The following is a 46,305-nucleotide window of genomic DNA, read 5'->3' as shown; positions in this document are numbered from 1 at the left end:
GCAACCGCCCACGTCCTGTCGCGGCTTGTGTCCAGCGCACGACGAGTTGCAGACGCTGAGTCGAGATCAACCGCCCACGTCCTGTCGCGGCTTGTGTCCAGCGCGCGACGGGCTGCAGACGCTGAGCCGAGAGCAAGTGCGTAGCGATCTGCCGCGACCTCGGGCGTGTCCGCTCGCGACTTCTTGATGTGCTGTTCGGGGGGGCCCGGTGAGCGGAGCGTCCTCGTACCTCTCTGACCGCCCCGTTCTCCCTCCCCCTACCCCCCGGCCATCCTTCGGGGGCTTCCCGACAGTCTTGGCATTTCGGTTCGGGCCGGTCGGTCAAGGGTGGCCGCAGGCCATCGCGAAGCGACGCGAGCGCAGCGAGCGCCCTTGAGGGACCGGGCCGAACCGGAAGGACAGTGGACTGACGGGAAGCCCCCAACCCCTTCACACCCCCGCCCGAGCGGACCCCGCCCACCCCCGCCCCCGCCCCACTCGGAACCCCCGCCCCACCAAAGCCCCCCGCCCCCGCCCCCGGCGTTCCGGCACAGACCGGGACACGTCGACGAAACAATTCTGCAATCCCTTGCGCAAGGTCTTGCAGGGGTTCGGCCTGGCACCTACCGTCGCTGAAATCCCCACCTCTTCCGCCAGGAGGCCCCCGCATGCCTGCCAGAGTCGTCAGCGCTGCAAGAACCACCAGAACCGCCAGGGCCACAACCCTGGTCGCCGCCACCGCACTTGTCGCCGCGTCCTTCACCGTTCAGGCCCCCCGGGCGGTCGCCGCCGCTCCCGGGGCCAAGGACGTCACCGCCGTGTTGTTCGAGTGGCGCTTCGACTCCGTCGCGCGGGCCTGCACCGACAGCCTGGGACCCGCCGGGTACGGGTACGTCCAGGTGTCGCCTCCGCAGGAGCACATCCAGGGCGACCAGTGGTGGACCTCGTACCAGCCCGTCAGCTACAAGATCGCCGGGCGGCTCGGTGACCGGACGGCCTTCAAGGCGATGGTCGACACCTGTCACGCCGCCGGCGTGAAGGTGGTCGTCGACTCCGTCATCAACCACATGGCCGCCGCCGACGGCACCGGGACGGGCGGCTCTTCGTATACGAAGTACGGCTACCCCGGCCTCTACTCCGGCGCCGACATGGACGACTGTCGGGCGACGATCTCGAACTACCGGGACCGGGGCAACGTCCAGAACTGCGAACTGGTGCAGCTCGCCGACCTCGACACCGGCGAGGACCACGTGCGCGGCCGGATCGCCGGCTACCTCAACGACCTGCTCTCCCTGGGCGTCGACGGATTCCGGATCGACGCGGCCAAGCACATGTCGGCCGCCGACCTCGCCGACATCAAGTCGCGGCTGACCAACCCCTCCGCCTACTGGAAGCAGGAGGCGATCTTCGGCGCGGGCGAGGCCGTGTCGCCGTCGGAGTACCTGGGCAACGGGGACGTGCAGGAGTTCCGGTACGCCCGTGACCTGAAGCGGGTCTTCCAGAGCGAGAGCCTCGCCCACCTGAAGAACTTCGGCGAGGCGTGGGGGTACATGCCCTCCGGGCAGTCCGCCGTCTTCGTCGACAACCACGACACCGAGCGCGGCGGTGACACCCTCAGCTACAAGGACGGGTCCGCCTACACCCTCGCCAACGTCTTCATGCTGGCCTGGCCGTACGGATCGCCGGACGTGCACTCCGGCTACGAGTGGAGCCAGAAGGACGCCGGTCCGCCCAACGGCGGCTCGGTGAACGCCTGTTACGCCGACGGCTGGAAGTGTCAGCACGCCTGGCGGGAGATCTCCTCCATGGTGGGCTTCCGCAACGCCGCGCGCGGCCAGTCCGTCACCGACTGGTGGGACAACGGCGGTGACCAGATCGCGTTCGGGCGCGGTGCCAAGGCGTACGTGGCGCTCAACCACGAGGGCTCGGCGCTGACCCGTACCTTCCAGACGTCCCTGCCGGCGGGTGGCTACTGCGACGTCCAGAGCGGGCGCACGGTCACGGTCGACTCGGCCGGCCGGTTCACGGCCACGTTGGGCGCCGGCAGTGCGGTGGCCCTGCACGTGAACGCCCGTACCTGCGCCGGCGGCGGCACCCCGCCGCCCGCCTCGGAGGCCGGGGCCTCGTTCGGCGTGAACGCCTCCACGGTCCTCGGCCAGAACATCCACGTGACGGGTGACCGGGCCGAGCTGGGGAACTGGAACACCTCCGTCGCCCCGAAGCTGGACCCGGCGGCCTACCCGGTGTGGAAGCTCGACGTCTCGCTCCCGCCCGGCACCTCCTTCTCGTACAAGTACGTGCGCAAGGACGCCTCCGGGAACGTCACCTGGGAGAGCGGCGCCAACCGCTCCGCCACCGTTCCCGCGAGCGGCCGGGTCACGTTGACCGACACCTGGCGCAACTGAGCCCGCCCCCCTGAACCAGGGCCGCCCGGCACCTCACTCCCCGCCACCGCCGGGCGGTCCTCGTCCCACGCAGACACGTGACCGAGGAGTCCTTGCCTTGATACGCCCCGCCGCGGGAGTGATCGCCGCCACCCTGGCCGTGACGCTCCTGCCCGCCCTCCCGGCGTCGGCCGCCTCCCGGCCGCCGGCTCCGCCCTCGGACGCCGCGCTGGCGGCCGAGCCGGCCCGCCACGATCTGACCCGGGAGCAGTTCTACTTCGTGCTCCCGGACCGGTTCGCGAACGGCGATCCGCGCAACGACCGGGGCGGGCTGACCGGCTCCCGGCTGGAGACCGGCCTGGACCCGACGGACAAGGGCTTCTACCAGGGCGGTGACCTCAAGGGGCTGACGGACCGGCTCGACTACATCAAGGGGCTCGGCACGACGGCCATCTGGATGGCGCCGATCTTCAAGAACCAGCCGGTGCAGGGCGCGGGCGCCGACGTCTCGGCGGGCTACCACGGCTACTGGATCACCGACTTCACGCAGGTGGACCCGCACTTCGGGACCAACGCCGACCTGGAGCGGCTGATCGACAAGGCGCACCGGAAGGGGATGAAGGTCTTCTTCGACGTCATCACCAACCACACCGCCGACGTCATCGACCACCGTGAGGCCTCCCGCGGCTACCTCTCCAAGGGCGCCTTCCCGTACCTGACCAAGGACGGGGTCCCCTTCGACGACTCCGACCACGCGGACGGGAAGCGGAAGTTCCCGGCGACGGACGCCGATTCCTTCCCCCTCACCCCCGTCGTGCCCGCGGCGAAGAAGAAGGTCAAGGTCCCGTCCTGGCTCAACGATCCGTCGATGTACCACAACCGGGGCGACTCCACCTTCGCCGGCGAGTCCTCCGAGCAGGGTGACTTCTCCGGCCTCGACGACCTGTGGACCGAGCGTCCCGAGGTGGTCGAAGGGATGGAGAAGATCTACGAGAAGTGGGTGCGGGACTTCGACATCGACGGCTTCCGGATCGACACGGTCAAGCACGTCGACACCGGGTTCTGGACGCAGTGGGCCACTGCCCTGGACGCGTACGCGGCCAAGCGGGGCCGCGAGGACTTCTTCATGTTCGGCGAGGTGTACTCCGCCGACACCGCCGTCACCTCCCCGTACGTGACCCGGGGCCGGCTCGACGCCACCCTCGACTTCCCGCTCCAGGACGCGATCCGCGCGTACGCCTCCCAGGGTGCGGGGGCCTCGCGCCTGGGCTCGGTGCTGGCCGACGACTACCGGTACACCACCGACAAGGCGAACGCCTACGAGCAGGTCACCTTCCTCGGCAACCACGACATGGGCCGCTTCGGGACCTTCCTGAAGCAGGACCGGCCGCAGGCGGGGGAGCGGGAGCTGCTGGACCGCTACCGGCTGGCCAACGAGTTGATGTTCCTCTCCCGGGGCAATCCGGTGATCTACTCGGGTGACGAGCAGGGCTTCACGGGCGCCGGCGGTGACAAGGACGCCCGGCAGCCGCTCTTCGCCTCGCGGACCGCCGACTACCTGGACGACGACCAGCTCGGCACGGCGCGCACCCACGCGAGCGAGGCCTACGATCCGGAGCACCCGCTCTACCGGCAGATCAGTGCTCTCGCGAAGCTGACCCGGGACCATCCGGCCCTGCGGGACGGTGTCCAGAGCGCGCGCCTGGACACCGACTCCGTGCACGCGGTCGCCCGGACCGACGCCCGTACCCGTACCGAGTACCTGGTGGCCTCGAACAACGCGACCGGGCCCCGCACCGTGGAGCTCGACGCGCCGGCGGGCGCCGGCTACCGCACCCTGTACGGCGGCACCTCCCCGTACGCCGGCACCGTGCGCGCCTCCGCCGCCGGCAAGCTCACCGTCACCGTTCCCGCGCTGGGCTCGGTGGTCCTCCGGGCGACCGCCCCCCTGGCCCCGCCCGCGACCGGGCCGTCCCTGACCCTGAAGGCCCCGGCCACCGGCGCCACCGGCACCGTCGAGCTGTCCGCCGAGGTCACCGGGGGCTCCCTGAACCGGGTCGTGTTCGCGGCCCAGGCAGGCGCCGGGAAGTGGCAGGTCCTCGGCTCGGCCGACCACGCCCCGTACCGGGTCACCCAGCACGTCACGGCCGCGCCCGGCACCCCGCTGCGCTACAAGGCGGTCGTCGTCGACTCCGCCGGTCGCACGGCGAGCGCCCTCGCCGAGTCCGTCGCCGGCCAGGCACCGCCCGTCGAGACCCCGGGTGCGACGCAGCGCGAGTACGCGGTGGTGCACTACAACCGGCCCGACGGCGACTACGCGAACTGGCGGCTGTACGCCTGGGGCGACATCGCCGAGGGCGAGGCCACGCCCTGGCCCGAGGGGCACGCTTTCACCGGCCGTGACGGGTACGGCGCCTTCGCGTACGTCCGGCTGAAGCCCGGAGCCTCCTCGGTGAACTACCTGGTCATCGACAAGGACGGCAACAAGGACGTCGCCGCGGACCGCGTCGTCGACGTGACGAGGACCGGCGAGATCTGGCTCGAACAGGGCAAGGAGGCGGCCCGCACCGAACGCCCCGCCCAACCGCCGCAGGACACCACCAAGGCCGTCCTCCACCACCACCGCCCCGACGGCGCCTACGACGGCTGGGGCCTGCACGTCTGGGCCGGCGCCGCGACCCCCACCGACTGGTCGAAGCCCCTCCGGCCCACCCGCGTCGACTCCTACGGCGCGGTCTACGAGGTCCCGCTCGCCGAAGGCGCCCGGAGCCTGAGCTACATCCTCCACAAGGGCGACGAGAAGGACCTGCCCACCGACCAGTCGCTGGACCTGAAGGCCACCGGCCACGAGGTGTGGATGCTCGGCGGCAAGGAGCGCTACCTCCTGCCGCAGCCCGCCGGTTCGGCCGCCGCCCTGGACCTCACCAAGGCCGAGGCCCTCTGGATCGACCGCGACACCGTCGCCTGGAAGGCCCCCGAAGCCGCCGCCTCCCTCCAGCTCCTCGCCTCCCGCGAGGGCCGCATCACCGTCGACGACGGACGGCTGAAGGAGGAGGGCGCCGCCTGGTTGCGCCTGAACCGCTCCGAACTCACCGCCGCCCAGAAGAAGAAGTTCCCGCACCTGGCCTCGTACGCCGCCTTCACCGTCGACGCCCGCGACCGCGACCGGGTCCGCGAGGCCCTGCGCGGCCAGCTCGTCGCGAGCGCCCGCGCCGCGAACGGCGCCGTCCTCGCGGCCACCGGCGTGCAACTCGCCGGAGTCCTCGACGACCTGTACGCCACCACGGCCGCGCTCGGCCCCGTCTTCAAGGACGGCCGCCCCACCCTCTCCGTCTGGGCGCCCACCGCCCGGAAGGTCTCCCTCGAACTCGACGGCCGTACCGTCGCCATGCGACGCGACGACGCCACCGGCGTCTGGTCCGTGCGCGGCGAGCGGAGCTGGACCGGCAAGCCGTACCGCTACGACGTCACCGTCTGGGCCCCGAGCACCCGCCGGATGGTCCGCAACCTGGTCACCGACCCGTACTCCACCGCCCTGACCACCGACTCCGCCCGCAGCCTGGCCGTGGACCTCACCGACCCGAAGCTCGCCCCGGCAGGCTGGCGGAACCTCAAGAAGCCCGCACCCGTCCCCTTCACCTCCGCGCAGATCCAGGAACTCCACGTCCGGGACTTCTCCGTCGCGGACCGCACCACCACCCACCCCGGCCAGTACCTGGCCTTCACCGACACCGGCTCGGCCGGCATGCGGCACCTGCGCGACCTCGCCGCCGCCGGCACCTCCTACGTCCACCTGCTGCCGGCCTTCGACATCGGCACCGTCCCGGAGAAGCCCGCCGACCGCACCGAACCGGCCTGCGACCTGAAGGCGTACGCCCCCGACAGCGAACAGCAGCAGGCCTGCGTGAGCGCCGCCGCCGCGAAGGACGCCTACAACTGGGGCTACGACCCGCTGCACTACACCGTGCCGGAGGGCTCCTACGCGAGCGACCCGAACGGCACCGCCCGCACGGTCGAGTTCCGCAGGATGGTCCAGTCGCTGAACGGCGCCGGACTGCGCACGGTCATGGACGTGGTCTACAACCACACCGTGGCCGCCGGGCAGTCGGACAAGTCGGTCCTCGACCGGATCGTGCCCGGCTACTACCAGCGGCTGCTGCCCGACGGCTCGGTGGCCACCTCCACCTGCTGCGCCAACACCGCCCCCGAGAACGCCATGATGGGCCGGCTCGTCGTCGACTCGATCGTCACCTGGGCCAGGGAGTACAAGGTCGACGGCTTCCGCTTCGACCTCATGGGGCACCACCCGAAGGACAACATCCTGGCCGTGCGCGAGGCCCTCGACGGGCTGACCCTCGCCAAGGACGGGGTCGACGGAAAGCGGATCGTCCTCTACGGCGAGGGCTGGAACTTCGGCGAGGTCGCCGACGACGCCAGGTTCGTGCAGGCCACGCAGAAGAACATGGCCGGCACCGGAATCGCCACCTTCTCCGACCGCTCCCGCGACGCGGTCCGCGGCGGCGGCCCCTTCGACGAGGACCCCGGCGTCCAGGGCTTCGCCTCCGGACTGTTCACCGCGCCCAACTCCTCGCCCGCGAACGGCACTCCCGAGCAGCAGCGGTCCCGGCTGCTGCACGCCCAGGACCTGATCAAGGTCGGGCTGACCGGCAACCTCGCCTCGTACGCCTTCACCGACACCTCCGGCCGTCGGATCAAGGGCTCCGAGCTGGACTACAACGGCGCCCCGGCCGGCTACGCCGCCGCTCCCGGCGACGCCCTGGCCTACGCCGACGCGCACGACAACGAGTCCCTGTACGACGCCCTGACCTTCAAGCTCCCGAAGGGGACCCCGGAGGCGGACAAGGCGCGCATGCAGGTCCTCGCCATGGCCACCGCGACCCTTTCGCAGGGCCCGGCCCTCTCCCAGGCGGGCACCGACCTGCTGCGTTCGAAGTCGCTGGACCGCAACTCGTTCGACAGCGGCGACTGGTTCAACGCCATCCACTGGGACTGCCGTGACGGCAACGGCTTCGGCCGGGGCCTCCCGCCGGCCGCCGACAACCAGCCCAAGTGGCCCTACGCGAAGCCCCTCCTGACCGGCCCGGCCCCCGGCTGCCCCGAGATCACCGGAACCTCCGCCGCCCACCGCGACCTGCTCAGGATCCGTACGACGGAACCGGCCTTCGCCCTCACCACGGCCGACGCCGTCCAGCGGACCATCGGCTTCCCGCTCTCCGGGACCGGGGAGACCCCCGGAGTGATCACGATGACCGCCGGGGACCTGGTGGTGGTCTTCAACGCCACCCCGGGCGTTCAGTCCCAGCGGGTGGCCGACCTCGCCGGCCGCGCCTACGCACTGCACCCGATCCAGGTCGCGGGTGCCGACGCGACCGTGAAGGGGTCGACGTACGACACGAGGACAGGGCAGTTCACCGTCCCGGCCCGGACGGTCGCGGTCTTCAAGCGCGGCTGACCGCTCCTTCCCCTTCCCCTTCCCCTGCGACGCGGCGGTGCCGGACCCGGTCCGGCACCGCCGCCGCACGTGGTGCGGGTGTCAGGCATCAGACGTCAGGCATTCGGGCACCGGGCGTCGGGCGTCGCACACCGGGCGCCCGGTGTCGGGTGCCGGACGTCAGACCCAGACGCGGACGGCTTCCATCCGCAGCGCCTGCCCGGTGGTCCCGGCGTACACCGGGTTCCCCGCCACCGTGTTCAGCCACCCGTGGGTCGCGACGTGCGCCTGCGCCCCCACACCGCCGGAACCGACCTGTACGCCGAGGGCCTCCATCCGGCGCGCCTGCCCGGTGGTGCCCACCGTCACGGCCGCGCCCTCCCCGGCACAGGCCCAGCCCTGCCAGCCGACGTCGGCGAGGTGCGCGTTGGCGCAGACACCGCCGACCCCGCGCGTGGCGATCACCAGGGCCTCCATGCGGCGGCCCTGCCCGGTCGTCCCGGCCACCTGGCCGTCGCACACCGCCGCCTGCCAGCCCACGTCCTGCACGTGCGCGGCGTAACAGACCGTGCGGGCGTTCGGCGCCAACGACCGCTGCCTGGCCGTCGCCGCCTCCACCTCCGCGATCACCGCGGCGGGCGCCTGCACGGCGCCGCCCGCGATCGCCCTGTCGCTCGCCGGGGCCGGCGCCGACGGCCCGCCCTGGGCCTGCGCCACCCCCGAGGCACCCAGTACCCCCGCCAACGCCATGCCCAACACGGCGCCCGCGGCCCTGCTCATGGAACTCTTCACGGCTTTCCCCTCCTGGTACCGACTGGTCGGGCCCATCAGTACCGGGGCGCCGTCGCGGACGGCAACCGGTTGCGGGCGCCACGGCCGAGAGAAGGCCCGACATGGCGCGCGCCGGGGACTTGCGCCCGCCACCCGCCCCGTGCGTCGAGGGCGTCGGTCCGAGGCCGGTCCCAGGTCGGTCCCAGGCCGGACCGAGGTCGGTCCGAGGCCGGTCCCAGGTCGGTCCCAGGCCGGACCGAGGTCGGTCCGACGCGTCAGACGTCGAGGCGCCGTTCCATCAGGATCACCCCGTACACCCGGCCGTCCTTGCCCTGCTTCGAGGGGCATTCGCCGACCACCCGGTAGCCCGCGCCCTGGTAGTACGCGAGCAGCCGCGGGTTGGTCGACACGCAGTCCAGTCGGGCCCGCTCCCGGCCGGTCCGGGCGATCCGGTACTCGGCGTGTTCGAGTATCCGCATGCCGGCTCCGGCGGGCGCGGCACTCCGCTCGATCATCAGCCGGTGGATGTAGCCGGCCACCGGAGGCTGGACTCCCCACGCCTCCTCGTCGGACCACCACAACTCGTAGGCGCCCACGACCCGTCCGTCGGCGTCCTCGGCGATCCACACCTCGCCCTCGCGGATCCTGGCCCGGAAGTGCTCGGCGTCCTTGTCACCCGGTTTCCACTGGTCGATCCCGTTGGCGCGCATCCACCGGGCGGCCTGGTCGTGCAGCTTCACCAGCGTGCCGGCGTCCTTCTCCACGGCCTGCCGGAACAACATTCCGTCGTCAATGATCACTCGGGCATTATTCCGCCACCGGGCCGCCGCGTCATGATCGGTGTGGTCATGATCAGCGTGAACGGGGAACCGTGGTCGGCACGATCGCCGCCAGCCGCCCGACCAGCACCCCGAACGGCCCGTCGGCCGGCTCGTCGGCCAGGATGCGCACCAGGATCCCCGCCATCTCCTCGTCGTACGCGGCGCTCACGGCGGCCAGTGCCGCGAAGTCGTGCACCAACTGGAGTTCCAGCTCGTTGCGGGGGATCTTCCGCCCGTCGAGCCAGATCAACGCCGTGGACTCGGCGAGCGACACCCACGTGCGGACCACCAGCTCCATCCGCGCGGGCGGCTTCTCGATCCGCAGGTGCGTGATGATCTGCTCGTACGCGGCCTGCCTGACCTCGTCGATCATCGCGTTGGCCCGGCTGCTCCCGGCCGCCGGTCCGCCCCGCATCAGGGCCGAGAATCCGGGCCCGTGGTCGTCGACGAACGCGAAGAACCGGCCCATGACCCGCAGCAACCGGGCCCCGAGCGGACCCTCCTGCGGCTCGACGAACCGTTGCGCCAGCTCATCGGCGGCCCGTCGCAGCGCGGCCTCGTACAGGCTGAGCTTGCCCGGAAAGTAGTGGTAGACGAGCGGCCTCGATATCCCGGCCGCCGCCGCGATCTCGTCGATCGACACATCGTCGGGCGACCGGTGGCTGAACAGCTCCAGGGCCACCCCGATCAGCTGCTGCCGCCGCTCCTCGACACCCATCCTGCGTCGCACCCCGGTTGTCATGCGGACACCATACTTCGCCCGCCACATCCCCTGACCAGAGCACCTTCCCCCGCGTCCGCCCGCTTCGCCGGACCGCGCGCACCCGTTCCGCCGCTCCCTGTCGGGTGGCGTCGCCGGATTCCTCCGCGAGGCGCCGCACGGATCGTTTCTCGTCAATCGTATATCCGCCAACTGCCTTGTCTTGTACGGGAGTTGGGCGTCAGCGTACATTCGCGATCGCGATGTGCGGCTGAGTGCGTCGCCTGGAGTCCGGGGAGGCTCCGTTGTCATCGGGGGATGAGAAAAAATGCCTTCACGAAGAATCCCGCGGCTTCGCCATGCCATGGCGGCCGCGCTCGGTGCGTTGGTCATGGCGGGTTTCCTGCCCGGGCACGTGCCGATGGCCGCGGCCCTGGCCGCCGCCGGGAGTCCCACGCCGACCGAGGGGCAGAACGCGCTCCGTGTGGCGGGGGAGACGGGTGAGCCGGTTGAGGTTGTCGGTCAGAGGACCGAGTTCACCACCACGTACGCAAATCCGGACGGGAAGTCGTTCCGGTTGGACCAGTCCGTGGTCCCCGTCCGGGTCAAGGGGGAGGCCGGCGCCTGGGTCGAGCCGGACGCCACCCTGCGCTTGCGCGCCGACGGGACGGTGGGCCCGAAGGCTGCCGCCGCCGGCGTGACCTTCTCGGGCGGCGGAGAGCGGGACAGCCTCGTCACCATCGACCGCGGGGGCCGATCGCTGTCCTTCGGCTGGCAGGGTTCCCTGCCCGAACCGGTACTCGAAGGGGACAGCGCCGTGTACGCCGAGGTGCTGCCCGGCGTCGACCTGCGGATGACCGCGACCACGGAGGGCTTCCGCGAGGTCCTCGTGGTGAAGACCGCGGAAGCCGCGAAGAACCCGAGGCTCCGCAGCGTGGAGTTCGACCTCAGGGCGCATCAGCTCCAGGTGAGCGGCAGCACGGAAGGCGGCCTGGTGGCCGCCGACGCCGACGGCAACCCCGTCTTCAGCGCACCACCCGCCCAGATGTGGGATTCGAAGGGGGATGCCGCCGCCGCGCCGCAGTCGGCCCGCGCCGCCCGCTCGGCGGCCAAGGCCGAAGGCGGCACCGCGCCGTCGGCTCGCGCGGGGACACGCTCCGAGGACCACCCCGCCGACGGGCCGAGCCCGGGCGACGGGGTCGCGGACCTTCCGGTCCGGGTGGGCGCCGACTCCCTCACCGTCGTCCCGGACGCCACGCTGCTGGCCCAGACCGACCCGGCGGCGTACCCGCTGTACATCGACCCGTCCGTCTCCCTCGACGACGGTCGGGAGCACACGGCGCTCCGCGATGACGGTGTCACGTTCTGGAACTGGGACAACGGCAAAGACAACTTCGGCAAGGGCATGGGCAAGTGCGGTTCCTGGAGCGGCTACTACTGCGGGCCGGGCTACGCGCAACGCCTCTACTTCGAGTTCTCGCCGAAGAAGCTCGCCGGCAAGGAGATCCTCGCCGCCCGCTTCCGGGTCACCGAGCCCTGGGCGTTCCAGTGCGATCCCCGCAACGTTTGGCTGGTCCGCGTCGCCGGGGAGATCACCCCGTCCACGACGTGGGGCAACAAGCCCGCGTACGCCGACCTGATGGGCGACCGCTCGGTGTCCGCGGGCCGGGGATCGGCCTGCGATCCCGACAAGCCTCCGGCGCCGATCGAGTTCTCCGACAGTCCGGACGAGCCGGACGAGAACCTGACCCCCACCGTCCGTGACTTCGCGGCCGGCCGCTTCAGCCGTCTGACGCTGGAACTGCGCGCCGAGAACGAGTCGGACACGGCCGCCTGGAAGCGCTTCCGCAACGACGCGGTGCTGTCCGTCGACTACATGGGCAAGCCCGAGACCCCCCGTGAGGTGGGCCTGATCGCGGGCTCCGGACAGGTCTGCTCGACGGACGAGAGCGTCCCCTCCACGGTCTCCGACCCGACTCCGGCCCTGACCGCCACCACCGAAACGGTTCCCGGAGGCGAGGGCGAGGCATCGCTCCGCATCGCGATGGTGACGGAGAAGAAGGGGGCCGACGGCAACTGGACGGCGGTCAAGGCCCGCCCGGGAGACGGCAACGCCATCGAACGCCCCACCGCGGGTCACGTGGGGGACAACGTGAAGATCACCACCGATCCGCCGGCGACCCTGGCGGAGGACACCCTCCATCGCTTCCGGGCAACCACCAGGTCCTTCGCGGGCAGCCGGCTCCTTGAGAGCAGGGCCTCGGCGTACTGCTACTTCAAGGTGGACAGCACCGCCCCCAAGGCGCCGTCGATCATCTTCGGGAGCCCGTACAGCGCCTGCACCAGCACGGGTTGCGAGGCGGCGGGAGGCCCGGGTGTCCCCGGCACCTTCCAGATCCGTGCCGCGACGGGTGACGTCAACAACATGTACCGCTACAAGCTGGCCACGGACAAGGACTGGAAGGTGAGCCTCGGGGGCAGTGCCCCCCTGACGATCACTCCGCCCGTCTCCGGGACCACGCGCCTGAGCGTGATGGCCCGAGACCGCCAGATGCGCTGGGGACCCGAGAACATCGTCGACTTCGTGGTGCGGGAAGGCTCCGGGCCCGTCGCCCACTGGAACTTCGACGAGTCCTCCGGCCAGGCCGTCGACGTCTCGACCGGCGACCCGAAGCTGAGGGACGACGCGGACCTGTCGCCGGGTGCCTCCCGCCCCGAGAACGGCCGCCGCGGCCGGCTCGAGACCCCGACCCCGCACCACGATCGGGCACTGCGGCTGAACGGCGTGGACCAGTACGCGCTGACCGCCAAGCCGGTCGTCGACACCAGGGCCTCGTTCACGATCGCGGGCTGGAGCAGGCTGGACCGCGTCGACCGGTCGGCGACCATGGCCGCGCAGGTGGGGGGCACGCATCAGAGCGGCGTGGCCCTCACCCAGGCCGCGAACGGCGCCTGGTCCGTACGGATGGCCGAGGCGGACGGCCCGAACGGCTGGTCCAGCGTCCACGGCGTCGCGGCGGGCAGCCCGGCCGTCGCCGGAGTCTGGACACACGTGGCCGCCACGTACAACGCCTCGAGCCGCAAGGTGAAGCTGTACGTCAACGGTCGCCCCCAGGGCGAGGCGACCGTGGCCAACCCCCTCGTCTCGACGGGACCGATGGCCATCGGCATGGTCAAGGACCGCGGCGCCTGGACCGAGCACTTCCCCGGCAGGATCGACGAACTCAAGGTCTGGCAGGACGCCCTGAGCGATCTCGCCGTCGAGCAGGACGCCGCCCTGATCGACCCGGCGACGGGCAGGCCTCACGTGGACCTGGCCGGCGCCTGGGACCTGACCGGCACGACCGGCGGCCCCCTGACGGACACCACCGGCAACGGCCGCCCGCTCACCCTCGCGTCGGGTGCCCGGGTCTCCGGCGGAACCCTGCTTCTCGACGGCAAGGCGCAGGCGGCCACCGCCGCCGGGCCGCTGGTGGACGACACCGGCTCCTTCACGGTCACGGCCGAGGTGGCGCCGGACCGGGCCACGATGCTGGCCCGCCCCAACGGATCCACCTCACAGGTCATCGGTCAACGCACGGCCGGCGGGTCCTCGTGGGGGTTGTGGTTCGAGAAGTCGGGCAACGTCAGCGTCCCCGACCCGGACGACCCCTCCAAGAGCCGCACCGAAGTCGAGGGGAAGTGGCGGTTCGGCCGGCTGACCGCCGACGGCTCCGGCCCCTCGGTGGCGAGCTCGGCGGTCATCCTGTCCGGCACACCCGTACAGGTGACCGGCGTACACGACGTACGACAAGGAACGGTCAGCCTCTATCTCGGAGCCACTCCGCAGGCCACGCCCCTGGCGTTCACCGCCGTCGCGGGAAGCGGAGAACTCGCCGTGGGCAAGGGCTTCACGGGCGGGAACTGGAGCCACCACCTCCCCGGCACCGTGAAGGGCATGCGCGTCTGGTCAGGAGCAATGACCGACGCCGCGCAGGTGCAAGACGTCGTACTCACCCCGAGCCGCTGAGGAAACCCCTGTGTCCAACAACGCGTTACCAAGACGACTACGACACCGCCGGCGCCTCCCGTTCATCGTGGCCCTGGCCTTCGCCCTGTCGGTACCCGCTTCCCTGACACCCCTCGCGAGCGCGGCCGAACTCCCGGGCGCCCCGAACATCGCCAAACCTCGTGCGGCCAAGGTCCGCGCGATCGACGTCCAAGGAGCCGAGGCGGCCCGGCAGCGCGTCGCGCGCGCCAAGGCCGAGAACAAGGTCCAGGCCGACCGGGCCCGGGCCGAGGCGAAGTCCCGGTGGCCCAAGGCGGCCACCCTGGTCCAGCAGGTGGCGGGCGACAAGGGCGCGGGCCGGGCGGCGAAGTCCCCCCTGGTCGGCCTGCGCCCCTCCACGTCCGCCCTGGGCGGGGCGTTCGCCCGCACCCTGGGCGGGAAGGCCACCGTCAAGGTGCTCGACCAGAGCGCCGCGGAGCGCGCCGGCATCACGGGCGTGCTCTTCTCGGCCACGGCAGAGCAGCCCGGTCCGGCCCGGGTGACCGTGGACTACTCGTCATTCGCCGCCGCCGTCGGCGGCGGATGGTCCACCCGCCTCGGCCTGGTCGGCCTGCCGGCCTGCGCGCTGACCAGCCCCGAGAAGGAGGAGTGCCGCACCGCGATCCCCCTGCCGTCGGAGAACGACCTCAAGGACCGCTCGGTGAGCGGCAGGCTCGCCGCGGTCCCCGCCGCCTCCGCGGCGACGCCCGCCGTCTTCGCCCTGACCGCGACCGCAACACCGTCCCCCAAGGGAGCGGGCGACTTCTCGGCGACGCCGCTGTCCGCGGCCTCGACCTGGTCGTCCGGCGCGTCCTCGGGATCGTTCAGCTGGTCCTACCCGCTGACCGTCCCGGCCGCGGCGGCCGGCCCCTCACCGTCGCTGTCGTTCTCCTACAACTCGGGCAGCGTCGACGGCCGGACCGCCAACACCAACAACCAGGGCTCCCAGGTCGGCGAGGGCTTCGACCTGACCTCCTCGTACGTGGAGCGCAAGTACGGCTCCTGCGACGACGACGGGCAGAAGGACAAGTTCGACCTCTGCTGGAAGTACGAGAACGCCTCCCTCGTGCTCAACGGCAAGGCGACCGAGCTCGTCAAGGACGACACCACGGGCACGTGGCGACTCGCCGACGACGACGGCTCCCAGGTCACCCGGGGAACCGGCGCGGCCAACGGCGACGGCGACGGCGAGTACTGGAAGGTGGTCACCGGCGACGGCACCGCCTACACCTTCGGCCTGAACCGGCTCCCGGGCGCCGGCACCGAGCGCACCAACTCCACCTGGAGCGTCCCGGTCTTCGGGGACGACAAGGACGAGCCGGGCCACGGCAACGGCTCCGCGTTCGCCGATCGCGCCGAGACCCAGGCCTGGCGCTGGAACCTCGACCTCGTGGAGGACATCCACGGCAACGCCTCCAGCTACTGGTACACGGCGGAGACGAACAACTACGCGAAGACCGGCGACAAGGCCAAGCTCGTCGCCTACACGGCGGGCGGCGGCCTGAAGGAGATCCGGTACGGGCAGCGCGCCGACGCGCTGTTCACCGCGAAGCCCTCCCACAAGGTCACCTTCGACCACGCCGAGCGCTGCTTCGCCGCCAAGTGCGACGCCCTCACCAAGGACACCTCGGACAACTGGCCCGACGTCCCGTTCGACTCGATCTGCGCGGCGGGCAGCACCGACTGCAAGGCCAAGGCGCCCGCGTTCTTCACCCGCAAGCGGATGACCGGCGTCACGACGCACGCCTGGTCCACGGCCGTCGAGCCCGACGCGTACGTACCGGTCGACTCCTACGCCCTCACCCAGGAGTACCTGGACGCCGGCGACCTGGGTGACACCACCGACCAGACCCTGGTCCTGAAGTCCCTCCAACGCACGGGCCACACCGGCGCACCCGTCCAGGTCCCGCCGGTCGACTTCACCTACCACATGCGCCCCAACCGGGTGGACGCCGACGGCGACGACATCGTCCCGCTCAACCGGCCGCGGATCAACACGGTCACCTCGGAGACCGGCGCCATCACCACGGTCACCCTGTCGAACCCGGAGTGCGTGCGGGGCAGCCGGATGCCGGCCGCCGAGGACGCCGGCACGATGTCCTGCTACCCGGTCTACTGGCCGATCAACGGGGGCGAACCCAAACTCGACTGGTTCCACAAGTACAACGTCAGCGCCATCACGGTCGCGGACCCGGCCGGCCACAACGAACTGCTCGAACACTCCTACACGTACGAGAACCCGGCCTGGCACCACAACGACGACCCGCTCACACCCGAGGACGAGCGGACCTGGTCACAGTGGCGGGGCTACGGCAAGGTCACCGCGTACACGGGAGCCGCGGACCGCACGCGCTCCAAGACGGTCAGCGTCTTCATGCAGGGCATGAACGGCGACAAGCGCAAGGGGACGACCACCCCCCGCACCGCCGTCGTCACCGGCGTCGAGGTACCCGGCGTGACGGTGCCGCGCGTCAACGACGACGCCCCGTACTCCGGCTCGCTGCGCCAGGAGGTGACCTACGACGGGGCCTCACCGGTCTCCGTCACCGTCAACGACCCCTGGAGCCGCGAGACGGCCGTTCAACAGAAGTCGTACGCGGACATCAAGGCCCACTACGTCCGCACGGCCGGCGTCTCCTCCCACACCCGCCTGGCCGCCACGAACACCTGGCGCGGCACACGCGTCGACACCACCTACGACGACCACGGCATGAAGTCGTCGACCTCGTCGTCCGGGGACACCGCGAAGTCCGGCGACGAAACCTGCACCCGCGTCTGGTACGCGCGCAACGACGCCAAGGGCCTGACGAGCCTCGTCTCACGCACCAGGACCGTCGCGGCGCCCTGCGCGACGACCGACGACAAGCTGAACCTGCCCACCACGTCCGCCACCCGGGGTGACGTCCTCTCCGACACGGCGACGGTCTACGACAATGCCTCCGCCACCGGCTGGACCGCCGGCCAGACACCCGTCCTGGGGCTGGCCACCTGGGCGGGCCGCGCCCAGTCCTACCCGGCGCGCTCGGGCACCACCGACCGCGACCCGGCGGTGTCCGGCGGCTGGCAGACCGTGTCGAGGACGACGTACGACACGGCGACGGTCCGCCTCGGACGCCCGCTGACGGTCGCCGACGCCGCCGGGAACACGACGACCACCGGCTACACGCCCGCCGGCGCGGGGCCCCTGACCGCGACCCTGGTGACCAGCCCGCGACTGGCGTCGAACGGACAACAGCACAAGTCCTACACCGAGGTGGACCTGCGCGGCGCGACCGTGCGCTCGGTGGACGCCAACGCGAAGGAGACCCACCACCGCTACGACGCCCTCGGCCGGATCACCGCGAGTTGGCTGCCCAACCGGAGCGTCACCAGCGAGATCCCCAACGTCACCTACGGCTACTCGCTGGCCCGCGGGACCCAGCCGTGGACCTCCGTGTCCACGTTGGAGGCCGACGGGACCTCGTACCGCACCAGCTACTCGATCGCCGACGCGCTCCTGCGCCCCCTCCAGACGCAGTCCCCCTCGCCGAGCGGCGGCCGCGTCCTCACCGACACCCGCTACGACTCCCGGGGCCTGGCCCACGAGACGTACGCCGACATCTGGGACCGGGGCAAAGCCCCCGAGGGCGTCTACACCAGGGCCGAGTTCGGCGGCGCACCCTCCCAGACCCAGACCGTCTTCGACGGCGCGGGCCGACCGATCACCAACACCCTGCTCGTCCACGGCGTCCGGAAGTGGTCCACCACCACCAGCTACACCGGCGACTCGGTGGCCACCACGGCGCCCCAGGGCGGCACCGCCGTCCGCACGATCACCGACGCGCTCGGCCGGACCACCGAGACCCGCACCTACGGCGCCACCACCCCCGACGACCCGGCCTACGGGGGCACCACACCCGCCGCCTACACGAGCGTCCTCCACGGCTACACCGCGGACGGCAAGGAATCCACGATCACCGGCCCCGACCAGGCGAAGTGGACGTACACGTACGACCTCTTCGGCCGTCGGATCACGACGACCGACCCGGACAAGGGCGCGAGCTCGACGACGTACACCCCCCTGGACCAGGCGGCGACCGGCACGGACTCCCGCAACACGGTGCTGGAGTTCGAGTACGACGAGCTGGGTCGCAAGACGGGCATGTGGAAGTCGCCGAAGTCCGACGCGAACAAGCTCACCGCGTGGACGTACGACACCGTCCTCAAGGGGCAGCCGTCGGCCTCCATCCGCTACGAGGGAGGCGTGACGGGCAAGGCCTACACCAAGTCGATCGTCGCGTACGACAAGCTCGGTCGGCCGGAGAAGAACCGGCTCACGCTTCCCGCCGACGACCCGCTGGTCACCTCCGGCGCCATCGCGCAGTCCACGGACTACGCCGTGAACCTCCGCCTCGACGGCACGGTGAACACCACGACCGTGGCCGCGGCCGGCGGACTGCCGGCGGAGACCCTCCAGGTGAAGTACGACGCCTACGGCCTGCCCGACTCCTACTCCGGAACGACCGGCTACGTCCAGGACGTGGCGTACTCCCCGTTGGGCGACGTCCAGCAGATGACCCTGGCGCGCTCCGGCGCCGCCGGCGTCAGGAAGGTGTTCCTCGGCAACACGTACGAGGACGGCACCCGCCGCGTGCTGAGGACGACCGTCAACGACCAGAGCCACACCGGCTTGGTCCAGGAGCTGACCTACGGATACGACCAGGCCGGCAATGTCCTGTCGGTCTTCGACTCGGCGCCGCTGAGCGGCTTCGCCAAGGCCGACAACCAGTGCTTCGCCTACGACGGCCAACGCCGACTGAACGAGGCATGGACCCCGAAGACGGCCGACTGCTCCCTGTCCGGACGCACCGTCGCGAACATCGACGGCGCGGCCCCGTACTGGAACAGCTACACGTACACCGGCGACGGCCGGCGGGCCACGGAGAAGACCAACACGGGCACCCCCTCCACACGCGTCCACTGCTACGACCCGGGCCGCCCGCACGCCCTCGCGGCGACCACGACGGGCGGGACCTGCGCGGGCATCGCGGCGCAGTACACCTACGACACGGCCGGCAACACCCTCACACGAGCCGAGACCCCGGGCAACGCGGCCACGCAGACCCTGACCTGGACCGCCGAGGGCAAGCTCGGCCGGCTCACGGAGGGGACCACGGCAACGGACTACCTGTACGACGCCGAGGGCCAACTCCTCATCCGCCGCGCAGTGAACGGGGAGACCGTTCTCTACACCGGCGCCACCGAGGTCCACCTCAAGGGCACCAAGAAGTGGGCCACCCGCTCCTACACCCTGGGCGGCACCAAGGTCGCGGTCCGCACCAACGAGTCGGGCACCTCGCGACTCTCCTTCACCGCCGGCGACCGCAACGGCACGATGAGCCTCTCGGTGGCCGACGACGACAACCAGACCCTGTCCAAGCGGTACACGACCCCCTTCGGTGCCACCCGCGGCACCAACCCGACGACGTGGCCGGACGACAAGCGCTTCCTGGACAAGCCGGTCGACGCCAACACCGGCCTCACCCACATCGGCGTCCGCGAGTACGACCCCCTGACGGGACGCTTCCTCAGCGTCGACCCGGTCCTCGTGACGGACTCGGCCCAGTCCCTGAACGGGTACGGCTACGCCAACAACAACCCGGTCACCACCTCCGACCCCTCGGGCGCCTGCCCCGACATCGACTGCCCCACCCGCGGCCCGAACGGGCACAACGACACCCCGCTCCCCGCGGACTCCCCGGCCCAGCAGCACAACACCGGCGCGCAGAGCGCGAGTAGTGGCGGCGGCGGCGGCGGTGGCGGTGGCGGTGGCGGTGGCGGTGGCCGGGGCTCCGGCAAGAGGGGAACCGCGACCGGCATGGGCAACGGATGCCCCGAGGGGATGTCCCGCTTCTGCGGCCCGCTCTATGGTGGCCCTCCGATTGTGCTGGCTCCGCAGGTTCCGTACGCACTTCCGCTGTCGCTGCTGGAGCCCGAATGCCCGAAGGGCATGATGACAACTCGCTGCCTGACCGACGTTTCGCCGGGGAAGATCCTCCTGGATCCCTTCAACGATGGGAACGATGAAAACGGAGCCAATGATCTGGCCTTCGGCTATGCGTCCCTCACGAGCGGATGTGCTGCACGAGCCGCACAGTATGTGTGCTTCGAGCACTCCCCTGGAGGCGATCAACCCATGACGGTGGGGGACGTGCTGTTCTATCCGGGCAATCGGCATGATTTCACAACTCAACTCAACCGTGAATGGAACAAGAGGGAGGAAATCAAGAAGGATTGGGGTCAGCGGAAGGCGGCAGAATTTGGCCCTGATTTGGAGAAACATGAGGCGATTCATTCACATCAGTGGGCTTCCTTCAGCAGTGCCTCCTTCTTCATGACGGCCTATGCGGTGGAATCCGGTAGGTCGGTAGTTCGTGTCGGTGGTCCGTGGCCTGCGCATGCGAACAAGTATGAGCTTGAAGCCAACCTTTGGTGGGGTGGATACCTGAAGTTCCACAATCCGCGGGCCGATCCCGTCGGCGGACCTCGATGAGAATCTCACTCCTTGAAGGGGGTTTCGGAATGGCGCCGATTCGACGGGGTCTGTTTGGGTTGACGGTCGCGTCGACAGCGGGTTGTCTCGTGCTTGTGGGCTGCTCGCCGGCGCCCAAGCCGATTGTGGGGGTGGAGAGGACGGCCGGCGGGTCTGCGAAGGTGCTCATCGTCCCGTGCCCTGGATATGTCCCGGATCTGGTTGACGTCGCCGCCGCGGAGGGGATGCCGCGGTGGTCGATATCGAACGTGGCGGGGAAGGGTGCGAGCGAGATCGAGTTCTTCAAGGTTCCCGAGGGATGGAGGATCTCGACCGATGCGGTGTTCGATCTGAAGACCACCGACGCGAGATACATCGTGGGTGTCATGGGGGGCGTCGGGGCGCGTGCGGTGAATGCCCAGTTGGCATTCGACCTCGACCGGCTGGAGGCGCTTGAGGCCGGTGAGGTGCTCGTGCGCGGCGGCAAGACGGTCAAGCGGGAGGACTTCCTGAAGCCCGACTCCGACCGCTGCGAGCCGTAGAACCACACCAGGGCGAATCGTGATCCGGTGCTGCACGCTGTGAGAGTGGGCGGCGCCGGACACCTTGGCACCGACTTGAGGGGGGAGCGTGGAATGAAGCGGCCTGGGTTGTCCACCCGTGGTCTGGGGTGTGTGTCGGTCCTGGCCTGCCTTGTCCTCGTGGGCTGCTCGCCGGCGCCGAAGTCGATCGTGGCGGTGGAGCGGTCGGGGGAGGCTGCGATACGGCTGTTGATCACCCCGTGCCCCGGATACGTGCCCATGCAAGTGTTCGTCTCTCCCGATGCGGGGGTCCCGCACTGGTCCGCGTTCAACGACCGTGGCGGGACCGGTCCGTACGAGATTGAACTTCTCAAGGCTCCGGATGGTTGGAGTGCCGGTCCGTCCAAGCTGGCGAAGTTCGAGAGCGGTATCACCTACGAGGTGAACGTGATGGGCGGACACGGGTCGCGTGGAGTGGGCGGGGACGTGTCGTTCGACCTCGACCAACTGGCGGCGCTTGAGGAGGGGGAAGTCCTTGCGAGCGAGGGCAAGACGGTCAAGCGGGAGGACTTCCTGAAGCCCGACTCCGACCGCTGCGAGCCGTGAAAGCACGCCGAGGGTCCCGGAGGCGAGAACTCGCCTCCGGGACCCTCGGCGCGTACGGCCTACAGGTGCCTACAGGTCCAGGACCAGGCGGTCCGAGGCCGCGCGGGAGACGCACAGGAGCATCGAGTCCTCCCGTTCGTCGTCCGTGAGGAGCTCGTCGCGGTGGTCGATCTCCCCCGCCAGCACCCGGTGTTGGCAGGTTCCGCAGAAGCCCTGCTCGCAGGAGTACGGGGTGTTCGGCAGTTCCCGTCGGACCGCCGCCAGGGTGGTCTCGTTCGCGGCGACCTCCACGGTGCGGCCCGAGCGGCTCAACTCCACCGTGAACGGGTGCGCGGCGCCGCCCGCGGTCGCGGTCGGGGCGAAGCGTTCCAGGTGGACCGGTACGGCGGCCGGGGCCGCGGCCCGTACCGCCTCCATCAGCGGTTCGGGCCCGCAGCAGTAGACCAGCGTGCCCGGGGCGGCGGCGGCGACCGGGCCCAGGTCGGGCAGGCCGCTCTCGTCCTGCGCGAGGACCGTGACCCGGTCCCCGTACGCGGCGAGTTCCGCGAGGAACGGCATCGTGGCCCGGCTGCGGCCCCCGTACAGCAGGGTCCAGCCGGCGCCCGCCGCCTCGGCCGCCCGCAGCATCGGCAGGATCGGGGTGATGCCGATGCCGCCGGCCACGAACACGTACGCAGGCGCCGGCGCGAGCGGGAAGCGGTTGCGGGGCGGGCGCAGTTCCAGTTCCGCGCCCTCCAGGAGCTGCGCGTGCGCCTCGCGGGAGCCGCCCCGGCCGTCCTCGACGAGCCGGATCGCGATCGTGTAGCGGCCCCGGTCGGCGGGATCCCCGCACAGGGAGTACTGCCGCACCAGCCCCGAGGGCAGCGTCACGTCCACGTGCGCCCCCGGGGTCCACTCGGGGAGCTCCGGGGATTCCAGGGTCAGCCGCAGGACCCCGTCCGCCGGTTCGGTACGGGCGACGATCAGGGCGCGCAGGGTCCGGCGCGGGGAGTACCCCGATATGGGGGTCTCCAGGGCGGGCAGCGGCCACAGCGGCGAGCGGCCGATGCGCCCCCGCAGGGCGCGTCGGGTCAGCAGGGCGGCGCCCGCGACGGCGGTGAGGGTCAGGGCGCGCCTCACGGCCGCACCCCGCCGTTGGCGCCGGGCGAGGACGCCAGGTAGGCCTGCGCCTGGGCGGTGGAACCTTCCTGCGAGGGGTGGTACGTCCGGGAGAGGTACGTCGGGATCGACTTCAGCATGGCTCCCGTCGAGGGGAGCACGCCCTGCTGGCCGGCCCGGAAGAACTGGCCCAACGAGGCCTTGGCCGCCGGTAGTCGGGGGTCGTTCTCCATGAAGAAGCGCGCCCCGCGCTGCCACAGGAACGCGAGCGCCGCGAAGGCGGTGGCCCAGGTCCTGGCCCGGCGCCGGTAGCCGCCGTCGACGTGCATGAACAGGTCGAAGGCCACCGAGCGGTGCTCCACCTCCTCCGCGCCGTGCCAGCGCAGCAAGTCGAGCATCATCGGGTCGGCGCCCCGCCGGTCCAACTCCTCGGCGTTGAGCACCCAGTCGCCCAGGAACGCCGTGTAGTGCTCGATGGCCGCGATCATCGCGACCCGCTCCATGAGCCACCAGTCGCGGGCCTTGCCCGGCGGCAGCGTGCGGTCGCCCAGCAGCTTCTCGAAGAGCCAGTCGACCTGGGCCGTGTACGGCGTCGGGTCCAGACCCAGCCGCTTGAGGTGGGGGAGCACGTCGTCGTGCGCGGCGGCGTGCATGGCCTCCTGGCCGATGAAGCCGACGACGTCCGCGCGCAGCCGCTCGTCCGTGATGAGGGGGAGCACCTGCTTGTAGACGTGCACGAACCAGCGTTCGCCGGCGGGGAGCAGCAGGTGCAGCACGTTGATGGTGTGCCCGGCGAAGGGATCGCCGGGCAGCCAGTGGAGCGGGGTCGCGTCCCAGGAGAAGGAGACGTTCCGCGCCCGGAGGTCCATGTGTTCCGACGCCACGGGGGCGGGCGCGAGCGGCGTATTAGACATGGCGTCAATGTACTGAGGGGTAGCGAGATGGAAAACCCCTCTGCGCCGACTTCCTGCCGACCTCGACGACCCACCCGTGCCCTCGACGCCCCGCGGCGCCGGTCCGACGACAGGACCTACCGCAGCGCCTACCGCAGCACCCCCGCCTTCGTTCCGTCGGTCAGCTTGCCCGACAGGTCCACCTGGGCGCCCGCCGGAGCCTTGACCGCCAGTCGATTCCCGGTCGCGGCCCCGTTCACCCCCGCACCCTTCACCGACAGCGAGGCGAACTGGGCGCTGCCCGCCGCCACCACGTACCACTGGCCCGCGCGGGACTTCCACAGGACGCCCGCCAGCACCCTCGGCTCCCGGGGCCCGCACGCCGGCGAGCCCTCGGCCTTGGCGGCCTGCGCCGCCGGCGGCGCGCCCGGCGCCAGGAACTGGGCCTGCACCCGGTCCGCCGTGCCCTGCCAGGTCTCCGCCCGGGTGCACAGCCAGGTCGCCGTGCCCTCGCGCTCCGGCATCGGCTGCTTCGCGTACGTCCACGCGTTGACGCTGCGCACCCCGTGCGAGCGGACCGAGGGCAACAGGCAGGCGGTCCGCGACCATTCGCCGAGTTCCGCGGCCTCCGTCACGTTCCGCTCGGCGCCCGGGGCGCCCGAGGTGAGCCGGGCCGGGGTCAGCTCGCCCAGGTCCGTGACCAGGCGCGTGGCACCGTCGCCGGTCAGCGCCAGCGCGTTCCAACTCGTGCAGTTGCCCCCCGGCGCCGGGCCCACGACGGGCGGGGTGACCCCGTCCGGGGTGAGCTTCAACTCGGTCGGGGCCTCGCCGGGCTTGAGGAGGTCCCGCAGCGCGGCCGCGCGCACCCAGGGCGCCGTGAGGTAGCGGACGTTGCCGTCGACCCGGCTGAGCACCAGCCCGGTCGCGGTGTCCGCCGAGGCGCCGTCGGTCCGGGCGAAGTCCAGGGCGGCTCCGGTGGTCCCGGAGCGGGGCTCCGCGTACCGGATCACGCGCAGCCCGTCGTACAGCAGGACCACGACGGCCTGGTCGACGGCGCCCGCGTACAGCAGTTGCGGCGGGCCCATCGGCGGCCCGGTCGGGCTGCCGGGAGTGGCCGAGACCACGACCGAGGAGCCGGGCCTGGCCCAGACGGCGAGCGCCCGGCGCAGCAGCTCCGTGTCGTCGACCCGGTCACCACGGGCGGGCCAGCCCGAGTAGTCCGTACGGGAGGACGTACGCCACACCGTGGCCGAGACCCGCACCAACTGCCCCGGGTCCAGAGCCTGTTCGGCGGCGGCGTTGCGCGCGTACGACGGTGCGGCGGGCCCGTCCGACCCCCAGCCGCCGCCCGGCAGCGCGAGGAGCGCCCCGCACACCGCGAGGGCGGCGGCCCCGGCCAGGGCGGCCCGGAAGAAGCGGCGCCGCCGCAGCAGGTCGGTGGGCCGCGCCTGGAGCACGCACGGGTCGAACTCGGGGGAGGCGAACAGGCCGTCGTGCACCGGATCCCCGGACTCCGCGACCGCCGCCGCCGGGTTCGCGACCCCCGCCTCGGTCAGCACCCGCAGCACCTCCGGCTCGGGCAGCCCCTCCAGCGCCCGCAGCACGCAGGCCGCGCGACCGGGGCCGTTCAAGGTCGCCAGCCACTGGTCCAGCGCCAGCTCCTCGGCCCCGCCCGAGCGGGGGAACAGCCGCAACCCCCACACCTGGGGCAGCACCGGCGGCAGTTGCCCGCGCAACGGGAGCGCCCGGAACGTCAGCGGGATCCCCGCCTCCAGCGCGGAGCGCAGCACGCGCAGCCGGACGTACGCGTACCCGGACTCGGGGCCGCCCTCGCCCCGCTGCGCCGGCACCCCGCCGCGCACCGTGCCGGGATCCGTGCCCCGGCGCCCGCGCGGGAGCGCCCGCTGGGTCAGGGAGTGGGCGGTGAGCACCCGCCGGTTGCGGCCGAGGGCGGGCGGCAGCACCAGGTAGGCGAGCCGCACCAGCCGCGGGTAGTGCTCGACGATGGCGGCCTCGGCCAGTTCGACGTCGGGGGTCACGGGGGGCAGGGGGCGGGTGGCGGTATCCGGCGCAGTCACGTTCAGCAGAACGAGCGAATCGTCCGATGGTCACCCGTCGCCGGCGCACCCGTTCGGGCCCGTGCGCCGGGGTGCGCGAGGGCGCGCCGGAGGTCCCCGACGGACCGTTCCGCCGAGCGTCGTCCGCGGCGGCTCAGGCGACGAGGCGGGCCCGCAACGCCTCGACGGTCTCGTCGGGGACGCCGAGGCCCTCGCGGACGTACTTCTCCATCGAGCCGTACCGCGTCTCGACCTCCCGCAGGGCCGTCTCCAGGTAGGAGGGGAACACCCCGATCAGGGCCAGCGCGATGTCCGGGTCCCCGCCGGCGGCCGTGAAGCCCTCGATCATCCGCGCGAAGGCCCGCTTCACCGCGGGATTGACCGAGAGGTACTCCTCCATCAGGGTCTCCCGGTCGGCGCCGAGCAGCGACAGGATGACGGTCGCGCCCCAGCCCGTGCGGTCCTTGCCGGCCGTGCAGTGGAACAGCAGCGGGCCCGCCTGCGGGTCGGCGGCCTCGGTGAGCAGCAGTCGGTACGCCGCCTGCGCGGACGCGGACACCACGAACGACCGGTACACCTCGGCGAAGATGGCCTGCGCCTTGCCCCCGCCGAGGTGCTCCTCGGCCACGGCCGGGTCGGACAGCAGGTCCTTGAGCTGCGCGGCGGCGGGCACACCGCCCACCCCGGTCCGCATCTTGTCCGCCAGCACGTCGCTGACCAGCAGGCGCGCCCCGGCCGGCAGCCGGTCGGGGTGGTCGGCGCGCTCGGCGTCGCTGCGGAAGTCGATGACCGTACGGATTCCCAGCGCGGCCACCGTCGGGTCGGCGTCGAGGTCGAGCCGGTCGAGTTGGCCCGAGCGCAGGACGAGCCCGGGGCGTACGGTGCGGCCGCCGGAGAGCGGAGTGCCGCCGAGGTCGCGCAGGTTGGCGACGGTGGTGGACGGGGTGGCGGTCATCGTGGCGGCTCCATCACTGTGCGGGTCGGACAGGTCGGACGGGTCGAACGGGTCGGGTGGGTCGGGTTGGGGGCGAGAGGAAGGGCGGGTCGGGTCACACGGCTCGCGAGCGGACGCTCCCGCGCGGCCGCGCCCCGGAGAGGCGGTCGACGGCCAGCGAAAGGCCCATCCCCACGCCCAGGGCCACCAGGTGACCGGCGTCGGTGAACGTCCGCCCGCGCTTGAACAGCGGCGCCGCGGCGAGCGCCAACAGGCCGACCCGCGCGACACCCCGCACGGTCCCGCCCGGCAACGCCGAGGTCAGGAGCCCGAGCACCGTGTTCAGTCCGTAGCTCGTGCCCACGTCCAGCGCCCGCCGGGTCTCGGTGTCCGCGGTGCGCCGCAGCACGGCGTGGACGAGCAGGGTGGCGCAGGCGTGCCCGAAGAGGAACGCCGCGGCCGTCCACCAGGCCCCGTACGCGTACTCCGCGTACCCGAGCGCCGCCACCAGCAGCAGCGCGTAGGGCAGCGGCATCGGCTCCTCGACCACGAGGGCGCTGCTCAGCAACGTGCCCCAGTGGCCGGCGTCGAGGTTGTCGACGTTGGTCGAACAGCCGCGCAGCACCCGCTCCCGTTCGTACGGGGCCAGGCGTTCCATGACGTGGGCCCCGAGCTGGACCCCGCCGGTGTAGGCGACGGCGACGGAGCCGGGGGGAAGCGGCCGGGACCAGGGCAGTGGATTCACTCGAACATGATCGGACACGGCCCCGTCGCGGCCGGCACCGGGCCTCGTGGGAGCATGACCAGGACATGTCCGAAACTCGCGCGCCGATGCGCGCCACACGGGCCGCGATGTTCGCGGCGGTGTGCGTCGCCTTGGGTGCGGTGGGGCATTCGTACATGTCGGGTATGGATATTCCCCTTTACGGGCTTCTCGGCGCTTTCGGGGTGATCGGCTCACTCGCGTGGCTCGCCGCCGGGCGACGGCGGGGGCCCGTGGGCATCACCGCCGGACTCCTCGCCGCGCAGGGCATGCTGCACCTGGCCTTCTCCGGGAGCCAGGGAGCCCACCCCGCGTCGATGCCGATGCCGATGCCGATGCCGATGCCGAAGGCCGCCGGCCCGGCCGGTACGCCTGGCGCCCATCACCACGCCGCCGGCATGGACATGAGCGCGACGGTCGTGGGAGGCGGCACCACCGCACCGCACGACATGGCCGACATGGCGGGGATGGCCGACATGGCCGGCATGGCGGACCTCGCCGACCTGGCGGGGACGACCGGGCACGGACACGGCGGCCTCGGGATGATCGCCGCCCACGTGCTGGCCGGGCTCTTCTGCGCAGTGTGGCTCGCGTGGGGCGAGGCCGCCGTGTTCCGACTCGCCGGCGCCCTCGGGGCCGCCGCACTGCTCGCCGCCCGGCCGCTGTCGCGCGCGCTCGCGCTGGTCCGTACGCGCGTGGCCCTCGTGCCGGCGCCGCCCGCGCACTGCCCTCCGTACGAACGACCGCGCTTCCTGCGCGGGGCCCTGCACGCCCACGCCGTGGTGCGCCGCGGCCCGCCGCGTCGGCGCGACTCCCGAGCCACGGCCCCCGGCCGTCCTGCCCGCGCCTGACCGGCGCACCCACCCCGACCTGTCGGCGAGGGGCGAGACCTGGGGGCCATCACCCATGTCTTCGCCAACACCTAGGACCGACATGTCCCTTGACGAGCTTCAGGACGCCCCCGCCCGGGGCGCCGAGGTACCACCCCGCCGTACCACCGGAGGTTGGGCCGCGTTGCGGCCACTGCTCCTGCGGACGCATTTCTACGCCGGACTGCTGATCGCCCCGCTGCTGTTCATCGCCGCCGGCACCGGACTGCTCTACGCGGCCTCCTGGCAGGCCGAGAAGATCGTCTACGCCGACGAACTGACCGTCCCCCGCGTGGGCGAGCGCGCCCTGCCGCTGAGCACCCAGGTCCGGGCCGCCCGGGAGGCGGAGCCCGGGGGCGAGGTCACCGCCGTGTGGCCCGCACCCGACGCCGACGACACCACGCGAGTGATCATGGAGAAGAAGGGGCTCGCGGAGGGCGAGACCCTGACCGTGTTCGTCGACCCGTACACCGCCGACGTGCGCGGGCAGCTCACCACCGCCGGCGACGCGCTGCCGCTGCGGGCCTGGCTGAGCGAGTTCCACTCCAGCCTCCAGCTCGGCGAGTTCGGCCGGAACTACAGCGAACTGGCCGCCAGTTGGCTCTGGGTCGTCGCCCTGGGCGGGCTCGCCCTGTGGATCGGTCGCCGGCGCACCCGCCCGGCGCGGCTCGTCCTCCCGGACCGGTCCGCCACCGGCCGTCGCCGGACCCTGTCCTGGCACGGCACGGTGGGCCTGTGGGCCGTCGCCGGCCTCGTGGTCCTCTCCGCGACCGGCCTGACCTGGTCGAAGTACGCCGGTGAGAACATCGGGCAGCTCCAGGACCGGCTGGGCGGGGCCACCCCGTCCGTCACCGCCACGCTGAACGGCGCCGGGGCCGCCGGCGGGGCCGACGAACACGCCGGGCACGTCATGACCGACGGCATGGAGATGCCCCCGCCCGCGCCGACCGCGGACGTGGGCATCGACGAGGCCGTCGCCGCGGCCAGGGCCGCCGGCGTGACCGAGGACCTGCGCGTGACCCTGCCCGCCCGGGGCAAGGGCTATGTGGTCAAGGAGACGGACAAGCAGGTGCCGGTGCACCTGGACGCCGTCGCCGTGGACCCGGCCGACGGCACGGTCATGGGCGAACTGCGCTTCGCGGACTACCCCCTGCTCGCGAAGATGACCCGCTTCGGCATCGACCTGCACATGGGCCTGACCTTCGGCCTCGCCAACCAGATCGCACTGGCGGCGCTCGCCGTCGCGGTGATGTTCCTGGTGTTCTGGGGCTACCGCATGTGGTGGATGCGCCGGCCCACGAAGGACCGCAGGCTGTCGGTCGGCCGCGCGCAGCCGCGCGGCGCCTGGCGACGGTTGCCCGCGACGACGCTGCTGCCGCTCGCCGCGGTGACGGCGGTGGTCGGCTGGTTCGTGCCGATGCTCGGGATCAGCCTGCTGGTGTTCCTGCTGTTCGATGTCGCGCTGGGGTTCATGGCGCGCCGCCGGGCGGTCTCGGCGACGGGGGAGTAGCCCCGGCCGGTCCGGTGCCTCGATGCCACGACGGGTCGGGGCCCCGGCCGGGACGTTCGACGACCGCGGGCCCGTGCCCCCCTCGCGCGCACGGGCCCGCGGTCGGGCGGCGGAGTTCGGCGCGCGGTTCAGGGGGCGTACTTGTAGCCCACGCGGCGCACGGTCTGGATCGCGCCCCGGTGGGCCGTGCCCAGCTTGCGGCGCAGCCGGGCGATGTGGACGTCGACGGTGCGGCCGTCGCCCACGTGCCCGTAACCCCAGACGGTGGTGACCAACTGGTCCCGGCTGTGCACCCGGTGCGGGTGCGCCACCAGGTGGGCCAGCAACTCGAACTCCAGGTACGTGAGGTCCAGCGCCTTCCCGTCGACCTCGGCGGTGCGCTGCGCCGGGTCGATCCGGACCAGCGCGTCACCCGTGGTGGCGGGCGCCGCGGTCGGGCCGGCCGACGGCGCTCCGGCGCGGGTCGGGGCGGGAACGGAGTGCGGGGCGAAGGTGATCGGCTGCTGGTCGGCCGGTACGAGGACCAGGTAGCCGACCATCGGCGGCTGCCCCGGCAGGGTGGGCAGCGTGTGCTGGGGCGCGGGCAGCCAGGTGGCGCCCGGCGGGAGCAGGTCCACCACCCGGGCCACCTCGTCCCGGTCCACGGCCCGCAGTCGGTGGCGCGGACTGGGCGGGAAGGTCAGGGGAGCGGCGGACGGGGCGGACGTGAGGGTACGGGGGTTCGTCATGAGTGGTCAGCTCTTTCACGCGGAGTGGTCGGCAGGAGACGTGCGTACGTCGTCGATGTCGTACCGCGCAGACCGAAGGCCTCGGGGAGGTCGTCCGGGAGAGGTCCCGGGAGGCTTTAGAGGGCCGGCGCGTTCTTCGCGCGGCAACACACCCGGTCGAAATCATGATCCTGACGGGAAGGCCAGAACGGCTCGAGGTCGCTGCGACCTGACGAGGTGTACGAGACGTACGAGTGGCTGGCCATGGCCTCATTCAAGCAGATGTGCGGGGCCCCGGGCAGACCCCGTCTCATCTTGTGGCTTCTCATCTCACATTCCGGGACATCGGCGGGAACGAGGTGTCACCATCGCGACAAATCGTCAGCCGGTGAGGCGCTTTCGCCAGTCCGTGCCGGTCACACGGATCGCGTCCCGGGCCGAGCCGTCCCAGGCCCACCGGAGCCCCGCCGCGTCCAACGCGGCCACCACCTCCCGGCCCACCGAGACCGTCTCCTCGTCGCCCGAGTCGAAGGCCCCGTAGTACAGGTGCAGGTCGTGGCCGTCGGCGACGCTCTCCGTGCACTGGGTGTGGAAGAAGACGAACCCGCGCGCGTCGCCCTCGCGTTCCTCCCAGATCTCCCCCTGGCCGCAGTTGCGGCAACAGGTGAAGTTCTCCCGGGCGGTGATGCCGCCGGAGTCCAGGGCCTCGAAGGCGCGGGTCAGTCGCTCCGGATCCGTCTCGCCGCTCCAGGCGGCCTGCTCCGCGACCCGCTCCCGCCAGAGCCGGTGCACCAGCACGCGGGCCTGCGGTGTGGACACCGGCCGGACACCGTCCTTCACCAGGTAGTCCTCGGCGTGCTCGATCAGCTCCGATATCCCGTCGTAGCCGCACCGCAGGACGAGCCGGATCCGTTCCTCCAGGCGCTCGCGCACGGAGTCCTCCAGCGCCGGCGGCTCCGGCTCGACCGGAAGCTCCAGCCTCTCCCAGGCCGGGCCGAGCTCCCAGCCCTTCTCCTGCCGGGCCCAGCCGGCCATCACCCGCCCGACCTCCTCCGGCGCGCTCAGGTACGCCTGGAAGTGCCGGTCGGCGGAGCCCTCGCGGTACTCCAACTGGTAGGCGCGGGCGCCGGTGTCGGCCGCTTCGTGCCAGACCTGGATGAACACCTCGGGGTCGGCGGTGCGCCGCTCGACGATGAGGAAACGATCACCCGGGGCGCCGATGCGTTCCAGCAGTTCGGTGAGGGTGCGTGAGGAGGGGCGGTCGTGGGTGTCGCCGCGCTCGGTCCTGATTCTGATCGGGAGCATGGGCACACCGTGCCAGAGGGCACCGACAGCGATGCCCGCCGGGCCTGGTGGGCTCGGCGGGCGCCGTCGTGCGTGCTTCGCGGCGATCCGACCCGGAGCCGGATCGGGGCCGGGTCAGGGCCGGGTCCGGGCCGGATCGGCGCCGGATCGGGGCCGGGTCAGGGCCTCAGAGCAGGCCGTCCTTCTCCAGGGCGGTGCAGCAGGTGTCCGTGATGAGGCGGGTCACCACGTACGGGTCCACGTTGGCGTTCGGCCGGCGGTCCTCGATGTAGCCCTTGCCGTCCTTCTCGACCTGCCACGGGATGCGCACCGAGGCGCCGCGATCCGAGACGCCGTAGCTGAACTCGTTCCACGGGGCGGTCTCGTGCAGACCCGTCAGGCGCTCGTCGATGCCGGCGCCGTAGTTCTTGACGTGGTCGAGCGGCTTGCTGCCCTCGCCCAGGGACTCGCACGCGGAGATGATCGCGCGGTAGTCCTCGCGCATCGCCTTCGTGGAGAAGTTGGTGTGGGCGCCCGCGCCGTTCCAGTCGCCCTTGACCGGCTTCGGGTTCAGCGTCGCGGAGACGTTGAAGTCCTCGGCCGTGCGGTAGAGCAGCCAGCGCGCGATCCACAGCTGGTCGGAGACCTCCAGCGGGCCGACGGGGCCGACCTGGAACTCCCACTGGCCGGGCATGACCTCGGCGTTGATGCCGGAGATGCTCAGGCCCGCCGCGAGGCAGTGGTCGAGGTGCTTCTCGACGATGTCGCGGCCGAAGATCTCGTCCGAGCCGACACCGCAGTAGTAGCCGCCCTGGGCGGCGGGGAAGCCGTTGACCGGGAAGCCGAGCGGGCGGGCGCCGTCGAAGAAGGTGTACTCCTGCTCGATGCCGAAGATCGGCTCCTGGCCGGCGAACTTCTCCGCGATCGGACGGAGCAGCGCGCGGGTGTTCGACTCGTGGGGGGTCATGTCGATGTTCATGACCTCGCACAGGACGAGGACGTCGTCGCCGCCGCGGATCGGGTCCGGGCAGGAGAACACCGGCTGCAGCACCCGGTCGGAGGCGTGTCCCTCGGCCTGGTTGGTGCTCGATCCGTCGAAGCCCCAGATCGGCAGCGCGTCGCCGTCGGCGAGGATCCGCGTCTTGGAGCGAAGCTTGGCCGTCGGCTCCGTGCCGTCGATCCAGATGTACTCAGCCTTGTAGCTCACGGGCCCCATCCTTCGGTGCGTCGCTCCGGCGCAGACTCTGCGGGTGTCGCGTTCGCGGCGCCGGGTGTGCGGGGCCGCGGTTTCGGCCGCCGGCTCGCCGGTCGCGGCGCTGCGATCGCGTGCTGCGGTGATGACCGCAGCGTGCCCCCACGCGATTTCTCTTCCGTTGCCCGGGTGTGAACCCCGTGTTACCGAGATGTGCGCCGCAGGTGGGAACGGCCGTGCGGGTCGGCGATGGCACACCCGTCCGAGTACGGCACACTGAGCGGGTGAGCATTTCGTACGATTTGAACTCCACGGGCGACTCCTCCGAGGACGCCACCGAGAGCCCCCGACCCCGGGTCGGCCTGCTGGGCACCGGCCCCTGGGCCCAACGCACGCACGCCCCCGCCCTCGCCGCGCACGCCGGTTCCGACTTCGTCGGGGTGTGGGGCAGGCGCCCCGAGGCGGCGGCCGAACTCGCCCGCGCCCACGGCGTGAAGGTGTACGAAGACCCCGACGAACTGTTCGCCGACTGCGACGTCGCGGCATTCGCCCTGCCGCCGGACGTACAGGCTCCGCTCGCGGTCCGCGCCGCCGCCGCCGGATGCCACCTGCTGCTCGACAAGCCCGTCGCGACGACGGTGGAGGACGCCTCGGCCGTGGCCGCCGCCGCGGCCGAGCACGAGGTCGCCTCCGTCGTCTTCCTGACCCTCCGGTTCGCCCAGCCGACCGCCGGGTGGGTCGAGGAGCAGACCGGGCGCTCCGGCTGGTTCACCGCCTCCGCCCACTGGCTCGGCGCCCTCTACCCGCCCGACGGGACCCCCGGCAGCCACCCCGACTCGCCCTGGCGCAAGGCCAAGGGCGGGCTGTGGGACGTCGGCCCGCACGCCCTGTCCGTCCTGATCCCGGTACTCGGCGACGTCACCGCCGTCTCCGCCACCCGGGGCCCCTCCGACGTGGTGCAACTGGCCCTGCGTCACGCCTCGGGAGCCGCCGGCACCGCCGTGCTCGGCCTGGGCGCGCCGCAGGCGGCCGCCGGGGTGGGGCTGGAACTGCGCGGGGCCGAGGGGGTCTTCGACATGCCCGAGTGGAGCGACGTGCCCGGTGCCTACGGCCGGGCGCTGGACGCGCTGCTCACGGCGGCCCGCACGGGCGAGCCGGACGCGCGGGACGCGGGGTTCGGACTGCGACTGACGGAGATCCTGGCCGAGGCGGAGCGCCAGTTGGGCGCGTGAGGAGCGGGCGGGCGCGATGCCGCGCCCGCCCACCCCTGCTCTCCCCACCCCTGCTCTCCCCGCCCCTGCTCTCCCCGCCCCTACGCTCCCCGTTCCTGCTCGCCCAGCGCCGTCCGGGCGCCCTCCAGGAAGCGGCGGACGGCCTCCCGCTCGGTCGGGTCGAGGGTGCCCTGTACCGCCAACAGGCGCTCGATCGGCGGGCCGAAGAACTCCCGGCCCAGTCGCACGGCCTCCGGCTCGACCCGCAGCAGCACCCGGCGGCGGTCGGCCCCGTCGCGTACCCGGGCCACGTGGCCCAGCCGCTCCAGCCGGTCGATCACCGCCGTGGTCCCCGCCGAGTTGAGCCCGAGGCGGGCGCCCAGCAGACCCGCCGTGGCCGTCTCGCCGGCGCGCTCCGCGTCCAGCAGGCAGATCAGGGCCCGCACGTCGGTGGGGTGCATGCCGTGCCGCGCCGCGAACTCCGCCTGACGCAGTACGAATTCGACGGACACCGCGCGCAGCAGGTGTACGAGTTCCAGGTTGTCGTCCACATCGCCTCCGTCTATCATCTCTCGCTGAGCGAGATTATCGCCCAGCGAGAGAGTGGTGCCGGATGTCTTTTCGGAAGGCCTACGAAGAAGTCCTCGGCCGGTGGCCCGGCCCCGTCGAGGGCCGCGGGCTGCCCACGCCGTACGGAACCACCCGCGTCAACAGCGTCGGTCCCGCCGACGCCCCACCGCTCGTGCTGCTGCCCGGCGGCGGGGCCACCTCCACCGTCTGGGGAGCCGTCGCCGCCGGGGCGGTCCGCACCCACCGGGTGCACGCCGTGGACCTGGTCGGCGAGCCCGGACTCAGCGTCCCCGCCGAGGGACGGCCCGTACGGACCCCGGACGACCTGGCCGGATGGCTCGACGCGGTCCTGGACGGGCTGGGCGCCGGACCCGTCACCCTGGCCGGGCACTCGTACGGCGCCTGGATCGCCGCCCACCACGCCGCCCGGCACCCCGACCGACCGGCCCGGCTCGTCCTGCTGGACCCGACGCAGGTCTTCGGCGGGCTCCGCCCCGGCTACGTGCTGCGCGCCCTGCCCATGCTGCTGCGGCCCACCCCCGCCCGGATCAGGGACTTCCTCGCCTGGGAGAGCGGCGGCGCCGACCTCGACCCGACCCGGCTGCGGCTCCAGGACGAGACGGCCCGTTTCCCCACCGTCCGACCCGTCACCGGGCCCCGCCCCGACCCGGCTCCGCTGCGACGGCTGCCCGTGCGGGTGGCGTTCGCCGGCGGCGCCCGCTGTCACGACCCCGTCCGGCTGGCCGAGGCCGCGCGGGCGGCGCTGCCGGACGCCCGCGTCGACGTGCTCCCCGGGGTCACGCACCACGCGATGCCGCTGACCGCGGCCGACGCGATCACCCGCCTCCTGACGGACGACTGAACGAACGACTGAACGACTGAACGGACGACCGAGCCGTCCCGTCGGGTCGCGCCGGCCGGCCGGCTCAGGCCTTGCGGGACAGCGCCTCGCGGACGGCCTCGTCGGTACGCGCGATCACGGCCGTACCGTCCTCGGCGGTGATGATCGGGCGCTGGATCAGCTTCGGGTGCGCCGCCAGATGGGCGATCCAGCGACCCCGCGCCGCGTCCGTCCCCTCGCGCGGCAGCTCCCGTACCCCACTCTCGCGGGCCAGCGGGTCGGAGGTGCGCGTGATGTCCCAGGGCTCCAACCCGAGGCGGTCCAGCACCTCGCGGATCTCGGCCTCGGAGGGCACGTCCTCCAGGTACCGGCGCACCGTGTACTCGGCGCCCTCCGCGTCCAGCAGGGTCAGCGCGGCACGGCACTTGGAACAGGCGGGATTGATCCAGATCTCCATGCGCGCAAGCCTAACGAGGGGTGGTGCCGGGCCGGTCTGGCCAGGGGCTTTTGTCAGTGCCTCCCGGTAAAATCGAAGAAGCACGACAGGAAGCCAACTACCGTTTGGGAGGCTGTAGATGGCCGCTGCCGCGATCATTTCGATGCCCGAGAAGAAGCCCCTGCCGGCGGGGCTGCCCCGCGAGTGGTACGAGAGCCACAACCGCCGTCTGAAGGCGATGCGGCTGGCGATATCGCTGCTCGACACCGGGACCTACGACGCTCGACGCGCCACCAACCGCAAGATACGGACGATGGCGGTGCGGGTGGGGATCCACCGGCCGTCCAACGTGACCTGCAAGATGGTGCGCGCCTTCATCCGCGACGTCGGCTGACGTTCGACGCGGGCTCCGGGGGTCGCGGCGGAGCGACGCCGCGCCCCCGGAACCGTCCCGGCCCGGGCGGTCGCCCCGCTCGCGGCCGGTCGGACCCTCGGCATGCCGGCCCGGCCACGTCCCGCCCGGCCAAGGCACGCCCGGCCACGTCCCGCCCGGCCAAGGCACGCCCGGCCACGTCCCGCCCGGTCACGTCACGCCCGGTCACGGTTCCATGGCCGGCAGGGACAGGAGCAGGACCGCCACGTCGTCGCTCGGGCCGCCCGCGGTGAAGGCCTCCAGGTCCCGCCACACCGCCCGCACGAGGCCCTCGGAGTCGTCGGCCAACACCGGGATCCGGGAGGCCAGCGGGTAGAAGTCGCCGTCCGCGTCGCGGGCCTCGGTCACCCCGTCCGTGTGGGCGAGCAGCCGGTCGCCCGCAAGCAGCGGAACCTCGGCCACCTTCGGGAGCTCGGGCAGGGTCAGCCCCAGGCCCAGCGGGGGCCCCGGCTCCACGTCCAGTTCCGCGGTCGTGGGGCCGCGGAGCAACAGCACGGGCGGATGCCCGCACGACACGATCCGTACGAGATCCAGTCCGGGCGGGAACTCCAGCAGCACCGCCGTCGCGAACAACTCCGGGTGCCGGATCGAGGCGGCCGCCGCGTCGGCCACCAGCCGCCGGTCCAGCCGGGCCGCGACCGCCGCCAGCTCGGGATCGTCCAGGACCGCCTCCCGGAAGGCGCCGAGCAGCGCGGCCACCGTCCCGACCGCCGCCAGACCGTGCCCCTGGACGTCGGCCACCACCGCCCGCACGCCGTACGGCCCGGCCCGTACGTCGTACAGGTCGCCGCCGACCAGGGTGCCGCGCTGCGCCGCCCGGTACAGACCGGAGCAGTGCACCGGACCCACCTGGTCCGGAACCGGTGGCAGCACCGCGAGCTGCGCCGCCTCGGCGACGGTCCGGACGCTGACCAGCTGGTCGTCGCGGCGCCGCCGTACGAAGGAGATCACCACGCTGAGCAGGCCCACGAAGGCCACGGTCGCCAGGTCCGTGCCCCGGGCGTGGGCCACGCCGAGCTGGGGGACGCCGAGCAGGACGAGGACCAGTGCGGCGAACGCGCAGGTTCCCAGGGGGCCGTACGAGAACGCGGCCACCGCGGGCAGGGCCGCGAGGAAGTACCCCAGCTCCGCGCCCGGGGTCAGCCACTGCGCGCAGCACAGCACCACCACGGCCACGGCGGGCGCAAGCCGGGCCCAGCGGGGCGGGGGCGTCCCGTGCAATCGGCCGGAGTCCTCGAGTCCGCGTCTCACTCCTCCACCCTGATCCCGGCCGGCCGGGGGCGCACCCCGGGTGAGCGCCGGGTGGCCCCGTGCGGTCCGCCCCGCCACAGTGGTGCGGTGACCGAATCGGCGGGCGCGCGGAGCGCGGAGATCAGCACCCGGCTCAACTGGCTCAGGGCGGGTGTCCTGGGCGCCAATGACGGAATCATCTCCACGGCGGGCCTGGTGGTGGGCGTGGCCGGGGCCACGACCTCGCGCGCGGCGATCCTGACGGCAGGGGTGGCCGGGCTGCTGGCGGGGGCGCTGTCGATGGCGGCGGGGGAGTACGTGTCGGTCAGCTCGCAGCGGGACTCGGAGCGCGCGGCCCTGGCCGTGGAGCGGCGGGAGCTGGCGGACGAGCCGGAGGAGGAGCTCGTCGAGCTGACGGACATGCTGGCGGCGCGCGGCCTGAGCCGGGAACTCGCCCGGGAGGCCGCCGAGCAACTGACGGCACGCGACGCCCTGCGGGCCCACGCCCAGGTGGAACTGGGGATCGACCCGGACGAGCTGGTGAACCCCTGGCACGCGGCCCTCGCCAGCCTGCTCTCCTTCACGGTGGGGGCGCTGCTCCCGCTCCTGGCGATCGTCCTGCCGCAGCCGTCGGCACGGGTGCCGGTGACGGTGGCGGCCGTGCTGGCGGCGCTGACCCTGTGCGGCCTGGTCGGCGCCCGCCTGGGCGGCGCCCCCGCCGCGCGGGCGGTGCTGCGGAACGTGGCGGGCGGCGCGGTCGCGATGGCCGTCACCTACGCCGTGGGCACCTGGATCGGCGGCACCTGACACGGCCCGGGACCGCCGCGCCCGAGCCGCGCCCGAGCCGCGCCGGAGCCGCGCCCGAGCCGCGCCCGAGCCGCGCCCGAGCCGCGCCGGCGCGGCCCGCCCGGTGGATCCCCGGGCGCCACGCCCCGGGTCGCCCGTGCACGGGCGCGACCTGAGGGCAGACTGGCGCCATGCGCATCGCGGTCACCGGAGCATCCGGCCTCATCGGCAAGGTCCTCGTACGGTCCCTTCAGGCGGATGGCCACGAGGTGGTGCGCTTCGTGCGCCGCCCCGCCGCCGCGCCGGACGAGGCGACCTGGGACCCGCGGCGCGGATACGTGGACCCCGCCGGACTGACCGGGTGCGGCGCCGTCGTCCACCTGGCCGGTGCCGGGGTCGGCGACCACCGGTGGACGGCCGCGTACAAGAGGGAGATCCACGACAGCCGCGTCCTGGGCACCGCCGCCATCGCCCGGGCCGTGGCGGACATGGCCGAGCCGCCGCCGGTCCTCGTCTGCGGAAGCGCCGTCGGCTACTACGGCGACACCGGCGACCGGGTCGTCGACGAGGACGCGCCGGCGGGGGAGGGCTTCCTGCCGTCCGTCTGCGTCGAGTGGGAGGCGGCCGCCGCACCGGCCCGGGAGGCCGGGATCCGTACCGTGTTCGCCCGCACCGGCCTGGTCGTCGCCGCCGACGGCGGGGCGTGGGGCCGGCTGTTCCCTGTCTTCCGGGCCGGCGTCGGCGGGCGGCTGGGCAACGGCCGCCAGTACTGGTCGCACATCTCGATGCACGACGAGGTCGCCGCCCTGCGGTACCTCGTCACCGCGTCCGGGCTGTCCGGCCCGGTGAACCTGACGGCCCCCGAGCCGCGGACCAACCGCGAGGTCACGGCGGCGATGGGGCGGGTGCTGCACCGCCCGACGGTGTGCGCCGTGCCGGCGCCCGTCATGCGCGTCGTCCTCGGCGAGTTCGCCGAGGACGTGCTGGGAAGCCAGCGGGTGCGTCCCACGAGGCTGTTGGAGTCCGGCTTCGTCTTCCGCCACCCGGGGATCGACGAGTCGATCAGGGCCGCGCTGGCCTAGGCCGTCTCTTTCGGATCTTGCCGGGCGGCGCGGGTCAGGCAGGATCCGGAAGAGACGGCCTGGACCCTGCCGGCGGCTTGGCGACCGGGGTCCCGCGGTCCCGCGGTCCCGGGTCCCGGGGTCCCGGCGGCCCGGGGGAGCACCGTTCGCTCACGTGCGACCGTTTGTGACCCGAATGCGACCGCTGTGCGACCGGAGTTGTGCGCAATACCGCACCGGACTCGGGTTCTGCCGGAGTCCGTTGGGGGAAGGAGGAACCCCACACAGCCGCGCCGACCTCGGGGAGGGGCACGTGCTCAGCAGCGCACACCATGCAGACGTCGTCATCGTGGGAGCCGGAGTCTCAGGACTCGCGGCGGCACACCATCTGATCGCCGCGGGAGTCACGGTCACCGTCCTGGAGGCCGCGAACGATCCCGGCGGTCGGATGGCCACCGAGTCGGTCGACGGCTTCCGGCTCGACCGGACCGGCCAGCTCCTCAACACCTCGTACACCGAACCGTCCCGCACCCCGGGCCTGGAGGCGCTCGTCCTGCGCCCCTTCGCGCCCGGGGTCCTCATCCGGGGAGCCGACGGCAAACAGCAGCGCGCCGGGGCCCTCACCCCCGCCCGCGCCCTGGCCGGCGGCTCCCTCGACCAGGCCCGGCTCAGCGCCGCGCTCGGCCGGCTCGCGGCCCTGCCCGTGGAGCGCCTGCTCGCCCGGCCCGAACGCACCGCGATCGCCGCCCTGCGCACCCGCGGCCTGCCACCGCGCACGGTCAACGGCGTACTGCGCCCCCTGCTCGCCACCCTGCTCCGCGACCCGGAACTCACCACCTCCAGCCGGGTCGCCGACCTGGCCCTGCGCGGATTCGCCCGAGGCCGGCTCGCCGTGCCCGAGGGCGGCGCCGCGAGCCTGCCCGACCTGCTCGCCGCCGCCCTGCCGCCGGGCACGGTACGGACCGGGGTGCGGGTCCGCACGGTGGCGACGAACCTCGTCACCACCGAGGAGCACGGCGACTTCAGCTGCCGCTGCGTCGTGCTCGCCACCGGGGCCCGGGCCGCCGCCGACCTGCTGCCGGGGCTGCGGGTGCCGAACTTCCACGAGGTCACCGTCATCCACCACGGCACCGCCCGCCCGCTCCCGTGGGACGGTTCCCTGCTCCTGGACGCCGACCCGAAGTGGCCGCTCGCCCACACCACCGTGATGAGCGCGGTCGACCCGACGCGGGCGCCCGCCGGGCGGAGCCTGGTCACCACCACCGTGCACGGACCGCCGCCGCCCACCCGCACGGTCGCCTCGCGCCTCGCCCGGCTCTACGACACCTCCACCCGGGACTGGGACCTGCTCGCCGTCCACCACACCCCGGAGGCCGTCCCGGCCATGCCCCCGCCGTACGACCTGCGGCGCCCGGTACGGGTCGTGGCGGGGCTGTACGTGTGCGGCGACCACCGCGACTCCAACACCGTCCAGGGGGCCCTGCACTCCGCCCGACGCGCAAGCACGGCCGTCCTGCGCGACTTCGGCATCCCGGTGCCGGCCGCCCCGGAACGGTCCGTTCCGGTGGCGGCCTGAGTCGGTCCCGTCCGGCCGCGTCCGGTTCGTCCGGCCGCGTCCGGGGAGGGCCCGGTCCCGATCCCGGGGCCGGGCCCTCCTGCGCGGCCCCGACGCCGGGAACGGGCACGGGCCCGCTCAGGCCAGCGCGGCGACCCGGTCCCGGTAGGTCCGCACCGCCGAGGCGTCCCGGTACGGCTCCAGCCGCCGCTCGAAGTCCCGTACGTACTCCACCGCGCGCGCCGACCGCATCTCCATCGCCTGCTGCGCCGCCTCCGCGCCCAGCGCGCACGCCTGGTCCAGCTCGCCGAGCCCCAGCCGGGCCGTGGCCAGCACCACCCTGCAGAACAGCCGCGAGCGCGCGTGGCCGGGCGCCCGCAACTGGAGCGAGCGCTCCGCGTGCTGCGCGGAGGCCCGGTACTGCTGGAGGTCCCGGTGGCAGTGGCCGAACTCGTCCGCCAACTGCGCCTCGTCGTAGAAGCGGGCCCAGTGCGGCACGTCGTCCCCCGGCCGGGCCGCGCCCAGCGCCCGCTCGGCCCGCACCAGCGAGGCCGTCGAGGCCCGCACCTCGCCCAGCACCGCGTGCCCCCGCGCCTCCGCCGAGTGCAGCAAGGCCTGCACCACCGGCGGCGGCCCGGAACCCACGCCCTGCTGGGCGACCCGGGCGAGCTGCACCGCCTCCCGCCCGTGCCCCAGGTAGACGGCCTGACGGCTCATCGTGACCAGCACGTACGACCCGTACGGCCGGTCCGCGGCGGCCTGCGCGAGCCGCAGCGCCTGCACGAAGTACCGCTGGGCCAGCCCGTGCGCGGCGATGTCGTACGAGGTCCAGCCCGCGAGCCGGGTCAGGTCGGCGGCGGCCGCGAACAGCCTGCGCCCGGTGGTCTCCCCGTACGTGCCCCGGAGCATCGGCTCCGCCTCGTGCTCCAGGTACCGCACCAACGCCTGCCGGGCGTGCCCGCCGCCGTAGGTGTCGTCCAGGGTCCGGAACAGTTCGCTCACCGACCGCAGCGCCGCGATGTCCCCGCCCGTCACCCGCTGGCCGGGCGCCCGGTCGATCTGCCGCTGGCGGGGCACCGCGGTCCGGCCCTGCGTCGGAACCCGGGAGCCGGGGGGTTCCGCGCCCCGCCCGACCCGTTCGTCGGCCCGGCCGATCAGCCAGTCCCGGCTGGGCACCACCAGACCGGCCGGGGTGAAGGCGATCTTGCGCAGCTCGGCGTGCGAGCCGGAGTCCTTGCGCCACAGCCCGCTCGCGATGTCCACGGCCTCCTCGGGGGTGGCCGCGAACTCCAGCCCCGCGTACACGGGAGCGCACGCGTCGAGCCCCAGGTCCTGCGCCGACAGCCGACGCCCGAGGCGCCGGGTGAAGACCTCCGCGATCAGCGCGGGGGTCGTGCCGCGGGGTTGCTGGCCGCGCAGCCACCGGGTCACGGACGTCTTGTCGTACCGCAGATCGAGACCGTGCTCAAGGCCGAGCTGGTCGACGCGGCGGGCGAGACCGGCGTTTGAGAACCCGGCTTCCGCGATCAGCGCCGAGAGTTGCCGGTTGGGGACGCGCTGGGCTGGTCGTTCCGTCATCGGCTCCACGGTTTCCTGACGTGAAAGACCGGAGTCCCGGCCTGTGAACGGCGTGAATGTAGCGGCGAACTTCGCCCGCACCGCCCCCTCTGTCCCACATTCATCCGATCGTGTGCAGAACCTGCGGGACCCTTTACGGATTGGCTCCCTCCGCCTGCACACGAGCGGGGGAGTCGGCGGCGACCGGGGTGACCGACGGGGCCCTGAGAGGCCGCTTTCGGCCGGCCGTACCCTTGGCTGGTGCGATGCGTGCACACAGCAGGTTCAACGAGGAGGCGCTGCGGTGACTGAGCTTCGGTTTGTCCATCTGGGCTTCGGGCCGGAATTCGTCGAGTACACCGAGGCCTGGGACGAGCAGCGCCGGGTGCACGCCGCCCGCTTCGCGGACGAGATCGAGGACACCTGCCTGCTGTTGGAGCACCGGTCCGTCTACACGGCCGGCCGGCGCACCGCCGACAACGAGCGGCCGCTGGACGGCACGCCGGTCGTGGACGTGGACCGGGGCGGAAAGATCACCTGGCACGGTCCGGGCCAGCTCGTCGGCTACCCGATCATGAAACTGCCGCGCCCCGTGGACGTGGTCGCCCACGTCCGCCGGCTGGAGGACGCGCTGATCAGGACCGCCGCCGAGTTCGGGCTGGAGACCACCCGGATCGAGGGTCGCAGCGGTGTCTGGGTGCTCGGCGACCCCGTCGAGGACCGGCCGGACATCGGCGGACTCTCGCTGGACCTCGATCCCCGGATGCACGACGACGAGTTCGACGCCCGGCTGAACGGCCCCGAGTACGCCCCGTCCAACGCCGGCCAGCGCCGCGAGGACCGCAAGCTCGCCGCCATCGGCATCCGGGTCGCCAAGGGCGTCACCATGCACGGGTTCTCGCTCAACGTGAATCCGGACAACACCTCGTTCGACCGGATCGTCCCCTGCGGCATCCGGGACGCCGGTGTGACCTCGCTCTCGTACGAACTGGGCCGGGAGATCACCATCGCCCAGGTGCTGCCCGTCATCGAGCGGCACCTCAAGGACGTCCTGGAGCAGGCGGAGCTCCGACCGAGAGAGATCGAGCCCGCCGCCGGCTGAGGCCCGGGGAATGCGTCCGGCCGCCCCCAGGTTGGCGGACGTAAGAACGTATGAAATTACGGGCGTACCCTGGTGGGCGCCGAAGAATCGAAGTCACAGGGAGCCGGTCGTGTCCGCAGTCGCACCCGACGGACGCAAGATGCTGCGCCTCGAGGTCCGTAACGCCCAGACCCCCATCGAGCGCAAGCCCGAGTGGATCAAGACCCGGGCGAAGATGGGCCCCGAGTACACCAAGATGCAGGCCCTGGTGAAGGGCGAAGGACTGCACACGGTGTGCCAGGAAGCCGGCTGTCCGAACATCTACGAATGCTGGGAAGACCGCGAGGCCACCTTCCTCATCGGTGGCGACCAGTGCACCCGGCGCTGTGACTTCTGCCAGATCGACACGGGCAAGCCCGAGGCCCTCGACCGGGACGAGCCGCGTCGTGTCGGAGAGTCCGTGGTCACCATGGACCTGAACTACGCGACGATCACCGGCGTGGCCCGCGACGACCTGCCCGACGGCGGTGCCTGGCTGTACGCGGAGACCGTGCGCCAGATCCACCAGCAGACGGCGGGCCGTGAGACCGGCCACACCAAGGTCGAGCTGCTGGCCCCCGACTTCAACGCGGTGCCGGAGCTCTTGGAGGAGGTCTTCGCCTCCCGCCCCGAGGTCTTCGCGCACAACGTCGAGACGGTCCCGCGGATCTTCAAGCGGATCCGCCCCGGCTTCCGCTACGAGCGCTCCCTCGACGTGATCACCAAGGCGCGCGCCTACGGCCTGGTCACGAAGTCGAACCTGATCCTCGGCATGGGCGAGGAGCGCGAGGAGGTCACGCAGGCCCTCAAGGACCTGCACGAGGCCGGCTGCGAACTCATCACCATCACCCAGTACCTGCGACCCTCGCCGCGGCACCACCCCGTCGAGCGGTGGGTCAAGCCGGCCGAGTTCGTCGAGCTGGCGAAGGAGGCCGAGGAGATCGGCTTCTCCGGCGTCATGTCGGGCCCGCTGGTGCGCTCCTCGTACCGCGCGGGGCGCCTCTACCAGCAGGCGATGGAGAAGCGCGCCACCGTCTGACGCCGGCGTCAGAAAGCCCGCGGGAAGTCCCGTGTGAAGTCCCGCACAATACCTTACTGAACAGTAACACCGCGCCGACGCGGCCCCTAGGCTCATTCCAGGATGAGTCGGGTGGGCCGCGTCAGTGTTTTCGCGCCCGACATGTTCATCGCATTTGACCGACCGGTCATGCCCTGGTAACACCAGTCAGTGACGATTGCTGCACGCACCGCACATCGCGCAGCGCGCACCACCGCTTCGCTCCACGTACCACCGCTTCACTCCCAGCCGTCGTGAGCACCGTGAGAGGGATCGACATCATGCAGGCCGCGCCCGTACGCGCCATCGCCATCCCGTCCTTCACAGACGCCTTCCGGGGCATCGAGTCGCTGCTCATGAGCGGCGCCCGCCGCAACGCCTGGAGCGCGGTCCTGGAGGACCGCCGCAGGGCCAAGGATCGGGTCGAAACCGAGCACGTACTCGAGGCCGCGGCGACCCGCCGTCCGCAGGCCACGTAAACTCGCCTTATGGCGAGGAAGTCAAACGCAGAGACTGCTGCGAACCCCGGGCGACTGAAGCAGATCGCCCTGACGTACAAGATGACGCGCAAGGCCGACCCGAAGGTCGGTCTGATCGTCGCGGGCGTGGGAATCGTCACCTTCGGTGTCTTTCTTGCGATCGGCTTCCTGATCGGCCACCCGGTCTACCTGGGCATCCTGGGTTTCCTGGTGGCGTTCCTCGCGATGGCGATCGTCTTCGGGCGACGGGCCGAGCGGGCTGCCTTCGGGCAGATGGAGGGACAGCCGGGCGCGGCCGCGGCCGTACTGGACAACGTGGGACGGGGCTGGACCACCACCCCGGCCGTCGCGATGAACCGGAACCAGGACATCGTCCACCGGGCCGTCGGCAAGGCGGGCGTCGTCCTGATCGCGGAGGGCAACCCGAACCGGGTCAAGGTCCTGCTCGCGGCCGAGAAGAAGAAGCTGGCCCGGATCATGCCCGACGTCCCGGTGCACGACTTCATCGTGGGCACCGGCGAGGGCGAGGTCCCGCTCAAGAAGGTCCGCACGACGCTGCTCAAGCTGCCGCGCGTCCTGGCCGGCCCGCAGATCACGCAGGTGAACGACAAGCTCCGGGCCATGGGCGACCTCATGAGCAACATGCCGGTCCCGAAGGGCCCCATGCCGAAGGGCACGCGCATGCCGCGCGGCGGCAAGATGCGCTGATCATGCGTTGACCTGCTTTTCGTATACGAGACGGGGGTGCCCCCGGAGCCATCGGCTCCGGGGGCACCCCCGTCTCGTCGTGCTCCGGGCGCGCTGTCGTCGTCGTCGTGCTCTCCGCGACGCGCGCCGTTCCTCAGATGCGGACCTGGACCGCGCCGGCGAGCCGGTCGTGCAGGCCCCGG

Annotated in this window: 34 protein-coding genes (1 of these 34 only partly in view); 18 read left to right on the top strand and 16 right to left on the bottom strand. The window is 72.4% G+C overall.

Annotated features, from left to right (window positions below):
- Nucleotides 1-647: 647 nt before the first annotated feature.
- A complete protein-coding gene (locus ACFYW3_RS06310) occupies nucleotides 648-2,384 on the top strand; it encodes a carbohydrate-binding module family 20 domain-containing protein (RefSeq protein ID WP_389385692.1) in 1,737 nt (578 codons plus the stop codon).
- Between the two features lie 97 nt (nucleotides 2,385-2,481).
- Nucleotides 2,482-7,836 (top strand): pullulanase-type alpha-1,6-glucosidase, encoded by a 5,355-nt coding sequence (gene pulA, locus ACFYW3_RS06305; protein WP_389385691.1) that lies wholly within the window; start codon nucleotides 2,482-2,484, stop codon nucleotides 7,834-7,836.
- Between the two features lie 159 nt (nucleotides 7,837-7,995).
- On the opposite strand, the gene ACFYW3_RS06300 is transcribed toward pulA, so the two are convergent.
- The 3 genes from ACFYW3_RS06300 to ACFYW3_RS06290 form a co-directional block, all read right to left on the bottom strand.
- Nucleotides 7,996-8,607 (bottom strand): polysaccharide deacetylase, encoded by a 612-nt coding sequence (locus ACFYW3_RS06300; protein ID WP_389385690.1) that lies wholly within the window; start codon nucleotides 8,605-8,607, stop codon nucleotides 7,996-7,998.
- A gap of 254 nt (nucleotides 8,608-8,861) precedes the next feature.
- On the bottom strand, nucleotides 8,862-9,386 hold the full coding sequence (locus ACFYW3_RS06295) for a GNAT family N-acetyltransferase (protein ID WP_053676125.1): 525 nt from the start codon (nucleotides 9,384-9,386) through the stop codon (nucleotides 8,862-8,864).
- Nucleotides 9,387-9,438: 52 nt separating this feature from the next.
- Complete coding sequence (locus tag ACFYW3_RS06290) at nucleotides 9,439-10,149, bottom strand: TetR/AcrR family transcriptional regulator (RefSeq protein WP_053676124.1); 711 nt, start codon at nucleotides 10,147-10,149, stop codon at nucleotides 9,439-9,441.
- Between the two features lie 286 nt (nucleotides 10,150-10,435).
- Here ACFYW3_RS06290 and ACFYW3_RS06285 point away from each other — a divergent pair, with 286 nt between their 5' ends.
- From ACFYW3_RS06285 to ACFYW3_RS06270, 4 genes are all read left to right on the top strand, one after another.
- Nucleotides 10,436-14,116 carry a LamG-like jellyroll fold domain-containing protein gene (locus tag ACFYW3_RS06285; RefSeq protein WP_389385689.1) on the top strand — a complete coding sequence of 1,227 codons (3,681 nt, stop codon included), beginning with the start codon at nucleotides 10,436-10,438 and terminating at the stop codon, nucleotides 14,114-14,116.
- A 67-nt stretch (nucleotides 14,117-14,183) separates the two neighbouring features.
- Nucleotides 14,184-20,666, top strand: coding sequence for an RHS repeat-associated core domain-containing protein (locus ACFYW3_RS06280; RefSeq protein WP_389385688.1), 6,483 nt, complete (start codon nucleotides 14,184-14,186; stop codon nucleotides 20,664-20,666).
- Nucleotides 20,667-20,695: 29 nt separating this feature from the next.
- Entirely contained in the window at nucleotides 20,696-21,187 is a 492-nt protein-coding gene (locus ACFYW3_RS06275; protein WP_389385687.1) for a hypothetical protein, read from the top strand.
- A gap of 27 nt (nucleotides 21,188-21,214) precedes the next feature.
- On the top strand, nucleotides 21,215-21,772 hold the full coding sequence (locus tag ACFYW3_RS06270) for a hypothetical protein (protein ID WP_389385686.1): 558 nt from the start codon (nucleotides 21,215-21,217) through the stop codon (nucleotides 21,770-21,772).
- Between the two features lie 69 nt (nucleotides 21,773-21,841).
- Here ACFYW3_RS06270 and ACFYW3_RS06265 read toward each other — a convergent pair whose 3' ends face one another.
- From ACFYW3_RS06265 to ACFYW3_RS06245, 5 genes are all read right to left on the bottom strand, one after another.
- Complete coding sequence (locus ACFYW3_RS06265; protein ID WP_389385685.1) at nucleotides 21,842-22,891, bottom strand: PDR/VanB family oxidoreductase; 1,050 nt, start codon at nucleotides 22,889-22,891, stop codon at nucleotides 21,842-21,844.
- Nucleotides 22,888-23,784: a metal-dependent hydrolase gene (locus ACFYW3_RS06260; protein ID WP_389385684.1), complete on the bottom strand. Its 897-nt coding sequence runs from the start codon at nucleotides 23,782-23,784 to the stop codon at nucleotides 22,888-22,890. The genes ACFYW3_RS06265 and ACFYW3_RS06260 overlap by 4 nt, the downstream gene beginning before the upstream one ends.
- 128 nt (nucleotides 23,785-23,912) lie before the next feature.
- The gene (locus ACFYW3_RS06255; RefSeq protein WP_389385683.1) at nucleotides 23,913-25,841 is read right to left on the bottom strand and encodes a hypothetical protein; all 1,929 of its coding nucleotides are present in this window, start codon (nucleotides 25,839-25,841) and stop codon (nucleotides 23,913-23,915) included.
- Between the two features lie 133 nt (nucleotides 25,842-25,974).
- Nucleotides 25,975-26,775 carry a tyrosine-protein phosphatase gene (locus ACFYW3_RS06250; protein ID WP_351750165.1) on the bottom strand — a complete coding sequence of 267 codons (801 nt, stop codon included), beginning with the start codon at nucleotides 26,773-26,775 and terminating at the stop codon, nucleotides 25,975-25,977.
- Nucleotides 26,776-26,869: 94 nt separating this feature from the next.
- A complete protein-coding gene (locus ACFYW3_RS06245; RefSeq protein ID WP_389385682.1) occupies nucleotides 26,870-27,499 on the bottom strand; it encodes a rhomboid-like protein in 630 nt (209 codons plus the stop codon).
- A gap of 65 nt (nucleotides 27,500-27,564) precedes the next feature.
- Between ACFYW3_RS06245 and ACFYW3_RS06240 the strand changes: the two genes are divergently transcribed.
- Nucleotides 27,565-28,368 carry a hypothetical protein gene (locus ACFYW3_RS06240; RefSeq protein ID WP_389385681.1) on the top strand — a complete coding sequence of 268 codons (804 nt, stop codon included), beginning with the start codon at nucleotides 27,565-27,567 and terminating at the stop codon, nucleotides 28,366-28,368.
- An 82-nt stretch (nucleotides 28,369-28,450) separates the two neighbouring features.
- A complete protein-coding gene (locus ACFYW3_RS06235) occupies nucleotides 28,451-29,896 on the top strand; it encodes a PepSY-associated TM helix domain-containing protein (RefSeq protein ID WP_389385680.1) in 1,446 nt (481 codons plus the stop codon).
- A gap of 128 nt (nucleotides 29,897-30,024) precedes the next feature.
- Here the strand turns inward: ACFYW3_RS06235 and ACFYW3_RS06230 are convergent, their stop codons facing one another.
- From ACFYW3_RS06230 to glnII, 3 genes are all read right to left on the bottom strand, one after another.
- Nucleotides 30,025-30,624: a winged helix-turn-helix domain-containing protein gene (locus tag ACFYW3_RS06230; protein ID WP_389385679.1), complete on the bottom strand. Its 600-nt coding sequence runs from the start codon at nucleotides 30,622-30,624 to the stop codon at nucleotides 30,025-30,027.
- 360 nt (nucleotides 30,625-30,984) lie between these two features.
- Entirely contained in the window at nucleotides 30,985-31,908 is a 924-nt protein-coding gene (locus ACFYW3_RS06225) for a DUF6891 domain-containing protein (RefSeq protein ID WP_351750160.1), read from the bottom strand.
- A gap of 166 nt (nucleotides 31,909-32,074) precedes the next feature.
- On the bottom strand, nucleotides 32,075-33,094 hold the full coding sequence (gene glnII / locus ACFYW3_RS06220; protein ID WP_351383674.1) for a glutamine synthetase: 1,020 nt from the start codon (nucleotides 33,092-33,094) through the stop codon (nucleotides 32,075-32,077).
- A gap of 275 nt (nucleotides 33,095-33,369) precedes the next feature.
- Between glnII and ACFYW3_RS06215 the strand changes: the two genes are divergently transcribed.
- Complete coding sequence (locus tag ACFYW3_RS06215; protein ID WP_351750181.1) at nucleotides 33,370-34,311, top strand: Gfo/Idh/MocA family oxidoreductase; 942 nt, start codon at nucleotides 33,370-33,372, stop codon at nucleotides 34,309-34,311.
- An 80-nt stretch (nucleotides 34,312-34,391) separates the two neighbouring features.
- Here the strand turns inward: ACFYW3_RS06215 and ACFYW3_RS06210 are convergent, their stop codons facing one another.
- Entirely contained in the window at nucleotides 34,392-34,859 is a 468-nt protein-coding gene (locus tag ACFYW3_RS06210; protein ID WP_389385678.1) for a MarR family winged helix-turn-helix transcriptional regulator, read from the bottom strand.
- 44 nt (nucleotides 34,860-34,903) lie between these two features.
- On the opposite strand from ACFYW3_RS06210, the gene ACFYW3_RS06205 reads away from it, so the two are divergent.
- Complete coding sequence (locus ACFYW3_RS06205) at nucleotides 34,904-35,722, top strand: alpha/beta fold hydrolase (RefSeq protein WP_389385677.1); 819 nt, start codon at nucleotides 34,904-34,906, stop codon at nucleotides 35,720-35,722.
- A gap of 64 nt (nucleotides 35,723-35,786) precedes the next feature.
- Here the strand turns inward: ACFYW3_RS06205 and ACFYW3_RS06200 are convergent, their stop codons facing one another.
- On the bottom strand, nucleotides 35,787-36,158 hold the full coding sequence (locus ACFYW3_RS06200) for an ArsC/Spx/MgsR family protein (protein ID WP_351750157.1): 372 nt from the start codon (nucleotides 36,156-36,158) through the stop codon (nucleotides 35,787-35,789).
- Between the two features lie 118 nt (nucleotides 36,159-36,276).
- Here ACFYW3_RS06200 and ACFYW3_RS06195 point away from each other — a divergent pair, with 118 nt between their 5' ends.
- The gene (locus tag ACFYW3_RS06195; protein WP_351750156.1) at nucleotides 36,277-36,531 is read left to right on the top strand and encodes a hypothetical protein; all 255 of its coding nucleotides are present in this window, start codon (nucleotides 36,277-36,279) and stop codon (nucleotides 36,529-36,531) included.
- Between the two features lie 204 nt (nucleotides 36,532-36,735).
- Here ACFYW3_RS06195 and ACFYW3_RS06190 read toward each other — a convergent pair whose 3' ends face one another.
- Nucleotides 36,736-37,821, bottom strand: coding sequence for a PP2C family protein-serine/threonine phosphatase (locus ACFYW3_RS06190; RefSeq protein ID WP_351750155.1), 1,086 nt, complete (start codon nucleotides 37,819-37,821; stop codon nucleotides 36,736-36,738).
- Nucleotides 37,822-37,908: 87 nt separating this feature from the next.
- Between ACFYW3_RS06190 and ACFYW3_RS06185 the strand changes: the two genes are divergently transcribed.
- The 3 genes from ACFYW3_RS06185 (at nucleotide 37,909) to ACFYW3_RS06175 (ending at nucleotide 41,223) form a co-directional block, all read left to right on the top strand.
- Nucleotides 37,909-38,607 (top strand): VIT family protein, encoded by a 699-nt coding sequence (locus ACFYW3_RS06185; RefSeq protein WP_351750154.1) that lies wholly within the window; start codon nucleotides 37,909-37,911, stop codon nucleotides 38,605-38,607.
- 170 nt (nucleotides 38,608-38,777) lie between these two features.
- Nucleotides 38,778-39,668 (top strand): TIGR01777 family oxidoreductase, encoded by an 891-nt coding sequence (locus ACFYW3_RS06180; protein WP_389385676.1) that lies wholly within the window; start codon nucleotides 38,778-38,780, stop codon nucleotides 39,666-39,668.
- 292 nt (nucleotides 39,669-39,960) lie between these two features.
- Nucleotides 39,961-41,223, top strand: coding sequence for an FAD-dependent oxidoreductase (locus tag ACFYW3_RS06175; RefSeq protein WP_389385675.1), 1,263 nt, complete (start codon nucleotides 39,961-39,963; stop codon nucleotides 41,221-41,223).
- A 117-nt stretch (nucleotides 41,224-41,340) separates the two neighbouring features.
- On the opposite strand, the gene ACFYW3_RS06170 is transcribed toward ACFYW3_RS06175, so the two are convergent.
- Nucleotides 41,341-42,780 (bottom strand): regulator, encoded by a 1,440-nt coding sequence (locus tag ACFYW3_RS06170; protein WP_351750151.1) that lies wholly within the window; start codon nucleotides 42,778-42,780, stop codon nucleotides 41,341-41,343.
- Nucleotides 42,781-43,063: 283 nt separating this feature from the next.
- On the opposite strand from ACFYW3_RS06170, the gene lipB reads away from it, so the two are divergent.
- The 4 genes from lipB to ACFYW3_RS06150 all read left to right on the top strand — a co-directional run bounded on the left by lipB (nucleotide 43,064) and on the right by ACFYW3_RS06150 (nucleotide 46,123).
- A complete protein-coding gene (gene lipB / locus ACFYW3_RS06165) occupies nucleotides 43,064-43,861 on the top strand; it encodes a lipoyl(octanoyl) transferase LipB (protein ID WP_351750150.1) in 798 nt (265 codons plus the stop codon).
- A 109-nt stretch (nucleotides 43,862-43,970) separates the two neighbouring features.
- Nucleotides 43,971-44,918: a lipoyl synthase gene (gene lipA / locus ACFYW3_RS06160; RefSeq protein ID WP_351383647.1), complete on the top strand. Its 948-nt coding sequence runs from the start codon at nucleotides 43,971-43,973 to the stop codon at nucleotides 44,916-44,918.
- Nucleotides 44,919-45,217: 299 nt separating this feature from the next.
- A complete protein-coding gene (locus ACFYW3_RS06155) occupies nucleotides 45,218-45,415 on the top strand; it encodes a hypothetical protein (RefSeq protein WP_053676102.1) in 198 nt (65 codons plus the stop codon).
- A gap of 9 nt (nucleotides 45,416-45,424) precedes the next feature.
- Nucleotides 45,425-46,123: a DUF4191 domain-containing protein gene (locus ACFYW3_RS06150; RefSeq protein ID WP_053676101.1), complete on the top strand. Its 699-nt coding sequence runs from the start codon at nucleotides 45,425-45,427 to the stop codon at nucleotides 46,121-46,123.
- A gap of 133 nt (nucleotides 46,124-46,256) precedes the next feature.
- Here ACFYW3_RS06150 and ACFYW3_RS06145 read toward each other — a convergent pair whose 3' ends face one another.
- Nucleotides 46,257-46,305: the final stretch of an RDD family protein gene (locus tag ACFYW3_RS06145; protein ID WP_351750149.1), read on the bottom strand. Its footprint extends 419 nt past the window's final position; 49 of the gene's 468 nt are visible here — the last part of the coding sequence; its start codon lies beyond the right edge, outside the window; it ends in the stop codon at nucleotides 46,257-46,259.

This window comes from Streptomyces sp. NPDC002602 (assembly GCF_042889445.1).
GTDB lineage: Bacteria > Actinomycetota > Actinomycetes > Streptomycetales > Streptomycetaceae > Streptomyces.
This window is presented reverse-complemented; position numbering and strand designations above follow the sequence as displayed.

Bases quoted from the DNA above. Each gene is read 5' to 3' on its own strand.
- ACFYW3_RS06200 (WP_351750157.1), bottom strand. From the start codon at position 36,158: ATGGAGATCTGGATCAATCCCGCCTGTTCCAAGTGCCGTGCCGCGCTG.
- ACFYW3_RS06235 (WP_389385680.1), top strand. From the start codon at position 28,451: ATGTCCCTTGACGAGCTTCAGGACGCCCCCGCCCGGGGCGCCGAGGTA.
- ACFYW3_RS06225 (WP_351750160.1), bottom strand. From the start codon at position 31,908: ATGCTCCCGATCAGAATCAGGACCGAGCGCGGCGACACCCACGACCGC.
- ACFYW3_RS06195 (WP_351750156.1), top strand. From the start codon at position 36,277: ATGGCCGCTGCCGCGATCATTTCGATGCCCGAGAAGAAGCCCCTGCCG.
- ACFYW3_RS06155 (WP_053676102.1), top strand. From the start codon at position 45,218: ATGCAGGCCGCGCCCGTACGCGCCATCGCCATCCCGTCCTTCACAGAC.
- ACFYW3_RS06180 (WP_389385676.1), top strand. From the start codon at position 38,778: ATGCGCATCGCGGTCACCGGAGCATCCGGCCTCATCGGCAAGGTCCTC.
- ACFYW3_RS06205 (WP_389385677.1), top strand. From the start codon at position 34,904: ATGTCTTTTCGGAAGGCCTACGAAGAAGTCCTCGGCCGGTGGCCCGGC.
- ACFYW3_RS06150 (WP_053676101.1), top strand. From the start codon at position 45,425: ATGGCGAGGAAGTCAAACGCAGAGACTGCTGCGAACCCCGGGCGACTG.
- ACFYW3_RS06275 (WP_389385687.1), top strand. From the start codon at position 20,696: ATGGCGCCGATTCGACGGGGTCTGTTTGGGTTGACGGTCGCGTCGACA.
- ACFYW3_RS06260 (WP_389385684.1), bottom strand. From the start codon at position 23,784: ATGTCTAATACGCCGCTCGCGCCCGCCCCCGTGGCGTCGGAACACATG.
- ACFYW3_RS06285 (WP_389385689.1), top strand. From the start codon at position 10,436: ATGCCTTCACGAAGAATCCCGCGGCTTCGCCATGCCATGGCGGCCGCG.
- ACFYW3_RS06250 (WP_351750165.1), bottom strand. From the start codon at position 26,775: ATGACCGCCACCCCGTCCACCACCGTCGCCAACCTGCGCGACCTCGGC.
- ACFYW3_RS06230 (WP_389385679.1), bottom strand. From the start codon at position 30,624: ATGACGAACCCCCGTACCCTCACGTCCGCCCCGTCCGCCGCTCCCCTG.
- ACFYW3_RS06240 (WP_389385681.1), top strand. From the start codon at position 27,565: ATGTCCGAAACTCGCGCGCCGATGCGCGCCACACGGGCCGCGATGTTC.
- ACFYW3_RS06310 (WP_389385692.1), top strand. From the start codon at position 648: ATGCCTGCCAGAGTCGTCAGCGCTGCAAGAACCACCAGAACCGCCAGG.
- ACFYW3_RS06290 (WP_053676124.1), bottom strand. From the start codon at position 10,149: ATGACAACCGGGGTGCGACGCAGGATGGGTGTCGAGGAGCGGCGGCAG.
- ACFYW3_RS06170 (WP_351750151.1), bottom strand. From the start codon at position 42,780: ATGACGGAACGACCAGCCCAGCGCGTCCCCAACCGGCAACTCTCGGCG.
- ACFYW3_RS06210 (WP_389385678.1), bottom strand. From the start codon at position 34,859: ATGATAGACGGAGGCGATGTGGACGACAACCTGGAACTCGTACACCTG.